Source organism: Pseudomonas sp. BN606 (assembly GCF_029873115.1).
Classification (GTDB): Bacteria; Pseudomonadota; Gammaproteobacteria; order Pseudomonadales; family Pseudomonadaceae; genus Metapseudomonas.
This window is the reverse complement of record NZ_SSOF01000075.1, coordinates 115,047-168,249: the sequence shown is the minus strand read 5'-3', so window position 1 is coordinate 168,249 and position 53,203 is coordinate 115,047. Positions and strand designations below refer to the sequence as shown.

General features: G+C 63.5%; 60 protein-coding genes (2 of these 60 only partly in view). 31 read left to right on the top strand and 29 right to left on the bottom strand.

All coding sequences use genetic code 11. The annotated features are described in order from the left end of the window. On the bottom strand, nt 1-495 hold the 5' end (the start) of the coding sequence (locus tag E8E75_RS17950) for a carboxylate-amine ligase (protein ID WP_120650807.1). Its footprint begins 645 nt before the window's first position; the window shows 495 of its 1,140 coding nt (coding positions 1-495); its start codon is at nt 493-495; its stop codon lies off the left edge, out of view. 207 nt (nt 496-702) lie between these two features. On the opposite strand from E8E75_RS17950, the gene E8E75_RS17945 reads away from it, so the two are divergent. Further along, complete coding sequence (locus tag E8E75_RS17945; protein WP_162945803.1) at nt 703-933, top strand: hypothetical protein; 231 nt, start codon at nt 703-705, stop codon at nt 931-933. Next, on the top strand, nt 933-1,235 hold the full coding sequence (locus E8E75_RS17940) for a hypothetical protein (protein ID WP_120650808.1): 303 nt from the start codon (nt 933-935) through the stop codon (nt 1,233-1,235). Before E8E75_RS17945 ends, E8E75_RS17940 begins: the two co-directional genes overlap by 1 nt. Nucleotides 1,236-1,400: 165 nt before the next feature. Here the strand turns inward: E8E75_RS17940 and E8E75_RS17935 are convergent, their stop codons facing one another. The 5 genes from E8E75_RS17935 to E8E75_RS17915 form a co-directional block, all read right to left on the bottom strand. Next, complete coding sequence (locus E8E75_RS17935; RefSeq protein WP_280359508.1) at nt 1,401-2,855, bottom strand: amidase; 1,455 nt, start codon at nt 2,853-2,855, stop codon at nt 1,401-1,403. A 64-nt stretch (nt 2,856-2,919) separates the two neighbouring features. Beyond that, a complete protein-coding gene (locus E8E75_RS17930; protein ID WP_120650810.1) occupies nt 2,920-3,954 on the bottom strand; it encodes an extracellular solute-binding protein in 1,035 nt (344 codons plus the stop codon). Nucleotides 3,955-3,970: 16 nt separating this feature from the next. After that, nucleotides 3,971-4,780, bottom strand: a complete 810-nt coding sequence (locus E8E75_RS17925) for an ABC transporter permease (RefSeq protein WP_280359616.1) — start codon at nt 4,778-4,780, stop codon at nt 3,971-3,973. Further along, nucleotides 4,777-5,703 carry an ABC transporter permease gene (locus E8E75_RS17920; protein ID WP_120650812.1) on the bottom strand — a complete coding sequence of 309 codons (927 nt, stop codon included), beginning with the start codon at nt 5,701-5,703 and terminating at the stop codon, nt 4,777-4,779. The genes E8E75_RS17925 and E8E75_RS17920 overlap by 4 nt, the downstream gene beginning before the upstream one ends. 28 nt (nt 5,704-5,731) lie before the next feature. Continuing rightward, nucleotides 5,732-6,853 (bottom strand): ABC transporter ATP-binding protein, encoded by a 1,122-nt coding sequence (locus E8E75_RS17915; RefSeq protein WP_153921786.1) that lies wholly within the window; start codon nt 6,851-6,853, stop codon nt 5,732-5,734. Nucleotides 6,854-7,098: 245 nt separating this feature from the next. Between E8E75_RS17915 and E8E75_RS17910 the strand changes: the two genes are divergently transcribed. Further along, a complete protein-coding gene (locus E8E75_RS17910) occupies nt 7,099-8,019 on the top strand; it encodes a LysR substrate-binding domain-containing protein (protein ID WP_120650814.1) in 921 nt (306 codons plus the stop codon). 112 nt (nt 8,020-8,131) lie between these two features. On the opposite strand, the gene E8E75_RS17905 is transcribed toward E8E75_RS17910, so the two are convergent. The 6 genes from E8E75_RS17905 to E8E75_RS17880 all read right to left on the bottom strand — a co-directional run bounded on the left by E8E75_RS17905 (nt 8,132) and on the right by E8E75_RS17880 (nt 13,954). Beyond that, nucleotides 8,132-8,842 carry an rRNA pseudouridine synthase gene (locus E8E75_RS17905; RefSeq protein ID WP_120650815.1) on the bottom strand — a complete coding sequence of 237 codons (711 nt, stop codon included), beginning with the start codon at nt 8,840-8,842 and terminating at the stop codon, nt 8,132-8,134. Nucleotides 8,843-9,020: 178 nt separating this feature from the next. Continuing rightward, nucleotides 9,021-9,938, bottom strand: coding sequence for a biotin-dependent carboxyltransferase family protein (locus tag E8E75_RS17900; RefSeq protein ID WP_280359506.1), 918 nt, complete (start codon nt 9,936-9,938; stop codon nt 9,021-9,023). Further along, the gene (locus E8E75_RS17895; RefSeq protein WP_120650817.1) at nt 9,935-10,648 is read right to left on the bottom strand and encodes an allophanate hydrolase subunit 1; all 714 of its coding nucleotides are present in this window, start codon (nt 10,646-10,648) and stop codon (nt 9,935-9,937) included. The genes E8E75_RS17900 and E8E75_RS17895 overlap by 4 nt, the downstream gene beginning before the upstream one ends. Continuing rightward, nucleotides 10,645-11,388 (bottom strand): 5-oxoprolinase subunit PxpA, encoded by a 744-nt coding sequence (locus E8E75_RS17890; RefSeq protein WP_153921792.1) that lies wholly within the window; start codon nt 11,386-11,388, stop codon nt 10,645-10,647. The genes E8E75_RS17895 and E8E75_RS17890 overlap by 4 nt, the downstream gene beginning before the upstream one ends. Before the next feature lie 26 nt (nt 11,389-11,414). Next, complete coding sequence (locus E8E75_RS17885; protein ID WP_120650819.1) at nt 11,415-12,641, bottom strand: OprD family porin; 1,227 nt, start codon at nt 12,639-12,641, stop codon at nt 11,415-11,417. 29 nt (nt 12,642-12,670) lie between these two features. Continuing rightward, nucleotides 12,671-13,954 (bottom strand): MFS transporter, encoded by a 1,284-nt coding sequence (locus tag E8E75_RS17880; protein WP_120650820.1) that lies wholly within the window; start codon nt 13,952-13,954, stop codon nt 12,671-12,673. A 295-nt stretch (nt 13,955-14,249) separates the two neighbouring features. Here E8E75_RS17880 and E8E75_RS17875 point away from each other — a divergent pair, with 295 nt between their 5' ends. From E8E75_RS17875 to E8E75_RS17865, 3 genes are all read left to right on the top strand, one after another. Beyond that, entirely contained in the window at nt 14,250-15,203 is a 954-nt protein-coding gene (locus tag E8E75_RS17875; protein ID WP_120650821.1) for a LysR family transcriptional regulator, read from the top strand. 185 nt (nt 15,204-15,388) lie between these two features. After that, on the top strand, nt 15,389-16,177 hold the full coding sequence (locus tag E8E75_RS17870) for a putative hydro-lyase (protein WP_120650822.1): 789 nt from the start codon (nt 15,389-15,391) through the stop codon (nt 16,175-16,177). A 163-nt stretch (nt 16,178-16,340) separates the two neighbouring features. Beyond that, on the top strand, nt 16,341-16,922 hold the full coding sequence (locus E8E75_RS17865) for an MliC family protein (protein ID WP_120650823.1): 582 nt from the start codon (nt 16,341-16,343) through the stop codon (nt 16,920-16,922). 13 nt (nt 16,923-16,935) lie between these two features. Here E8E75_RS17865 and E8E75_RS17860 read toward each other — a convergent pair whose 3' ends face one another. Together E8E75_RS17860 and E8E75_RS17855 are read right to left on the bottom strand one after the other, a co-directional pair. Next, on the bottom strand, nt 16,936-17,247 hold the full coding sequence (locus tag E8E75_RS17860; protein WP_120650824.1) for a DUF2892 domain-containing protein: 312 nt from the start codon (nt 17,245-17,247) through the stop codon (nt 16,936-16,938). A 75-nt stretch (nt 17,248-17,322) separates the two neighbouring features. Beyond that, nucleotides 17,323-17,601, bottom strand: coding sequence for a hypothetical protein (locus tag E8E75_RS17855; protein ID WP_280359503.1), 279 nt, complete (start codon nt 17,599-17,601; stop codon nt 17,323-17,325). Nucleotides 17,602-17,890: 289 nt separating this feature from the next. Between E8E75_RS17855 and E8E75_RS17850 the strand changes: the two genes are divergently transcribed. Further along, nucleotides 17,891-18,394 (top strand): anthrone oxygenase family protein, encoded by a 504-nt coding sequence (locus E8E75_RS17850; protein ID WP_153921801.1) that lies wholly within the window; start codon nt 17,891-17,893, stop codon nt 18,392-18,394. A 92-nt stretch (nt 18,395-18,486) separates the two neighbouring features. Here E8E75_RS17850 and E8E75_RS17845 read toward each other — a convergent pair whose 3' ends face one another. The 5 genes from E8E75_RS17845 to E8E75_RS17825 all read right to left on the bottom strand — a co-directional run bounded on the left by E8E75_RS17845 (nt 18,487) and on the right by E8E75_RS17825 (nt 22,350). Beyond that, nucleotides 18,487-19,050, bottom strand: a complete 564-nt coding sequence (locus tag E8E75_RS17845; RefSeq protein ID WP_153921804.1) for a DUF4256 domain-containing protein — start codon at nt 19,048-19,050, stop codon at nt 18,487-18,489. A 42-nt stretch (nt 19,051-19,092) separates the two neighbouring features. Continuing rightward, nucleotides 19,093-19,548 carry a hypothetical protein gene (locus E8E75_RS17840; RefSeq protein WP_280359502.1) on the bottom strand — a complete coding sequence of 152 codons (456 nt, stop codon included), beginning with the start codon at nt 19,546-19,548 and terminating at the stop codon, nt 19,093-19,095. Nucleotides 19,549-19,854: 306 nt separating this feature from the next. Continuing rightward, on the bottom strand, nt 19,855-20,508 hold the full coding sequence (locus E8E75_RS17835; protein WP_280359501.1) for a DUF2931 family protein: 654 nt from the start codon (nt 20,506-20,508) through the stop codon (nt 19,855-19,857). Further along, nucleotides 20,501-21,547, bottom strand: a complete 1,047-nt coding sequence (locus E8E75_RS17830) for a DUF2235 domain-containing protein (RefSeq protein ID WP_280359500.1) — start codon at nt 21,545-21,547, stop codon at nt 20,501-20,503. The genes E8E75_RS17835 and E8E75_RS17830 overlap by 8 nt, the downstream gene beginning before the upstream one ends. Then, complete coding sequence (locus E8E75_RS17825; RefSeq protein ID WP_256660945.1) at nt 21,529-22,350, bottom strand: PAAR domain-containing protein; 822 nt, start codon at nt 22,348-22,350, stop codon at nt 21,529-21,531. The genes E8E75_RS17830 and E8E75_RS17825 overlap by 19 nt, the downstream gene beginning before the upstream one ends. Nucleotides 22,351-22,857: 507 nt before the next feature. Here E8E75_RS17825 and E8E75_RS17820 point away from each other — a divergent pair. The 3 genes from E8E75_RS17820 (at nt 22,858) to E8E75_RS17810 (ending at nt 24,115) form a co-directional block, all read left to right on the top strand. Continuing rightward, nucleotides 22,858-23,244 (top strand): GNAT family N-acetyltransferase, encoded by a 387-nt coding sequence (locus E8E75_RS17820; protein ID WP_280359498.1) that lies wholly within the window; start codon nt 22,858-22,860, stop codon nt 23,242-23,244. Nucleotides 23,245-23,315: 71 nt separating this feature from the next. Then, nucleotides 23,316-23,540 carry a VF530 family protein gene (locus E8E75_RS17815; protein ID WP_120650831.1) on the top strand — a complete coding sequence of 75 codons (225 nt, stop codon included), beginning with the start codon at nt 23,316-23,318 and terminating at the stop codon, nt 23,538-23,540. A gap of 56 nt (nt 23,541-23,596) precedes the next feature. Beyond that, nucleotides 23,597-24,115, top strand: coding sequence for a thioredoxin family protein (locus E8E75_RS17810; protein ID WP_153921813.1), 519 nt, complete (start codon nt 23,597-23,599; stop codon nt 24,113-24,115). 91 nt (nt 24,116-24,206) lie between these two features. Here the strand turns inward: E8E75_RS17810 and E8E75_RS17805 are convergent, their stop codons facing one another. Then, nucleotides 24,207-24,665 carry an Ohr family peroxiredoxin gene (locus tag E8E75_RS17805; RefSeq protein ID WP_280359497.1) on the bottom strand — a complete coding sequence of 153 codons (459 nt, stop codon included), beginning with the start codon at nt 24,663-24,665 and terminating at the stop codon, nt 24,207-24,209. Between the two features lie 324 nt (nt 24,666-24,989). Between E8E75_RS17805 and E8E75_RS17800 the strand changes: the two genes are divergently transcribed. Together E8E75_RS17800 and E8E75_RS17795 are read left to right on the top strand one after the other, a co-directional pair. Beyond that, nucleotides 24,990-25,730, top strand: coding sequence for a sulfite exporter TauE/SafE family protein (locus E8E75_RS17800; protein ID WP_120650834.1), 741 nt, complete (start codon nt 24,990-24,992; stop codon nt 25,728-25,730). A 61-nt stretch (nt 25,731-25,791) separates the two neighbouring features. Beyond that, nucleotides 25,792-26,616 carry a class I SAM-dependent methyltransferase gene (locus tag E8E75_RS17795; RefSeq protein WP_280359496.1) on the top strand — a complete coding sequence of 275 codons (825 nt, stop codon included), beginning with the start codon at nt 25,792-25,794 and terminating at the stop codon, nt 26,614-26,616. Nucleotides 26,617-26,948: 332 nt separating this feature from the next. Here the strand turns inward: E8E75_RS17795 and E8E75_RS17790 are convergent, their stop codons facing one another. After that, nucleotides 26,949-27,734: a hypothetical protein gene (locus E8E75_RS17790; RefSeq protein WP_153921822.1), complete on the bottom strand. Its 786-nt coding sequence runs from the start codon at nt 27,732-27,734 to the stop codon at nt 26,949-26,951. A gap of 124 nt (nt 27,735-27,858) precedes the next feature. Here E8E75_RS17790 and E8E75_RS17785 point away from each other — a divergent pair, with 124 nt between their 5' ends. Next, a complete protein-coding gene (locus E8E75_RS17785; RefSeq protein WP_280359495.1) occupies nt 27,859-29,316 on the top strand; it encodes a HAMP domain-containing sensor histidine kinase in 1,458 nt (485 codons plus the stop codon). A gap of 4 nt (nt 29,317-29,320) precedes the next feature. Here E8E75_RS17785 and E8E75_RS17780 read toward each other — a convergent pair whose 3' ends face one another. The 3 genes from E8E75_RS17780 to E8E75_RS17770 all read right to left on the bottom strand — a co-directional run bounded on the left by E8E75_RS17780 (nt 29,321) and on the right by E8E75_RS17770 (nt 31,395). Next, a complete protein-coding gene (locus tag E8E75_RS17780) occupies nt 29,321-29,656 on the bottom strand; it encodes a DUF3703 domain-containing protein (RefSeq protein ID WP_153921828.1) in 336 nt (111 codons plus the stop codon). Nucleotides 29,657-29,806: 150 nt separating this feature from the next. Further along, nucleotides 29,807-30,193, bottom strand: coding sequence for a VOC family protein (locus E8E75_RS17775; protein WP_153921831.1), 387 nt, complete (start codon nt 30,191-30,193; stop codon nt 29,807-29,809). 245 nt (nt 30,194-30,438) lie between these two features. After that, complete coding sequence (locus E8E75_RS17770) at nt 30,439-31,395, bottom strand: helix-turn-helix domain-containing protein (RefSeq protein ID WP_218569236.1); 957 nt, start codon at nt 31,393-31,395, stop codon at nt 30,439-30,441. A 152-nt stretch (nt 31,396-31,547) separates the two neighbouring features. Between E8E75_RS17770 and E8E75_RS17765 the strand changes: the two genes are divergently transcribed. After that, nucleotides 31,548-32,153, top strand: coding sequence for a cysteine hydrolase family protein (locus E8E75_RS17765; protein ID WP_120650841.1), 606 nt, complete (start codon nt 31,548-31,550; stop codon nt 32,151-32,153). A 49-nt stretch (nt 32,154-32,202) separates the two neighbouring features. On the opposite strand, the gene E8E75_RS17760 is transcribed toward E8E75_RS17765, so the two are convergent. Next, a complete protein-coding gene (locus E8E75_RS17760; protein ID WP_153921834.1) occupies nt 32,203-32,637 on the bottom strand; it encodes a helix-turn-helix domain-containing protein in 435 nt (144 codons plus the stop codon). Nucleotides 32,638-32,718: 81 nt separating this feature from the next. Here E8E75_RS17760 and E8E75_RS17755 point away from each other — a divergent pair, with 81 nt between their 5' ends. From E8E75_RS17755 to E8E75_RS17745, 3 genes are read left to right on the top strand one after another with little or no spacing between them, the layout of a single operon-like run. Continuing rightward, nucleotides 32,719-33,204: a DUF2938 domain-containing protein gene (locus E8E75_RS17755; protein WP_120650843.1), complete on the top strand. Its 486-nt coding sequence runs from the start codon at nt 32,719-32,721 to the stop codon at nt 33,202-33,204. Between the two features lie 39 nt (nt 33,205-33,243). Then, nucleotides 33,244-33,819 carry a flavodoxin family protein gene (locus tag E8E75_RS17750; RefSeq protein ID WP_120650844.1) on the top strand — a complete coding sequence of 192 codons (576 nt, stop codon included), beginning with the start codon at nt 33,244-33,246 and terminating at the stop codon, nt 33,817-33,819. Then, nucleotides 33,816-34,043 (top strand): DUF2798 domain-containing protein, encoded by a 228-nt coding sequence (locus E8E75_RS17745; protein WP_120650845.1) that lies wholly within the window; start codon nt 33,816-33,818, stop codon nt 34,041-34,043. The genes E8E75_RS17750 and E8E75_RS17745 overlap by 4 nt, the downstream gene beginning before the upstream one ends. Before the next feature lie 81 nt (nt 34,044-34,124). On the opposite strand, the gene E8E75_RS17740 is transcribed toward E8E75_RS17745, so the two are convergent. Then, nucleotides 34,125-34,691: a hypothetical protein gene (locus E8E75_RS17740; protein WP_120650846.1), complete on the bottom strand. Its 567-nt coding sequence runs from the start codon at nt 34,689-34,691 to the stop codon at nt 34,125-34,127. A 193-nt stretch (nt 34,692-34,884) separates the two neighbouring features. Between E8E75_RS17740 and E8E75_RS17735 the strand changes: the two genes are divergently transcribed. From E8E75_RS17735 to E8E75_RS17725, 3 genes are all read left to right on the top strand, one after another. Then, entirely contained in the window at nt 34,885-35,376 is a 492-nt protein-coding gene (locus E8E75_RS17735; protein WP_153921843.1) for a sigma-70 family RNA polymerase sigma factor, read from the top strand. Between the two features lie 83 nt (nt 35,377-35,459). Next, nucleotides 35,460-36,431 carry a FecR family protein gene (locus tag E8E75_RS17730; RefSeq protein ID WP_280359494.1) on the top strand — a complete coding sequence of 324 codons (972 nt, stop codon included), beginning with the start codon at nt 35,460-35,462 and terminating at the stop codon, nt 36,429-36,431. Between the two features lie 116 nt (nt 36,432-36,547). Next, nucleotides 36,548-38,983 (top strand): TonB-dependent siderophore receptor, encoded by a 2,436-nt coding sequence (locus tag E8E75_RS17725; protein WP_280359614.1) that lies wholly within the window; start codon nt 36,548-36,550, stop codon nt 38,981-38,983. A gap of 178 nt (nt 38,984-39,161) precedes the next feature. Here E8E75_RS17725 and E8E75_RS17720 read toward each other — a convergent pair whose 3' ends face one another. Then, on the bottom strand, nt 39,162-39,305 hold the full coding sequence (locus tag E8E75_RS17720; protein ID WP_162945806.1) for a hypothetical protein: 144 nt from the start codon (nt 39,303-39,305) through the stop codon (nt 39,162-39,164). A 152-nt stretch (nt 39,306-39,457) separates the two neighbouring features. Between E8E75_RS17720 and prpD the strand changes: the two genes are divergently transcribed. Further along, nucleotides 39,458-40,942, top strand: coding sequence for a 2-methylcitrate dehydratase (gene prpD, locus E8E75_RS17715; protein ID WP_120650849.1), 1,485 nt, complete (start codon nt 39,458-39,460; stop codon nt 40,940-40,942). Between the two features lie 85 nt (nt 40,943-41,027). Here the strand turns inward: prpD and E8E75_RS17710 are convergent, their stop codons facing one another. Continuing rightward, nucleotides 41,028-41,354, bottom strand: a complete 327-nt coding sequence (locus E8E75_RS17710) for a hypothetical protein (RefSeq protein ID WP_280359493.1) — start codon at nt 41,352-41,354, stop codon at nt 41,028-41,030. A 272-nt stretch (nt 41,355-41,626) separates the two neighbouring features. Here E8E75_RS17710 and E8E75_RS17705 point away from each other — a divergent pair, with 272 nt between their 5' ends. The 8 genes from E8E75_RS17705 to E8E75_RS17670 all read left to right on the top strand — a co-directional run bounded on the left by E8E75_RS17705 (nt 41,627) and on the right by E8E75_RS17670 (nt 49,267). Then, complete coding sequence (locus E8E75_RS17705; protein WP_280359492.1) at nt 41,627-42,649, top strand: hypothetical protein; 1,023 nt, start codon at nt 41,627-41,629, stop codon at nt 42,647-42,649. Between the two features lie 232 nt (nt 42,650-42,881). Next, on the top strand, nt 42,882-43,862 hold the full coding sequence (locus E8E75_RS17700; protein ID WP_120650851.1) for a quinone oxidoreductase: 981 nt from the start codon (nt 42,882-42,884) through the stop codon (nt 43,860-43,862). An 11-nt stretch (nt 43,863-43,873) separates the two neighbouring features. After that, nucleotides 43,874-44,722: a TauD/TfdA family dioxygenase gene (locus E8E75_RS17695; RefSeq protein ID WP_120650852.1), complete on the top strand. Its 849-nt coding sequence runs from the start codon at nt 43,874-43,876 to the stop codon at nt 44,720-44,722. 70 nt (nt 44,723-44,792) lie between these two features. Beyond that, the gene (locus tag E8E75_RS17690; RefSeq protein WP_120650853.1) at nt 44,793-45,845 is read left to right on the top strand and encodes a 3-keto-5-aminohexanoate cleavage protein; all 1,053 of its coding nucleotides are present in this window, start codon (nt 44,793-44,795) and stop codon (nt 45,843-45,845) included. A gap of 113 nt (nt 45,846-45,958) precedes the next feature. Further along, entirely contained in the window at nt 45,959-47,260 is a 1,302-nt protein-coding gene (locus E8E75_RS17685) for an MFS transporter (protein WP_120650854.1), read from the top strand. Next, complete coding sequence (locus E8E75_RS17680; protein ID WP_120650855.1) at nt 47,260-47,928, top strand: DsbA family oxidoreductase; 669 nt, start codon at nt 47,260-47,262, stop codon at nt 47,926-47,928. Before E8E75_RS17685 ends, E8E75_RS17680 begins: the two co-directional genes overlap by 1 nt. Then, a complete protein-coding gene (locus tag E8E75_RS17675) occupies nt 47,925-48,275 on the top strand; it encodes a Rieske 2Fe-2S domain-containing protein (protein WP_120650856.1) in 351 nt (116 codons plus the stop codon). Before E8E75_RS17680 ends, E8E75_RS17675 begins: the two co-directional genes overlap by 4 nt. Continuing rightward, the gene (locus E8E75_RS17670) at nt 48,257-49,267 is read left to right on the top strand and encodes a putative sulfate exporter family transporter (RefSeq protein ID WP_120650857.1); all 1,011 of its coding nucleotides are present in this window, start codon (nt 48,257-48,259) and stop codon (nt 49,265-49,267) included. Before E8E75_RS17675 ends, E8E75_RS17670 begins: the two co-directional genes overlap by 19 nt. A gap of 260 nt (nt 49,268-49,527) precedes the next feature. On the opposite strand, the gene E8E75_RS17665 is transcribed toward E8E75_RS17670, so the two are convergent. Then, entirely contained in the window at nt 49,528-50,532 is a 1,005-nt protein-coding gene (locus E8E75_RS17665; protein WP_120650858.1) for an AraC family transcriptional regulator, read from the bottom strand. Nucleotides 50,533-50,896: 364 nt separating this feature from the next. Between E8E75_RS17665 and E8E75_RS17660 the strand changes: the two genes are divergently transcribed. Both E8E75_RS17660 and E8E75_RS17655 read left to right on the top strand, forming a co-directional pair. After that, nucleotides 50,897-51,460: an alpha/beta hydrolase gene (locus tag E8E75_RS17660; RefSeq protein ID WP_280359491.1), complete on the top strand. Its 564-nt coding sequence runs from the start codon at nt 50,897-50,899 to the stop codon at nt 51,458-51,460. Between the two features lie 134 nt (nt 51,461-51,594). Continuing rightward, nucleotides 51,595-53,203, top strand: partial view of a DUF1302 domain-containing protein gene (locus E8E75_RS17655; RefSeq protein ID WP_120650860.1) — the 5' portion only. 314 nt of this gene lie beyond the right edge of the window; the window shows 1,609 of its 1,923 coding nt (coding positions 1-1,609); it begins with the start codon at nt 51,595-51,597; its stop codon lies off the right edge, out of view.

Sequence of the window (53,203 nt, the reverse complement as noted above, 5' to 3'; positions counted from 1 at the left end):
TGAAGTGCTCAGGGCGAGAAGTAGCGGGAGCCAGCCGAGCACCCGGTTCATCACCCGGATGCGGTCGATGTCCGGCGGGACCAGCACATGCACGCGCATGCCACAGACCAGACTGCGGTGGGCAATCATTCGCTGGTCTTCGAAGAGCGGTTGGTAGTGCGAGTCGTCTGATGGCACCTGCACGTGCCAGTCGGCGAACGGATGGGAGCCGGCGCAGATGGGCGCCAGCTGAAATTCCCCGGCGAGGCTCGCGAGACGCGTGCGGCGTTCCAGCAGGCAGGCGCGTGCTTCGGCAATTTCAAGCAGGCTGGGTTGCACCATGTCCAGCCGAATCAGGCTCTGGAACATCTCCTGGCTGAAACCTTCCTTGAACGCATTGCTGGCCGCCTGCAGGAAACCGTCGGGTAGCTGCGACGGCAGATTGCGGCTGCGCTTGTCCACCAGAAAGAATGTTTCCTCGACGCCGAATCCGGGTGCGAGCGGATCTTTAGGCATGCCGGCCGCCTCAATCTTGCCTAATGCAAAGTGACGTACCGGCTGGCCGAGGTTTCAAGGACCGTTTGTCAGCAAAGGCTCTGCAATGGGAGTGTCATCGGGGCGAGGGATGCTTTCCGAAGAAAAAACCGACCGAAGACATTTACGTGGTGAGTTTCCCTGCTAGGTTTTTCAGTCCGGCCACTCGATTGGTGGGGAGGACTGAGAATGAATAATTTGATGCTTCGCCAGGTTGAGGACACCTTGAACAAGATGAGCGTCACGTTTCAGTTCGAATGCTTGTGGGAGCCCGATGGCAGCTACTCCATCACTCTGCGCAACCAGCATCTTGCGATACCGCGAACCAAGGTGGCCGGCATCAGCCAGCGTGAGTTGAAGGATGAGACCAGTACCCAGCGGCTGGGACTGGAGCTGATGGACCGGGTCCTGGAAGACTGATGAAGCACCAATCCCAGTCGCCGAAGCTGCAGGTCCTGCACCAGCCTTCCGGCAAGAACCCCAAGGTGGTCGAGCGTGTCGCCATCTTCATGGTGATCGGTGTTTTCATGCTGGGTGTCTACGGCCAGTATTCCGGCCGTGGACCGGGCATCGAAGTCGCGAAGAGCAAACCGGTGAAAATGCCGGTGTTCGAGTTCCAGCGCCTGAGCGCCAACCCCGCTGAACGGACTGCCTCGTCCGGGCAGCGCCCCCAGCAGGACAACCGCAGCGCCCAGGGGCAGCAGGCGCGGGTGCAGTTGTAGCCGACTGCGCATGATCCCCTGTAGGAGCGACTTCAGCCGCGAAGCGGGCTGAAGGTTTGCCTGTCAGGCTTGCAGGCCGGTGCGTGGTAGATCGCGAATGAATTCGCTCCTGCAAGGACGAGTGCCTTCCCGTGGGGGCGGGTCCAAAAGGTCGGTCGTTACTGCTCAAACCACCAGACACCCTGGCACATGCCGGGTCCAGGCGCTGGCCTGTTCATAGGCATGGGCCAGTTGCAGCACGGCGAGGTCCGCCCTGGGCGGGCCAATGATCTGCAGCCCCATGGGCAGGCCGCGGCTGTCGAAGCCCACCGGAACGTTGGCCACCGGGCAGCCGGAGAGGGTGGCGGGGATCACCACTTCCATCCATCGGTGGTAGGTGTCCATGGCTCGGCCTGCAATCTCCTTCGGCCAGTGCTGGGTCTTGTCGAACGGGAACACCTGGGCGCTGGGCAATAGCAGGTAGTCGTAACGTTCGAACAACTGGCAGATGGCGCGGTACCAATCGGTGCGTGCCGCAGAGGCGCGGGACACGTCCATGGCCGAGAGCCCGAGGCCGTTCTCCACTTCCCAGATCGCTTCCGGCTTGAGCTGCTCGCGCCTGGCCAGGTCGGCATAGTGTCCACCTAGCGAACTGGCCACCTGCCAATGCCGCAGGGTGCGCCAGGTGTCCCAGAGCTGGGGCATGGCGTACTCGGGCCGGGCATCGTCGATGCTGCAACCGACGGATTCGAAGTCCTTGAAGGCTGTGCGGCACAGCTCAAGTACACCGCGTTCCATGGGCAGGTAACCGTCGAAGTCGCCCAGCCAGCCGAGGCGGGCACCCTTGAAATCCCGCTGCAGGGCGCCGGCGAAGTCCTGGCCGCCTTCGGCGATGGACAGCGGCGCGCGTGCATCGCCACCGGCCTGTACCGACAGGAGCAGGGCGACATCACGGGTGTTGCGGCCCATTGGGCCTTCGTAGCCGAGCTGGTCGAAGAACAGGTCGGCGGCATCATCGAAAGGCACCCGTCCCTGGGACGGGCGAAAACCGATGATGTTGTTGAAGGCCGCCGGGTTGCGCAGCGAACCCATCATGTCGCTGCCGTCGGCCACCGGCACCAGGCGCATGGCCAGGGCTGCCGCCGCGCCACCGCTGCTACCACCCGCGGTGCGGCTCGGGTCGTAGGCGCAGCCGGTGGCGCCGAACAACGGGTTGTAAGTCTGCGAGCCGAGGCCGAATTCCGGTGTGTTGCTCTTGCCAATGATGATTGCGCCAGCGGCCTTCAGGCGTTCGACCATGATGCCGTCGCGTTCGGGAAAATGGTTGCGGTACAACGGTGAGCCGAGGGTCGTGCGTATGCCTCGGGTCAGTGAAAGATCCTTCACTGCATGGGGTAGACCGTGCATCCAGCCCTTGTACTCACCTCTGGTGAGTTCCGCGTCACGCTGGTCGGCTTCGGCGAGCAGTTGCTCGGCCGGTTGCAGGCTGACCAGGGCGTTCACGTGCTGATTGAAGCGTTCGATATGGGCCAGGTAATCCTTCATCACCTCGCGGCAGGACACCTGGCGCTGGCGGATGTGCAGGGAAAGCTGGTGGGCCGGCAGTTGCACCAGCTCACTGATGGGTTCGTTCTTGCTCATGTTCCTGCCTTGGGCAAACGGCGGGTTGCGGGAAGCCCCGTCCGCTTGGACGGGGCCGGGCGGGTCAGCGCATCAGGTTGGTCCAGACGCGGTCGGCCAGGCGGATGGCGCCGGCGCCGCAGGTCTTGCTGAAGAGCACCTTGGTGCCGTCGGGGATATGCAGCTCCGGGGCATCCTTCAGGCTGGCATCCAGATAGGGCTCCACGCCCTTGACCGGGCTCTGGTGCTTGAGGAAGTTCTGCGTCAGCGCGGCGTTTTCCGGCTGGCTGAGGAAGGCGATGAAGCGCTTCGCGTTATCCGGATTGCGCGCCCCCTTGGGAATCACCAGGTTGTCCACCCAGGCCATCACGCCTTCCTTCGGATAGAGGTAGTGCAGGCTCGGCTTCATTTCGCGGGCACGCATGGACGAGCCGCCCCAGAACAACGACATGTCGATCTCTCCCGAGGCCAGGTTCTCGCGGATGGAGCCGGCCTTCGAGCTGTAGGTCTTCACAAAGGGCTTCTGCGCCTTCAACAGGTTCAGCACCTGCTGCATCTGCTTGGGGTCTTCGCTGCACAGGGGGATGTCGAGGTAGACGCTGGCGGCATCGATCACTTCGCTGGCCGAGTCGAACATGTTGATCTTGCCCTGCAGTTCGGCTGGCGGCTGGAACAGCAACGCCAGGCTGTCGGTCGGACCCTTGTAGATGCTGGTGTCCACCACGACGCTGGTGGTGCCCCAGATGAAGGGCACCGAGTAGGCGCCCTCAGGGTCCCAGGTCGGTTTCTTCAGGTTGTCGACGAGACCGGCATAGTAGGGCTGTTGTGCCGGGTCGAAGCGTTCTAGCAGGTTCTCCTGCACCAGGATCGGAATGAACTGGTGGGAGGGGATGGCCACGTCGTAGCCGGTGCCGCCCTGCTTGAGTTTGGCCAGCAGGGTTTCGTTGGAGTCGTATGAGTCAACCGTGACCTTGATGCCGGTTTCCTTCTGGAACTTCTCGAGGATCTGCGGCGAGAAGTAGCCGCTCCAGCTCACCACATTGAGTTGGCCATCCGCCTGGGCAGACAGGCTCAGGCCAAGCGCCAGGCCGGCGGCCAGGGTTTTCATCACTGTATTCATGGGTTGGCTCTCCGGTTCAGTGTTTCTTCTTGCCGAGCAGGTAGGACAGGGTCACGAACAGCACGGAGACCCCGAGGATCAAGGTGGAAACGGCGTTCACATCGGGCGTCACGCCCATCCGCAGCAGGCCGAAGATGAAGATCGGAAGCGTAGTGGTGCCGGCCTGGGAGACCATCATCGAAATCACGAAGTTATCCAGCGAGACGATGAAGGCCAGCATCAGCCCCGAGACGATCCCCGGCATCAGCAAGGGCAGGGTGACCTTGCGGAAGGTTCGCCACTGGCCGGCATAGAGGTCGGCGGCAGCCTGTTCCAAAGAGAGGTCCATGTCGTCCAGGCGGGCACGGATCGGCAGGTAGGCGAAGGGGATGCAGAACACCGTGTGGGCGATGATCAGGTTGCCGTAGCCCAGCGATAGGCCGAGGGTCGAGAACAGCGCCAGGGTGGCGACGCCGACCACGATCTCCGGCAAAACCAGCGGCAGCATAATGGCTCCGATGGACAGGCGCATGCCCTTGAACTTCGCGCCCCGCGAGGTGCCCAGCGCCGCCAGGGTGGCGATGGCCGTGGCCGCCAGGCTGGCGCACACGGCGATCAGCAGGCTATTGCCGGCGGCCTGGCGCAGCGCCTGGTTGGCGAAGGCGGCTCGGTACCAGTCGAGGCTGAATCCGGTCCAGATGGTGGCCGACTGGTTGGCGTTGAAGGAGAAGATCACCAGCACCAGGATCGGAGCGTAGAGGTAGAGATAGAACAGGAAGCTGAATCCGCCGAAACCGGGGAAATCCTGCACGCCCAGGCGGGCCTTGCCGAACAGGCGCAACATCAGACACCTCCACGAGCGGCGCGCTGGCGTTCGGCACGCAGCGCATAAACGGTCAGGACCAGCATCACCGCGGCCATCAACACCAGCGACAGGGCTGCGCCGAAGGGCCAGTTACGGGCGTCGCTGAACTGCCGGAAGATCAGGTTGCCGAGCATCATCTTCGTCCCACCGCCCAGCAGTTCCGGGGCAATCATGGCGCCGAGGCAGGGCACGAAGGTGAGGATGGCGCCAGCGAGGATGCCCGGCTTGGCGATGGGCAGGACGACCTTGCGCAGGGTGCGCACGCGGCCGGCGTAGAGGTCTTGGGCGGCCTCCAGCAGGCGCATGTCCATTTTTTCGAGACAGGCGTAGATGGGCAGCACCACGAAGGGCGCATAGGTGTAGACCAGCCCCAGCAACACTGCGCCGTCGGTGTAGAGCAGCTCCAGCGGCTGGTCGATCAGCCCCAGGCCCATCAGGCTGGTGTTGATCACGCCGCTGCCACGCAGTAGCAGGATCCAGGCGTAGGTACGAATGAGCAGGTTGGCCCAGAAGGGCACGGTGATCAGGAAGATCAGCAAACCACGGCGATGGGGCGGCTGCATCGACAGCCAGACCGCCACTGGGAAACCAACCAGCAGGGTGACTAGGGTTGTGGCTGCGGCGATACCCACCGAGCGCAGGGCGATCACCAGGTAGGAGTCGGCGAAGGCGAGGCTGTCGTCCAGTTGGCGCTCGAAGAGCAGCGACAGATAGGACTCGGTGCTGAAGACGCGATTGACGCCGCCGTAGGGGTTGGCCTCCATCAGCGAATAGGCGACCACTATCAGGATCGGCAGGATCAGGAACAGGCCGATGGCAACCAGGGCGGGTGACACGCCGAGGAAGCTCTGCATGGCCTGGCGGCGCGCAAGCAGGGCACCGGACGCAAGGGATGTCGGATTCATGGCAGTTGACCGTTGGCAGGTGGCGGGTTCAATCCAGCAGCACGCTGGCGCTGTCCGGGTCGAGCAGCAGGGCGGCGGCTTCGCCAGGGCGGAAGCGCTGGCCCTGGCCACCACGGTTCGGCGTACGCACGGTCAGGCGGCTGCCATCACCGAGGCTGACGTGGTAGTGCAGGTCGGTGCCGAGGTAGATCTGGTTGTCGACACGGCAGGGAATGGCGCCGCCCTGGGCCGGCTCTACCAGATGCAGGCGTTCCGGGCGAATCGACAGGCAGACGTCCTGACCAGGCCTGACGCCTTCACGGGCGGCCGCGCGGAACGGCTTGCCGCCCGGCCCCTGGTAGATCGCCTGGTTACCGTCTTCCTGCAGCAGCCGTGCCTCGATGAAATTGGTCTCGCCAATGAAGTCCGCCACGAAGCGATTGCGTGGTTGCTCGTAGATCTCGTCCGGGCGTCCGACCTGCTGGACCTGGCCTTCGGAGAGCACGGCGATGCGGTCGGACATCGCCAGGGCTTCTTCCTGGTCGTGGGTGACGAAGATGAAGGTAATGCCGGTGCGCGCCTGGATGCTCTTCAGTTCCTCGCGCATGGCCTGGCGCAGCTTGAGATCGAGGGCTGAGAGCGGCTCGTCCAGTAGCAGGACCTTGGGATGCGGCGCCAGGGCGCGGGCCAGGGCCACACGCTGTTGCTGGCCGCCGGAGAGCTGGCTGGGACGGCGCTCGGCGAAGCGTTCCATCTGCACCATCGCGAGCATCTCGCGGACCCGCTCGGCCACCTGGGTGCGGTTCATGCGCTTGCCCATGGGGTGGGACTCCAGGCCAAAGGCGAGGTTCTCGGAAATGGTCATGTGGGGGAACAGGGCGTAGTGCTGGAACACAGTGTTGACGGGCCGTTGGAATGGCGGCAGGTCGGCGATGTTCTCGCCATAGAGGAGGATTTCCCCAGCGCTGGGGAACTCGAACCCGGCGATCATCCGCAGCAATGTGGTCTTGCCGCAGCCGGAGGGGCCGAGGAGGGTGAAGAACTCGTTGTCGCGGATATCCAGATCCACGCTCTTCAGGGCTACCGGCCCGTTCTGCGGGTCGCCGTACACCTTGCGTACCGAACGAACCGAGACCGCCGCCGCAGGCAACGGGACATGCACAGCATTCATCACTACTTCTCCTGTTCCCTGTGGTTCGGGCGGCCGCGTATGCTGGCGGACGTCCCGGGCCTCGGGCTTTCGATTGTTGTTCTAGGCAGTCCCGGCAGTGCCGGGGCAACAGGGAGTTGATCGGGCGAGGTTGTTGTTCTTCGTGCCTCGGGACCGATCATCTGGCAGGGGATGCGGCCTATAAAGCTCAATTTTCTTACATGTGCTATTAAAAAAACTAACAACTTGAAGGTGCCTTCGCGTCCATGCCCATTCGCCGTTTGCCACCCCTCAACGCCGTGCGCGCCTTCGAGGCTGCCGCTCAGTTGGGCAGCTATGTCGCTGCATCGAAGGCCCTGCATGTCACCCAGCCCGCCATCGGTCGCCATGTGAAGCTGCTGGAAGAGTGGCTCGGTGTGCGGCTGTTCGACCGCACTCCGCGTGGCGTCGAGCTCACGCCGGCTGGGCGTCAGTACTATGCGTGCATCAGTGCCGCCTTGGCGCAGATCGCCGATGCCGGTGACGAGGTGTCGAAGAAGGGCACCGTGCGCTGGCTGAAGATCCTCGCTGTGCCAGCCTTCGCCAAGCGTTGGCTGACCCCCAAACTGGAGGCCGTCAGTCGCATGCGGCCGGGGCTGAAGATCGTTATCGAGCCCAATTCCACCTTCACCGAAGTCGATGGCAAGAGCGCTGACCTGGGCATCGTCTATGGCATGCCGGGGGACTACAGCGGTGCCCGCACCATCCTCATGCAGCCAAGGGTTTTTCCTGTGTGCTCACCGGAATACCTGGCCCGCACCGGACCGATCGAAGGTGCTGAGGCGCTCGCCCGCCTCGATCTCATCCACTACGACAGCGAATGGTGGAACCTCTGGTTCGCCCGTGTCGGCGTCGACGTGCAGGTGAGTGCGGATGTGCTCTACGTCAGCAACGACTACGTGTTGTCACTGGCCGAGGGCGGGCGTGGGATTGCCCTGGCCAATGAAGTGCTGGTGCGTCGTGAACTGGAGAATGGCCTGCTGGTAAAGGCCGTCGATGTGGATGTGCCGCTGGAGAGCTACCAGCTGCTGACCCCACCGGGGCCGGTGTCGGCGGATGTGGAGTGGTTCAGCGAATGGATCTCGATGGTCTTGCGGGAAGAGTTTCCGGAGGCGTTCGAGGGGGATGCAGGGGTGAAATCGTTGTAGGGGCGATTTCAATCGCCAAGCAACCCGAAGGGATGCCATGCAGGGCCAGAGGGGGACACTGCGTGTCCCTTGGCCAATGAATTCGCCTCTACAACAAAAGGCTCAGACGGCCTCAGAACTTCTCGGCTTGCCCCAGATAGCGCCACTGTCCCACCGGCACCTTGCCCATGGGCACGCCGCCAATGCGGATGCGCTTCATGCCAACTACCTTCAGGCCAACGGCTGCGCAATAGGCCGCAATCAGTCCCTGCTTCGGGTTCTTCAGGGCGAAGCGCAGGTTGGTCTCGTTCTGCCAGCTGGCCTTCACCGGGGGCAATTCGCCGCCTTTGATGCGGATGCCGCGCTTGAGCTTGTCCAGACCGTTGTCGGCCATGGTGCCGGACACCTCGACCACATACTCCTGTTCCAGTTTCGCGGCGTCTTCGTTGAGCTTGCGCAAGGCGCGCCAGTCCTGGGTCAGTACCAGCAGGCCACTGGCGCCCGGCTGCAACGGCAGGGTGGTGGTCAGGCGGGCGAAGTGGCTACGCAGCAGGCGTACGCTGGCGCGATCTTCCGACCAGCGGCTTTCAGCGGTGAGCACGCGCTGAGCGGCTTCGAAGGAAAGGCCGGCGGGTTGGTTCATCAGCAGTGTCACTGGCTCCTGTGGCTCAGGCGTAGCGCCAGGGAGCAGGGCGACTGTCTGACCCTCTACCTTGAATTGCGGCTGTTCCACCACCTCGCCATCGACGGTGACCCAGCCACCCTCGATATAAAGTTCGGCCTCCCGGCGGGAGCAGCCGGTGAGTTCGACGATGCATTTGGACAGGCGGATGGGGTCGGTCATGGGAACTGCCAGTGGAGGGGAAAGGGCGCAATGGTAAACCCTTTGGCGGCTTTCCTGTGGGCTTCCTGCCTGTAGGGGCGATTTCAATCGCCAAGGGCTGCGTAGCAGCCCATTCCCGGTCGGTGGGGCAGGTCTGCGGCCTGCTTGGCGAATGAATTCGCCCCCACCGAAGGAGCGCTCAGCTCCACCACCCGGCCAACGCCTTGCGATGTTCCTGATGGGCGGCTTCCTGCACCGTAGGCACGAAGTGCAGTGCGGCACCGGGCAGGCATTGCGCCAGGCGTGACACGGCCAGCGGAGTGAGGGCGCCGAGACGGGGGTAGCCGCCGATGGTCTGGCGGTCGTTGAGCAGGGCGATGGGCTGGCCGTCCGGTGGAACCTGCACGGCGCCCAGGGCGATGCCTTCGGAAATCATCGACTGGGTCCTGCATTCCAGTTTCGGCCCGAGCAGGCGCACGCCCATGCGGTCGGCGCGGGTGTCCACTGTCCACTGGCTGTTGAAGGCGTCGAACAGGCTCTGCCCGGAAAAGTCGCCGATCTGCGCGCCCAGGATCAGCTCCAGGCGGGCTGCTGCGCTGAAGTCTGGTATCTGCGCGCGCGGCATGTTGCGCACTTGTGGAGTCTCGCCCTGCCAATGGAGTTGGTCACCCACGGCCAGGGCCTTGCCATTCGCGTTCAGGCCGCCCAGCTCTTCACGAGCCACCGTGGACAGGCTGCCCAGTTGCCGCTCGCCCTGGAAGCCGCCCGGTGCTGCAAGGTAGGCGCGAGCACCCTGGCGAGGATGGGCAAAAGCCAGGCGCTGGCCGCTGCGTACCTTGAAGGCGCCCCAGGCGGGCAGTGGCTGGCCGTCGAGCGTGGCGCCCTGGTCGGCACCGGCGATGGCCAGGTTGCCGTCCCGCTGGCAGGTGAGGCTGAAGGCGCCAAGGCCGACCTCCACAACTGCTGCATCCAGCTGATTGCTCAGCAGCCAGTTTGCCCAGCCCATGGATACCCAGTCCAGCGCGCCGCCCTGGGTAACGCCCAGGTGACGGCAGCCGAAACGGCCCCGGTCCTGGAGCAGGATGAAGGGCGTGCTGCGGTCGATCACGAGGCTCATGGCAGGGTCTCCAGCGGGGTGTCGTCGCCGCCCAGGCGGATGAATTCGGCACGGTCGACGGGCTCGAAGCGCACTCGGTCGCCAGCCTGCAGCAGGCTGTAGCCGGGAAGCTCCAGGTCGAACAGGCGCACCGGCGTGCGTCCCAGCAGGTTCCAGCCGCCGGGGCTTTCCACCGGGTAGACCGCAGTCTGCCGTTCGGCGATGCCGACGCTGCCGGGGGCGATGCGCTTGCGTGGCGTGGTCAGTCGTGGCGCGGCGAGCGCTTCCTCCACCAGACCCATGAAGGCGAAACCGGGGGTGAAGCCGAGGGCGAATACCTGGTACTCGCGCTGGCTGTGCCGCTGCACCAACTCAGCCACGCTCAGGTGCTTGCGCTGGGCCAGCGGCTCAAGGTCCGGGCCCACGCTCGGGTCATACCACGTGGGGATGACATGGCTGCGGCCGCTGGCACGGGTTTCCGGGCAGAGGTCGGCGAGGGCACCGGCAATCAGTTCACGGGCCTGGCGCGGGTCCAGTTGCTGGAGGTCGTAGTGCAGCAGCAGGGTGGTGTAGGAGGGCACCAGATCTACCAGCGCGGCGCCGAAGGTTTCACGCAGGCGAATGCCGGCTGCCAGCATCCACGGCATGTTGGCTTCGTCGATGCGGTCGAACAGGCGCAGGATGAAGGCGTCGATGGAGGCGACTTCGATGCGCAGGAGCGGCGTGGTCATTGGGCCTCCAGTGCTTCACGTATGCGTTTGACCGCGGCGATCGAGCCGGGGTTGTCGCCGTGAACGCAGAGGGTGTGGGCCTTCAGCGGCAGGTCGCTGCCATCGCTGGCGCGCAGGGAGTCGCCACGGGCGAGGGTGATGGCCTGGGCCACCACCTGCTCCGGGTCGTGGTGTACCGCACCGGGCAGGCTGCGCGACACCAGGTAGCCGTTGCCGTCGTAGGCCCGGTCGGCGAAAGCTTCGAACCAGAGTTCCACTCCATGCTCATCGCCGATGGCCTGGGCAGCGTCGTTGTCGCGGGTGCTCATGAGCATCAGTGGCAGTTGCGCGTCGTAGGCCGCCACGGCGCGCATCACGGCGGCGAGGATGGCCGGGTCGCGCATCATGTCCTGGTACAGCGCACCATGGGGCTTCACGTAGCTGACGCGGGCACCCTGGGCGCGGCACAGGCCGTCGAGGGCGCCGATCTGGTAGAGCATCAGGTCTTCCACTTCGGCTGGCGAGCAGGCCAGGGAGCGGCGCCCGAAGCCCACCAGGTCCGGATAGCCGGGATGGGCACCGATGCTTACCCGGTGCTTAACCGCCAGTGCGATGGTGCGGCGCATGGTGCCGGGGTCGCCGGCGTGGAAGCCGCAGGCGATGTTGGCGCAGTCGATCAGCGGCATGACTTCGGCATCCAGGCCCATGGTCCAGGCTCCGAAGCTTTCACCGATATCGCAATTCAGCAGCAGTCTGCTCATGGTCTGTTCTCCAGGCAGGTCTCGTCCTACCACAGCGCCAGGCTGTAGCTGAGGATCAGGCGGTTCTCATCGAGGTCATTGGCGAAGTTGGAGCGCACCGTGGCGTTGCGCCATTTCAGTCCGAGGTTCTTCAGCGGGCCGCTCTGGATCACGTAGGCGATGTCGGTGTTGCGTTCCCACTCCTCACCGTCGTTGCCAGTGGCGCGCTGGACGTGATCGCCAGCGATATAGCGGCTCATGAAGGTCAGGCCGGGCACGCCAAGGGCGGCGAAGTCGTAGTCGTAGCGCAGTTGCCAGGAGCGTTCGCCGGCATTGGCGAAGTCTCCGATCTGCACGAAGTTCACCAGGTACGGGTCGCTGCCGGCGATGTAGGGGAAGGGGTCATCTCCCGACATGCGCTGGTAGCCAGCCCCCAGGGCATGGCTGCCAGCCTTGAGAGTGAAGAGGGCGCCGCTGGCCTTGTTGTCCAGGTCGCGGAAGTTGCCGTCCTCGCGGGACAGGGCGTAGCGCAGGTCGCTCTTGAGCGACAGCTGTTCGCCCAGGGCGAGGGTGTGCACCAGCCCGGCAAAGGTCTGGCGGTAGATGTCTTCCAGCTGTCCGTAGTGCAGGCTCGCGGTCAGCGCCGGGCTGACGCGATAGTCGCCGCCGCCGAAGTTGAAGGCGTCGCTCTGGCCACCGATGCGGTTGGCGCTGAACTCCTGGTAGTCGCTGGAGCTGTTCAGCTTGATGCGGTCGAGACGGCCGCCCTGCAGGGTCAGGTTGTCGATCTCCTGCACGTTGAGCAGCGCGCCACGGAACAGTTGCGGTAGCAGGCGCGAGTCGTTGGCTGAAACGATGGGACTCTTGAAGTGCAACGCGCCAGCCTTGAGTACGCTGTTGGATACCTTCAGCTTGCCGGTCAGGCCGAGCTTGGAATAGTCGTCCTGGGAGCCGCCGGATTGGTCGGCCGGCAGCAGGCCGGTGCCGGCGGTGCCGTCGCCGGAGTCCAACTTGACCCCGAGCAGGCCGATGGCATCGGCGCCAACGCCGATGGTGCCTTCGGTGTAGCCCGATTCCAGGCGCAGCAGGAAGCCCTGGGCCCATTCTTCGGCCTTGTCGCGGGCGCCGCTCTGGCGGAAGTCGCGGCTGAAGTAGAAATTGCGCAGCTCCAGGCTGGCGTGGCTGTCTTCAAGCAGTTCCGACTGGGCGAGCAGGGGCCAGCCCAGTCCGCTGCCGGCTATCAGCACGGCAGCCAGACGGGTGTTCGGGTGCATGGGGGAATCCTGGGTGGGATGGGGCTCGGTCAGATTTCCAGTTGCTTGCCGCGTGTTTCCGGCAGGCTGAGTGCCGCGAGGATGACCACCCCGTAGGACACGGCGGCGAACCCGCCGATGCCCACGCCCAGCGAGACGTGCTGGCTGAGGATACCGATCAGCATCGGGAAGAGCGCGGCGACGGCGCGGCCGATGTTGTAGCAGAAGCCCTGGCCCGAACCCCGGATGCGGGTGGGGAACAGCTCGGTGAGGAAGGAACCCATGCCGCTGAAGATGCCCGAGGCGAAGAAGCCCAGGGGGAAGCCCAGCCAGAGCATGGCGGCATTGCTGACCGGTAGCTGGGTGTAGAGCAGCACCACGATGAAGGAGCCGACGGCGAAGAGGATGAAGTTCTTCTTGCGGCCGATGAGGTCAGTGAGGAAGGCACTGATGACATAGCCCACGTAGGAGCCGAAGATCACCATCGCCAGGTAGCCGCCGGTGCCCAGTACGGTCAGGCCGCGCTCGGCCTTGAGGAAGGTCGGCAGCCAGGACGTGATGGCGTAGTAGCCGCCTAGGGCTCCGGTGGTCAGCAGCGAGGCGCGCAGGGTGATGCTGAGCATGCCGGGGGCGAAGATCTCGTAGAAATTGACCTTCTCGGCGCCCTGGTTGTGCTTGCGGGCTTCCTTGTAGATTTCCGGCTCTTTCACCAGGCGACGGACGACGATGACGAAGATCGCCGGCAGCAGGCCCAGCATGAACAGGGCGCGCCAGGCGTCTTCCGGCGCGAGGATGCTGAACATCAGGGCATACAGCAGGGCGGTCATGCCCCAGCCGAGGGCCCAGCCGGATTGCACCAGGCCCACGGCCTTGCCACGGTCCTTGGCCTTGATGACTTCGCCGATCAGCACTGCACCGGCAGTCCACTCGCCGCCGAAACCGAAGCCCATCAGGGTGCGGGCGATCAGCAGTTGTTCATAGCTCTGCGCGAGGCCGCAGAGGAAGGTGAAGAAGGCGAACCAGAGCACCGTCAGTTGCAGGGTCAGCACGCGGCCGATGCGGTCGGAGAGGATGCCGGCAACCCAGCCACCGGCGGCGGAGGCGAGGAGGGTGAGGGTGTGGATGAGGCCGGCTTCACCGGTGGTGATACCCCAGATGGCGATCAGCGTAGGAATGACAAAGCTGAGCATCTGGGTGTCCATGCCGTCCAGGCCGTAGCCTATCTTGCAGCTCCAGAAGGTCCGTCGTTCCTGCTTGCTGAGGGCCCGGTACCAGCCGAAATGGCCGCCCTGGTCGATGTCCAGGCCGCCCGCGTGGGTCGCGTGTTTTTCCATGGGGTTCTCCGATCGCTGTTCTTGGCGTTGTATGAGCATTCGGCGGATGCGGAGTCGACGCCCGCAGCCTGTGGGCGGATTCTTGTGCCGGGGTTGGTGGACCGTCCAACTAATTAAAGCGGCCGCCGGGGATAAGAAATTCCGATACCCGATCAGTGGTGCCAGGATCGAAGATGCACGCGCTGTGCGCAGACGGCGTTCGTCGTTCCGAAGACGGCCTGGCACAGGAAGTGCTTGAATCTACTGTATCTTTTCGCCCTTGCTGCGTTTGACTCATTGCTTGCCGGTAATCGCCATGAACCTGAAGTTCCTTGAAACCTTCGTCTGGGTCGCCCGCCTGAAAAGCTTTCGCCTGACCGCCGAAAAGCTGTTCAGCACCCAGGCGTCCATCTCCAGCCGTATCGCCGTGCTGGAGGATGAATTGGGCGTGAAACTGTTCGTGCGCGATTCCCGCGGCGTGACGCTTACGCCGGAAGGGCACAAGGTGCTGGAGTACGCCGAACAGATGATGGACACCATGCATGCCTTGCGCCAGGCCATCGATACCAGTGCGGCCACCCAGGGACGCATCCGCATCGGTGCCATGGATACGGTGATCCACACCTGGCTTAGCCCGCTGGTATCGAAGGTGAACGAGCTGTACCCAGCGGTGGAGATCGAGCTGATGGCCGACACCGCGCGCAACCTCTCCGATCAGCTGCAGAAGGGCTACCTGGACCTGATTTTCCAGACCGACCCGCTGCGCCACGAGTCGGTGCTCAACCTCGAACTGGGCGCCTACCCGCTGTGCTGGATCGTCTCCACCGGCTCCATTTACCACCGTGACTACGCCTCCCTGGCCGAACTGGCCCGCGAGCGTATCGTGACCTTCTCCAAGCACTCGCGTCCGCACCAGGATGTGCTCGGCCTTCTGCATGCCAACGGCGTGACGACGCCACACCTGAGCTGCGTGAATTCGGTGGCGGCCATGACCCGCCTGCTGCGCGATGGCTTCGGCATCGGTGCCTTGCCGCCGGCCCTGGTAGCCCAGGAACTGGAGCGCGGCGAGCTGACCATCCTGCGCATCGGGCCGATGCCGCCCGTCCTGCCGCTGGTGGTGTCCTGGCGCGGCGGCACCGGCCTGGAACTGGTGGACCAGGTGGTCGATGTGAGCAAGTCAGTGGTGGCGAACTATGCCGAGAACGTGGGCAGGGAGTGCTTTGTCCCGGCCGAACTGAAAAAGGGAGAAGGGCGCCCGCGCAGCCTCTGACGTGAGTGTCTCGCGGCAGGGGGCGCCGCGCTTACCCTGCGATGCGACAGGGTGCGGAGCCAAATTCAGGCTCTTCCAGCCTGGATGTTCAACTTTCCCGATGCCCGGTCCCGGAAAATTCTTGTTGGACGAGCCGGTTCCCGCGCTTCTAAAACAGCGTCCAGAACAATAACCGGAGCAGGCCCATGACCATGCAGCAACTCGCCCAACTTCCCCCTCGTGAACTGCGTCGGCTGATCCGCCGTGGCGACTACAGCGGCCACACCAGCGGCTTGGGCCAGCGCCACCTGCAGGCCAATATCGTGATCCTGCAGAAGTCCTGGGCGGACGAATTCCTCCGCTTCTGCGTGCTCAATCCGCGCTCCTGCCCGCTGCTTGACGTGACGGAACCAGGCTCGCCGTATTTCGAGAAGCTTGGTGTGGACGTCGACGTGCGCAGCGACGTGCCGCGCTACCGCGTGCATCGCCGTGGACGTGCGCTCGAGGAAGTGACTGATATCGGCGAACTCTGGGAGGCGGATTTCGTCGCCTTCGCCATCGGTTGCTCCTTCTCCTTCGAGCAGGCCCTGCTGGATGGCGGCATCCATCTGCGGCATATCGAGATGGGGCGCAACGTCGCCATGTATCGCACTGCCATCGACACTCACCCGGCGGGACGACTGGCGGGCAAGACGGTGGTTTCCATGCGTCCGATGAAGGCCGCCGATGCCGTGCGCGCGATCGAAATCACGGCGCGTTTCCCCATGACCCACGGAGCGCCGGTGCATATCGGCGACCCTGCCCTGATCGGCATTCGTGACATCGCCGCCCCGGATTACGGCGATCCGGTGCCGGTGCATGCCGACGAAATCCCGCTGTTCTGGGCCTGCGGCGTTACCCCCCAGGCCGTGCTCGCCGAGGCCGAGCCCGAGCTCTACATCACCCACGCGCCGGGGCACATGCTGGTGAGCGACAAGCTCTACGGCGAGGTGTGAGGGGCGCCTCTCCTTGCGGGAGCGATTTCAGTCGCGAATGAACTCGCTCCCGCATCGGTGGAGTAGTTGAGCTGGGAAGCCCCTGGCTTGATGACTTGCGACATTTCCGACGCTTTGGTCTTAACTTTGTCTCCAGACTCCCACGGAAGGACTGGAGACCGACATGATCCCTGCAAAAGGACTGATCCTGGCGCTCAGCGCCACCAGCCCGCTCGCCATGGCCGACGCCGGTCCATCGTTCGACTGTGCAAAGGCCCAGGGCATCGAGCAACAGGTCTGCACGAGTGCCGAGTTGAGCGCACTCGATCGGCAGATGGCCGACGCGTACAAGAAAACACTGGCTGCCACGGATGCGGCCACCCAGAAACGCCTTCGCGCCGAACAGCGCGGTTGGCTGAAGGGGCGTGATGATTGCTGGAAGGCCAGCGACCAGAACCAGTGCCTGGCCCTCAGCTACCAGACCCGTCTGGTGGAACTGCAGATCCAGTCCGGCGCGGTGACGGCGCCGAAGGCGGTGGAGTTCGCCTGCGGTGACAACAGCAAGCCCTTTGCCGCGAGCTTCTACAACAACGTCGAGCCCAACGCCGCTGTCCTCACCTACGGCGGCGACCAGGTCATCGCCATCAGTCAACGAACTGCCAGCGGCGCCCGCTACGGCAATGACGGCGTGGACTTCTGGGAACACCAGGGTGAAGCCAGGGTGGACTGGTACGGCACCCAACTGACCTGCAAGGCCATGCGCTGAGCCCAGCCACTGCTCAGGCCTGGGGCGCCTTGCCGGGACCTTCCTTCGTCAATTTGTCGGCCGCTCTCTGTAAACGCTGCAGGTCGATGCGGAGTTGGTGCAGTGCCTCACGACGGTCGTGCAGCACTTCCTTGACATAGCAGTGGCCGGTCAGCCCGCGCAGCAAAAGTGCGGCGCCGACCCCGATATCCCAGACGCCCAGCACGCCACCGCGGTGAAAACCGTGCCTGGCCATCAACAGGCCACCGACTATGGACCCGGCCCGCTCCAGTCCATGCACGTTCTGTTCGTACGCCGGGCCGTTGATCTGCCATTGGTTATCCATGGTGCGAATCCTCCCGTGTTGGTTTGAACCTTGACCGGTCAGTGGCTCGTCGCGTTCAGGTGCCGGGACGAGCGGTCAGCTGCGCGCCTGGTTCTTTTCGGCCTTCTTCGCCGGGCTCATCAAGTACACGGTGAGGATGAAGCGCGCGGGTACCAGAGACAGCAGGCCGAGCATGCCAAACACCGCAACCAGGATGACGCCACCCGGGGTGGATGTGACCTCGGTGAACATCGCCAGGCCAACGGCCAGCAGGAACATCACGACCCCGAACCATTGCAGCCCCTGGGCCCAGCGGAAGATCGGCGACTGGCGAACTTCGCGCAAATGCCGGTTCGATTCGTTCTCTTCAACCATACTCGTGTCCTCGTAGGTTGCAGTTGCGACCGGACGGCGGCGGTTCCCGGCATTCATCAGCATGCATGGGGTGGAGCGGTTCAGCCAGATGGGCGACGAGTGGGCGGAAACTGGTCATCCCGTCGTTGCTGGACTATGCCTTTATCGATTCCAGATACATCTGGAAGTGGCCTGCAGGGCGTCATGCCGCCCAAGGCACCCGAGTCGGGTCGAAGCTTCAAGGCCCGATGACGCCCGGGAAGGGCTCCGGGAAACCGCCGTGAATGAAAGGAGTCCGGAGAGACAGACCATGCCCTTCATCGATGACCTGGCCTTCTTGCTCGCGTTCTTCACCAGCATCGCCTGCGGCCTCATGGGCGGGTTGTTCTTCGCCTTCTCAAACTTCGTCATGCGGGCGCTGGAGCGCATAGCGCCGGAAGCCGGCATTGCCGCCATGCAGGCCATCAATATCACGGTGATGAACCGCATCTTCCTCGGCGCCTTCCTGGGCACCACGGCGGCCTGTGCGCTGCTTGTGCTCTACGCCTTCGTGCATTGGGAGGTGTCTGGCACCTTCTTCCTGCTCACCGGTAGCCTGCTGTATCTGCTGGGCAACTTCGGTGTGACGCTGTTCTGCAATGTGCCGCGCAACAACGCCTTGGCGAAGCTGGATGCGGAAAACCCGGAATCGGTCGCGCCTTGGCGTACCTTCGTCGTGCAATGGACGCACTGGAACCATGTGCGCACCGGCACCGCGTTGAGCGCCTCGATGCTGCTGATGATCGGGCTGTTCCTGATGCTGGCGATGGATTGACCAGACTGGCTCGGGCCTGTGCGTGCACCTTGCGGAGCAATGCGAGCAGTTCGCGTGGCGACCCTGTTCCCCCTTGAGTCGGGCGCTTCCGATCAGCGCGAGGCCGAACGCGGAATACTTAACGCACCACGGAACCCCCTGGCCGCGTAATAGGACTGCGCACCGTTGTGATAGACAAACACGCAGTCGTAGCGACGGTCGCAGAAGAGGGCGCCGCCGAGCTTGCGGATGGCGGCAGGTGTCTGTATCCAGCTGGAGGTCTTGCTATCGAAACATCCCAGCTCCTGCAAAGCCCGATACTGTTGCTCCGTCAGGATCTCGATGCCCATGGCGGCGGCCATGTCCATGGCGCAGCCGGTAGGCTTGTTCTCCTTTCTGGAATCCAGACTCTCCCGGTCATAACACAGGCTTCTGCGTCCGATAGGGCTTTCCGCGGAGCAGTCGACGAAGACGTAGGCATCGCTTTCCCGAAGGTGAAACACCACATCCGGCTCGCCACCCGTTCGTTCCATCTCGGCCAAGGCGTGCAGTTTTTCCGGCTGGCATTCCAATCTGGCCCGCACCGCGGGCCAATTGATTTCCTGGTGTCGCCCCATGTTCGCTTCGAAGCGCGCTTGCAAGGTTCCGAGTAAAGCTTCGCGTTGCCCGATGTCCATGACGTTTCCTCCCTGTGATTCGTGACTTTTCCGTGGTCGTGGCTACTGGGTCAGCTCGTATAACCGGTTGTGGATGGCACTCTGCTTGAGTCCGTGCATCAGCTGACCTTGGGAGAACGCCTTGTCCACCTCCATCAGGCAGGTTGCAACGGTCTTGCTGTTCGCCCCGTTGGTTTGTATCGCCCAGTTTGCCCAGCCATTGTCGATACTCTGCAGATCGAGACGGTAATCGGCGGTGGTGGCATGTCCCTCCCATTTCTGCGAGCCCGCCGTCTGATACATGCAGAATCCGGCCTTGAAGCGAATGCCGGTACGGGTGTGGATTGGCAGCATCCGGCCGTTGACGTTGGTCATCGTGAATCCTTGGGGAGCTGCCCCCAACTGATTCCAGCCAACCCCCACTGCAGCCTGCGCCACCAGGTTAGCTACGTCGCGAATCACGCCTGCCGCATGGCCGCTGGTGAGCCCGTCGTGCGCTCGAAAATTGAACGTCGCCATCCGTGGAGCCCTCTCGTCCTCAGGTTGTACGGGAGAGCAAGCATAGACGCTACCGACAGCTCGGCGAGTGCAGGGGATGTTCGAGGATCTCAGGGCGGATGGCCTCAGTCTGCTATTTTCAGGCTGCTCCGCAAATCCAGTCGCTCGATCCTTGGGCTTCTATCGCGATCTTGGCTGGGCTCCCAAGAGGGCGCTGGATGACCGTGGCGATGAAATCGTTAAGCCCGCCCCCCCCCAGGGGAGAATCTTTCCCACGAGACGCGCTGTAGCCTTGTGCAGGGAGCGGTTGATACTTTCCGCTCGGGCTTACCAGGAACCATAGGGAATCCCGTGCTTCTCGATATAGGATTTGGATGTGTCAGACAAAGGCCTATGTTGTCCCCCTGACGTACCATCATAGGGGCCCACTTTCACGACAGTGCCCTGCACTCGTGTCACATCGATAGCGGAGAGACAGGGCCCCAAGAGCCAGACCTTGGCAATTCCGCCGGGGGCGAGGCCGACAGTCAGCATCTTGCGATAGTCCTCGCGCCACTGGCCCCTAGCCGCGCAATAGCCCAACTCCGACTTCACCATTGCTTCCCGGGTGGCTTCGGGAATGACTATATAGGCCTCATAGGTCTGCGGCTCGGCCAGCGACTGCCAGCGCACATAGAGCAGGCGTGGAAGGTCGGCGCCCAGTACCTGTTTGCCCGCGCCGGCCCCCGGCTGCTCTGGCCAACCTCGTGGATCGCTTCTGAGGTTTTTCGGACTCTGGGTCGAGGCAATACCACTCATGGCGCTGCGAAAGACACGATCACGCACGTCCACCGCATCGGCGGTCTCGATCCAGACCTCCATGTAATTTGGGGTGCCGAAGCCCAGCCTCCAGGAATCGTAGGGTAGCCGGTGGGTGCCATTGGCGCAGCCGACCAGCCAGAGCAACAATCCCAGCGACACAAGGGTCCTGAGCTTATTCATTGGGGTGCTCCCTGCGCTGCATGCCCTCGGCGGGGCGGTTGATGAATACGACATCCAGGGCGCTGTTGTTCCAGCCCTTGGCGGCATTCCAGTGGGCCGAGAGGTGGATGTAGCGGCGGTGCAGCAGGGCGTCTTCCTCAGCGGTCAGCGGCGTGTACGCTTCCCGCAAGGCAAAGGCCTGTAGCTTGGCGGCGATAGGTTGCAGCTCGGTGGGCAATGCCGTGCGCCTGTCGTTCGGGTCAATCGGGTCGAATGCCACCCCGGCGCGTACCGCCAAGTCACGCATGATGCGCAGGTACACCAGCGATAGCTCGCCGCGTACATGGCGCTCGCTGGAGATTGCGGCGTACACCCGTTTTTCGGCCTGGGTGTCCCGCGCCCGGCGCTTGGTCTGTACCGACCAGGTGACGATGTCGAGTCCTTCGGGCGGTACATAGGCGCGCCAGTGGCGTGATTCATGGCTGAAGTGCAGTTTGGTGCGCGTGTACGCGGCACTGCGTTCGTTGGCCAGTCGATCGATTTCGAAACTGCTGTCAGGCTTGCTCAGCAGCAGCTTCTCCCTCGCCAGGGGCAGATAACCGCCGCCGATATCCGAATGGCTGCCGGGGAGTTCGATGTCCTGCTCGGCCTGGGTCAGGGAGAAGTTGTGGCGGTACTCATCGCGGGCCACCAGGTGAACCACCTTGCGGGCCATGCCCGGTGCAAGCCGCAGGCGGAGCCCAGGGTTGTCGGCATTGTGTGGACTGAAGTCGCCGTCACGCAGCGAGACGATGCCAGCCACGGTGTCGAACAGCCCGATGAAGTTGAGGACAAAGTCACTCCGATGGCGCCAGGCGAACCCGGTCGCCAGTAAGGGCGAGCCGACGGGTAATGAGCGGGCCAGTAGGCTGTTTGGCCCCATGAGCAAGTCATTGGCACAGTGTCTTGCCGCTGCCGCCCCCCGGTTGAAGCCGAACAGGTCGACCTCGATCCGACGAACCTTGAGGCCAGGATTAGCATCTTGTAGCAACCGCAACTGCTTCAGAGCCAGTGCAGGCATCTGTTCGACCCTCGCCACCACACCGGTTCCCCCTTGCCGCTCCCCTGACTGTAAACAGAGTCGCCCAGGCCGCTGCGGGTGCCGATGCCTTCGAGGTAAACCTTGAGATAGACCTCTTCGGCTCCTCGCGGCAGCTGTTCCTCGGTTTGGTCCGGATAATAGAGGCCATAGAGCCGCGCCACATTGCTGACTTCATTGCCGTAGCTGTTGTCCGGCGTGTTGCCCTGGCCGTCATAGCCGTAGTTGGCGCAGTACTGGCGGATGTCTTCGCCCACTTCCGCCGACATGCCCAGGTTGACTGCATGGCAGCCAGCCGTCGCTGCGCTGTTGGCCTGGTTGTTGCCGGTGCCGTCGAAGAACAGCCCGAGACGCAGCACAATGCCGGTGTCCTCCAGTTCCTCTTCTTCCTCCTCCTCTTCCAGCAGGCTGTTCGTGACCGGCTTGGGGGTGGCCTCTGGCTGGACAGAGGAGAGCGGCATGGCCGCTACAGCAGGCGAGGGGATATCCGCTGGTCCGGAGGGGGCACCATCGGAGCGGTAGGTAGCGCTTGGCAACGAGTGGATCAGCTGGGCCCGGCATGGGCAGGTGCTGAAACTGTCCAGGGTGCCAGCCGCACGGGCGCCCGTCATGAAGTGATGGATGCCGCCGGCGATCACGTATGGCTTGCCGTCCTTGCCGCAGGTCACTTGGTCCCCCTCGCGCGCGAGTGGGACGCCATGCAGGCAGAAGCTCGGGTGTCCTTCCAGCACCACTCCGCCACAGGTGGTCTTGTCGCCACGACGAATGAAAAATCCGATAGCCACTGAGTTCCCTCTCTACGAGGCGCCCAACGCAAGCGGGGCGCACATCTACGTTGATGGTGGATGGCGCCGGCTTGCCGGTAGACCGGTTCTAGAAAAGCGCCCGGTCATAGGTTCGAAGGCGGGGCTGAATCGGGTAAATAGGAAATGTCAGAAGCCGCTGGAGTGAAGGACGGCGCGACCACTCAGAGGTGGCCGCGCAGCGCCGTAGGCGAAAAGGCGAGGGGACGGAATACTGAAAGGAGTGAGTGATTGGCACCGGCTTGGGTCACGGCAGCCGAGCCCGAAGGCAATTGCCCGGATACACGCGTTCGCGCGTGAGTCGGGGAACGACCACACGGCCCCGTTGCGGAGAGTTGACGCAGCCCTCCATCAGTTCAAAGGCTTGGGAAGCAATCGCGGCGGGCGCGGCTCGATTGCCAATTCAACGAATGAACAGGCGGCAGAACCTACCGCAAGGTAGTTCCCGGCGATGCGCCGGCGTGCATCGACATTCGCGGGCGCACACGCGTGAACGCTTTTTCCGAGCGAGAATTGCGGGCACTTGGAATTACTGTCGAGACCGGGAGCGCGGGCATCGAGGTCGGCAGCTCTCCGGGCCATGTCTGTTGCGAAAACGGTGCCGTGGTCGGCTACTGCTTTGGTGATCGGGACAGTGGCGAAATCATCGTGCTGGCGCTCTTGCCCGAGTACGAAGGGGAGGGAATAGGGAAGGCGCTCTTGCAACGGGTGGTCGAGGATTTCAAGGCCGTGGGCTTCAACCGACTGTTCCTTGGCTGCTCAGCCGATCCGGGCGTTCGGTCTCATGGTTTCTATCGTTATCTGGGCTGGGTTCCTACGGGGGAGCTGGATGACCTCGGGGATGAAATCCTGGAGCTCCGGCTCGACGCCAGCTAAGCGCTGTGGCCTTGTTCCGGCAGCTGCTCTAAGCTGCCGGCTTTCTTCACGATCACCGCCCAGGGCAGGCCATGACCAAGACTTCGAACGACCCGCTACATGGCATCACGCTGGAAAAGCTCCTCAACGAACTGGTGGCCCATTATGGCTGGGATGGCCTGGCCAGCCGGGTCGATATCCGTTGTTTCAAGAACGATCCCAGCATCAAGTCCAGCCTTGCCTTCCTGCGCAAGACGCCCTGGGCTCGTGAAAAGGTCGAGGCCCTTTTTACTCAGTTGCGCCAGAGCCAGGGCTGAGCCGGCCTGTCATCGCCGGTTCCGGTCGCGTCCATTCCCTTCATCGAGGAACCCCCATGGCCTCCTACGAAGAACTCTTCTCCATCGGTGAACGCTTCGAGGCCTTCGTCGGCCACGGACTGCCGGCGGAAGTCGCTGCGGTGCAGACCGTGCAAGACAAGCTGGCTGAGCCAGACGCCATTGGCGTAGCCACCCGGCAACGCCTGCAAGCCGTCCAGGGCCGCTATCACCTGCTGGTGGCCGGAGAAATGTGGTGCCCGGACTGCCAGATCAACGTCACGGTCATGGATTACCTGCAGCGCGCCCAGTCGAGTATCGACCTGGCGATCATCACCAAGGGGCGTGCCGAAGACGATCTGCTCGAGCGCCTGGAACTGGATCGAGTCCCGATTCCTCTGGTGGCGGTGCTGGATGCGGATTTCCAGCTGGTCGGCCGATTCGTCGAACGGCCGCAGGAGGTAATCGCTGGTGGTGAGGCGATGAAGCCGGACTATCGGGCGGGGCAGTACCTGGAAAGTACGCTGCGGGATCTTCTCTCTATCTTCGAGGCAGCGGAGGGTCGCAAGGCTGGTTGAGCCACGGAGCAATGATTGGCAAATGAAAACGCCCCGGATTTCGACCGGGGCGTTCTTTTTTGCGCGGGCTACAAGCCCGGCGGCTGGGGCGTCAATCCACGACCACATTCAGTGCAACGTCGATGTTGCCGTGGGTAGCCTTGGAGTACGGGCAGATCTCGTGTGCTTCCTTGGCGATGGCCTCGGCGACTTCGTACGGCAAGCCCGGAGCGGTGACGTTGAAGCGCGCCTGGATGAAATAGGCGTTGCCGGTCATGCCCAGATCCACTTCGATCTCCACTGCCAGGTCTTTTGGCAGCTCCACTTTCCGCTGCTGGGCCACGAGGCCGATGGCGGCGATGTAACAGGCCGACCAGGCACCGGCAAACAGTTGTTCCGCGGTGGGATGAGGCTGGGTGGCATCGAACTGAATTGCCGAATCCGCGCTGCCACCACGGGGGGCCGAGAGCTTGATATCCAGGCGACCGTGGTCATTGCGCGGAGCGCCTTCACGGTGGGCTACGGTGGTGTGGGTCTTGCCGGTGAACAGTACTTTTTCGATCTTGCTCATGGGGGAGTTCCTCAGTGTCTGGTGTGCTTGAAGCCAGGGTGCAAACTTGTTGCTCGCATAAGATCAAATCGGATGCGATGTATGAATACTCACGCACTAACCGGATGACGTCAATAGGAGTGAGGTGTGTTTCTGGATGAACGGTCGCGTGCGATTGAATCAAGGGGCGCAGGACGCGCTGAGGTTCTGGCAGGAGCGAGCGTTGCTCGCGAAAAGTGAGGGCGTTCGTTCATCGCCCGCTTCACACAAGTCGGCGTCGGCGTCGGCTGAATTGCCCGCCATAATGCTGCGCTTCATGTTTCTCATTCATGCAGGCCGTCCCCGATGTCATTCGCCGAGCTGTTTCTCCTGGGTATTCCCGCTGTCCTGCTGACGGGCATCTCGAAAGGCGGCTTCGGCGGCGCACTGGGTGGTATCGCGGTGCCGTTGCTGGCGCTGATGATGCCGCCGACCCAAGCGGCGGCGATCATGTTGCCGATCCTCTGCATGGCGGATATCACTGGCCTGCGCCGTTTCTACGGAAAGTGGGACCTGCACAACCTGAAGATCATGCTGCCTGGTGCGCTGCTGGGCGTGCTGGCCGGCACCCTGAGCTTCGGCCTGCTCAGCGAGCGGCTGCTCGGCCTGATGATCGGCGGCATTGCCATCGTCTTCTTCCTGCTCAACGTATTGAACGCAGCCGCGACCCAGTCGCCCAGCACGCCGAAGGTGGTCAAGGGCACCTTGCTGTCGGGGATTGCTGGCTTCACCAGCTTCGTTGCCCACGCCGGTGGCCCGCCGATCATGATGTACCTGCTGCCGCAGCAGATGGACAAAGTGCGCTACGTCGCCACGGTGAACTGCTTCTTCCTGCTGACCAACGCCATCAAGCTGGTGCCCTATGCGTTGCTCGGGCAGTTCACCACCACCAGCCTGACTGCCAGCCTGGCCCTGGCGCCAATCGTGGTGGCTGGCGTGTGGCTGGGCATTTGGCTGCAGGGCCGCGTCAACCACACCTGGTTCTACCGCATCGCCTGGGCCGGACTATTGGTGACGGGCATCCAATTGCTCGTGCAGAACTGGTAGACGGCGTTTTGGCACAGGGTTAGCGTTTCGACCTTTACCGGGAAGAAAGGAGTTCTGCCCCATGGCCGATTACCTCCGTCTGAACAAGGCCAACTGGGACCAGCGCGCGCCCTTGCACGCAGCCTCCAGTGGCTACGGTACCGAGTCGTTCGTCAACGATCCCGCGCACCTCTCGGATGTGGTGCGTTTCGACCTGCCGCGCCTGGGCGATATCGCCGGGCTGCGTGGCGTGCATCTGCAATGCCATATCGGCACAGACACGCTTTCCCTTGCGCGGCTTGGCGCACGGATGACCGGCCTCGATTTCTCGCCCGCGTCCCTGGAACAGGGCCGCTTGTTGGCCGGGCGCTGCGGCGCGGAGATCGGCTTCGTCGAATCGGATGTTTATGCCGCCGATCAGGTGCTGCCGGTCGGTGCATTCGACTTCGTCTACACCGGCATCGGCGCGCTGTGCTGGTTGCCGCGCATCGACGATTGGGCCCGCGTCGTGGCCGCCCTGTTGAAACCGGGCGGACGTCTGTTCATCCGCGAAGGGCATCCGGTGCTCTGGGCGGTCAATGAGGCGCGCGAGGATGGCCTGGTGATCGAGTATCCCTACTTCGAACGTCTTGAGCCGATGGTCTGGGACGACGACAGCACTTACGTGGAAATCGATGCGGCGCTGACCGCCACCCGCACCCATGAGTGGAACCACGGGCTGGGCGAGATCATTTCCGCCCTGCTCAGGCATGGCCTGCAGATCACCGCCCTTGAAGAACATGACAGCGTGCCCTGGGAGGCGCTACCGGGACGGATGCGGGTGGACGAGGCAGGCGAGTGGCGGTTGGATAAGGATCGCTGGCGCTTGCCACTTAGCTACACCTTGCAGGCACTGAAACGAGGGTAGGGCACGCCCGTGATCGCGACTGGAGTCGCCTTCTCCTGAACAAAAAAAGGCCGCCACGGTGCGGTCAACTTACGGGGGGAGGTGGCGACCGTGGCGACTCCAGTTGTCCTCTGCAAGGGGACAGTTTCACGTTAGTTCATGCCAGAAAAAGTGCGTCGGCTTTCCGTCGGGGAAATGGGCTAGATGTAACGCCATTTGTCCGGGATGCCTGGCGTCCGCGGATCGCGGTAGCTGTGAATCAGTCAGTTCTGCACCTGGTTCTCGAATTCCGACCCTTGGTCGGATCAGTCGGGGCGGCGCGCCAGGACTGTCGCACTCAGCCATGGGAACAGTCAGTCGTAGTCGTCGGGATTCAGCAGGCCGCCCACATTCAGGATCATGTTCAGCTCCGCATTCGACTGCGGAACCGTGACGGGGACGTTGTAGGTCTTCTGATTGAACGGACCGGTCGGGGCTCGCAGCACCTGCCCGTACCTGTTGATCTCCGCCGCTTGATTGGCGTGACCGGCGTACCTGACCTGCGGATCGTGGGTGAACGGATCGACGGTACTGTGCATGTACTGGTTCAGGGTCACTGGATTGCGCCACAACCCGGAGAGATTGTCGCGCCGCACGGTGTGGGGAATGCGGTACATGTTCAACCAGCCGGCGCAGTTGGGGCAGCAGCCCTTGGACGTCGACGTGGCGATGGTCAGGTTCCGGTCGCTCAGGGCGTGCTTGGAAATGTGCTGCTCCACCACCAGGAAGCGGACGATCATCATTTCGGCATGCAGACCGGTGAGGTTGCCCAGCCCGAGTGAGGTATTGGTGATGAAATGCACCACATCCCTGGACGGATCGAAGTCGTAGTACTGCATGACTTCGTCCTGAATATCCGCCAGGTGCCGGGTGAAGGTGAAGCCCTGGGTGGCGATCATGAGGTGCCCGGGCAGATAGCCGACAGCGATGGTCGCGTTCGAGTTGCCGTTGGTGTACCAGCGCTCGAGGTCGTCACAGACGCCTGTCAGCTTGTTTACTTCGTCGGTGATGTTGTTGTGGATTTCCTGGGACCAGAGCATTCGCTTGATCAGTGCGCGCTGGACATCCTGCAGGCTCTGCTTTCTGGATGAGTAGTCCATGGTCGGCATCGTCTTTTCCCTCCCTGGCTTTGGCTGTGCAGCGATTGAAACTAGTAGCGCCTGGACTCAACGGCAATGCTCGGGGCTGCTATAAGTCTGGAATGTTCGAGTTGGGGGACTCCAGATGGACGTGGCGGCAATGCTGGGAAGGCGGATTTGGGGAGCCGGGAGCGGGGCGGTTGCACCAGACGGACAGTTCAATCTCCTGCGCTGGTTCTCGCTGGTCAGCCTGGTGATCATCGGCACGGTGGCCATCGGTATCGGCACCGTTTCAACGCGGTTCCTGGTGAGCGAGAGTCTGGAGCGCGACGCCATGCTCTCGGCGCAATTCATCCAGACCCTGGCACTCGGGGAGATGCGCCACCACGGTTTGGAAGGCATGGAAATGGGCGATGTGCTGGTGCCCCATCACTACGGCATGCTCACCCACAGCACTGCGCAGAGCCGCGAACGCGCCCGTTCTGAATTCCTCGATCACCTGTCCCATGTGCCGGATTCTCTGCTGGCCACCATCTTCTCCCCCGATCGTACGGTGATCTGGTCCACCAATCCTGACCTGGTGGGGCAGCGCATCGAGGATGACGATGCGCTCGACGAGGCATTCCAGTCTGGCGGCCGCATTTCCGCCGAGTACCAGGATGTGGAAGAAGGCAGGGTGGAGCAGAAGTTCCTGCGCCCGCCGAAGATGTTCTTCATTGAGAACTACATCCCGCTCACCGACGCCGATGGCGAGGTAAAGGCCATGGTGGAAATCTACAAGGAGCCGGTGGACCTGATCGACCGCGTCAATCGTGGTTACCGGATGATCTGGCTGGCCACCGCCATCGGCGGCCTGCTGATGTATTTCGGGCTGTACTGGATCGTGCGGCGTGCCTCGCTGCTTCTCGCGGCGCAACAGGCGCAACTGGTGGCCAATAGTACCTACGTGGGGCTGGGGGAGATGTCATCGGCTGTCGCGCACAGCCTACGCAATCCGTTGGCGTCCATTCGCTCAAGTGCCGAGCTGGCCCAGGAGATGGAAGGGCCACAGGCGCGCAAATGCGTCGACGACATCATCACCCAGGTCGACCGCATGTCTGCCTGGGTGCGCGACCTGCTGCTTTGCCTGCGCCCGCTGCAGGGCGATTCGGAGCAGGTGGATCCGATGGAAGTTGTGCACACGACACTCGGTAACTTCGACCACCAGCTGTCGAAGTCGGCCATCGAAGTCGAATTCAGCGATATCGCCACCCCTCGGGTGGTCAGTCATCAGCTGCTGCTCGCCCAGGTGCTCAACAGCGTGGTCGCCAACGCCATCGAGGCAATGCCCAATGGCGGCCGCCTCAGCGTCACCGCGACACCTGACACCAGCGGGGAGTGGCTGCATCTGACGATCAAGGACACCGGCAAGGGCATGTCGCGGCAGCAGGAAATGATGGCCTTCAAGTCCTTCTACACCACCAAGCAGGGCGGCCTGGGCATCGGCCTGATCATGGTCAAGCAGATCATGGAGCGCTTTGGCGGCAAGGCCAGCCTGACCAGTCGCGAGAACGAAGGCACCAGCGTGTGCCTGAGCTTCAAGGTGGCGGAGCACGCCGCCTAAAGCTTCAGCCGAGGAGTTGGCGAAGCTCCTCGGCCATGGACATTGGCTTGAACGCACTGACCCTGGCCCTGCCGGTGTTCCCCAGCGGCACCCAGATTCGCGAGAAGAGCAGGGCGGCCGGCATGCGCAGGGCCTGGCCGAGCACTTCCCGGTAATCCCGTTGTTGCCAGCCGGCACGCAGCATCCACCAATGACTGCGAGTGTGTGCCAGTGGCAGGCGCTGCGTGAGGATGTGCGCGCGTTCGAGCCAGGGCCAGGCGCGCTGAGGATCGCCGGCATCGAGGGCCTGACTGGCTAGCTGGAAGGCCTGGTCGATGGCGATGCGTAGCTCGGTTTTCATGGTGGGCGTTCCTGCGGAGGGATAGTGGACGCAGTGAACACCCTGTAGTTACTTCAAGGTCAAGCGGCTCTTTTGCAGCGACGCATCCATGAATTGAGGGGCAGACCTGCAGTCTGCTTGGCGAATGAATTCGCCCCTGCAACAAACGCCTCAAGGCTGCCGCGCATAACTCTCTGTCAGCATTTCCCACTGATGCCCGTCCGGCTCGTTCCAGTAGACGATGGAGCCGCCATGTTCCTCGTCCACCCTGTGGTCGATCGGTCCGTGAACAGCGCTGCGATAGGCGATGCCCGCCGCCTTGATACGCCCCAGGATCGCCTCGAATTCTTTCGGGCTCACTCGGAAGCAGAAGTGGATCAGCGGAAACGGCTCACCCCATTCATCGAAGTCCAGCGTCAGCCCGTCGTTGACATAGACCGGCACGAACGGACCGATGCCGGTTTCCGACCAGGGCACATCGAGCAGTTCAGCAAGGAGTCTTGCTGAGCGCAGTTTGTCGCGCGCCGGCACCATCAGGTGGTCGAGTTGGATGGCCATGACAATCTCCGTGCAGGTTTGCGCCTTCCTCCCGATCTAACTGCAGCGCAGAAGCGCTACCTCCGCCAATCCGTCTGACGAGGGGGCAGTGCTGCTCGCTGGCGCGCAGGGCAGGGGCCGGGGTGAGGGGAGCAGGTTAGTGCGACAGCCTGTACGGCCTGTGTCAGAGGGTTCCCTTCATCGCGGAACCAGCTAACGCAGGCATAGGCGGCACATTCGCCTGGGGCAACGTAACTCTCCCAGGCTCATGCCCGGCGGAACTGCTTGCGGTAGGCAGACGGGGAGATCGAGAAGGCTGCTGTGAAATGCCGACGCAGCGACACGGTAGAGCCGAAACCAACGATATCGGCGATGTGCTCCATCGGCTTGTCACTGGTTTCCAGCAGGCGCTGCGCCGCGGACAGGCGATGGCCGAGGAGCCATTGGGTCAGCGTGGCGCCGGTCCTGGCCTTGAAGCGCCGGGTAAAGTTGCGTCGGCTCAATCCTGCGCGACTGGCCAGTTGGTCCAGTCCCAGGGGCTGATCGAGGTGTTCGATCGCCCAGTCCAGGGCCTTGCTCAGCAGGTCGTTGCCAGTGGGCTTGGGCAGCGGCTGCTCGATGTACTGCGCCTGGTCGCCGTTGCGGCAGGGGGCGACCACCAGGCGTCGTGCCACGTTGTTGGCCACTTCGGCGCCGTGGTCCTGGCGCAGCAGGTGCAGGCAACAGTCAATGGCCGCAGCGGTTCCTGCCGAGGTGAGGATGTCGCCGTCGTTGTGGAACAGCGCCTTCTGGTCCAGTTGCACATTGGGGTACTTGCGGGCGAAGTCGCTGCCCCATACCCAGTGGGTGGAAGCCGTGCGTCCATCGAGCAAGCCTGCCTCGGCCAGCACGAAGGCGCCCAGGCACAGGCCCACGATGCGCGCGCCGCGCTGGTGCGCCATGCGCAGGGCCTCGAGGAGGGCTTCCGGCGGCCGCTCATCGGGGTCGCGCCAGGCAGGAATGATCACGGTATCGGCTTGAGCCAGCGCCGACAGGTCGTGTTGCACGGCCACATCGAACCCGGACAGAGTCGGCACAAGGCCGGTTCGCTCACCGCAGATCAGCAGGCGATAGCGGGCCACGCCCAGTCGGGCGAGGTTGTCGCCGAAGACGATGCAGGGCACCGAGAGATGAAACGAACTGATCCCGTCGAACGCGATCACCGCGATGGTGTGCTCTTCCATTGAGTTCCCGGCAGTCATTGATTTGGCCCAAAACGATCACTTGTTGGCTTCCGGCGTGCTTTCGGCCAATGCGTTGCTGCCGGAAGCTTTCACCACTTTCCGGCAATGGCCGGGAAAGAGCGTTGAAGCATACAGACGAGTGAGGCAAAACCATGAGTCACCCAACCATTCGCAACCTGACCGGCGCCGCCGCGCCCGAGTCCATCGACCCGACGCGCAGCGCGTTGCTGCTGATCGACTTCCAGAACGAGTACTTCACCGGCCGCATGCCGCTGCCGGACGGCGAGCGCGCCCTGCGCAATGCCCGGCGCCTCGCTGAGCACGCCGACCAGTCGGGCATTCCGGTATTCCACGTCCAGCATGTGACCCCGGCGGGCAGCCCGATCTTTGCCGAAGACAGTGCCAGTGGCGCCTTCCATCGTGATCTGCAGCCCGCAGCGCAGCACCGGGTGGTGCGCAAGACTTCGGTCAGCGTGTTCCCGACCACCGATCTCGATCAACAGTTGCGTGATGCGGGCGTCGATACGCTGATCATCGCCGGCTTGATGACCCATGCCTGCGTGGCGGGCGCAGCACGCGATGCGGTGCCCCTGGGGTACTCGGTGCTGGTGGCTGGCGACGCCTGCGCCACCCGCGACCTGGACAGCGGCGATGGCGTCGATCACGCCGCCCTGCACCGCGCTGCGCTGGCGAGCATCGACGACACCTTCGGCGACATCCTCAGCACCGAACAGATCCTGGCGCTACAGCTGCGCTAGTCTCTCGCGCCGCACAGTGAGGGCCGGGCACGGCCTTCACTGCTCGCCACTACGCCTTGCTCTTCGGCTTGGGAGCCGTCTTGCTCCAGCGCCGCTCGATGGCGCCGCTCGATGCTGCCTTCAGCAGCCGCTTGAAGGTCGGGCACTCCGAATGGCTCGGGGCGGGGCAGGCGGCCGCATGGCGCAGGCCATCGCTCATGGCTTTCAGACGCTTGACCAGGGCATCGATCTCATCGGCCTTGGCCGCCAGCAGCTCACGGTCGATGTTCGGTTCGCCGTTGGGCGAGAACATTGAGCGGATCTCATCCAGGGATAAGCCGGCCGCCTGCCCGAGGGAGATCAGTGCCAGCTGGTCAAGGATGCCGGGCGCGAACCAGCGCCTGGTCCCTTGTTGGCTGAGGGATGTGATCAGCCCCTTCTTTTCGTAGTAGCGCAGCGTGGAGGAGGGGAGTCCCGTGCGTCGGGCGACCTCGGCAATGTCCATCTGTAGCCCCTTGACTTGAAGTTGACTTCAACTTGCAGAGTGAGCTCGACACTTCCCGTCGTCAACGAACAAGGGGCTCACATGAACGACATCATCAAGGTGGTCTGCATAGGAATCGGCGCCACCGCCGTCATGGACATCTGGCTGCTCTTTCTCAAGCGCCTGGGCGTTCCATCGCTCAACTTCGCCTTCATCGGGCGCTGGGTTGGCCACCTGCTACAGGGCCGCATCGCTCACGATGCCATTGCCAAGGCAGAACCCATTCCTGGTGAGCTGGCATTGGGCTGGGGTACCCATTACGCCATCGGCATCGGATTCGCGAGCTTGCTGGTGATGCTGGCCGGAACCGACTGGGCGGCCAACCCGACCCTGCTGCCTGCCGTACTGGTGGGCATGGGTACGGTCGTCGCGCCGTTGCTGGTGATGCAGCCGGCCATGGGTGCGGGCTTCTTCGCAAGCAAAACGCCAACGCCACTGAAGAACTGCCTGCGCAGCCTCGCCAACCACAGCGTCTTCGGCCTGGGGATGTTCCTCGCCGCCATCCTGGTGGACGGGATCGTCCGCTGATTTCCACCCTCGTCACCCCATCACGTGGAGCCGCACTTCATGAAAAAACTTGCCGTCATCTACCACAGCGCCCATGGGCACACTGAACACATTGCCCGGCAGATCTGCGAAGGCGCCCAGGACATGACCAATACCGAAGTCCACCTGCTCAGGGCGGACGACCTCGCCACGGCGCCTGATCAACTGTTGCAATTCGATGGATTCGTCCTGGGCTCGCCCACCTATTTCGGCGGCGTTTCCGGGGTCTTCAAGACGTTCATGGATGCCACAGGGCCGCTTTGGCGTGCCCAGAAACTGAAAGGGCGCCTGGCAGCCGGCTTCACCGTGTCGTCACTGGCGGCAGGCGATAAACAGTCGACCTTGATGGCGCTGTTCGTCTTCTCCATGCAGCACGGCATGCTTTGGGTGGGCAATCCCATCCTGCCAGAGCAGCACGCGGGTGTTCCTTACCAAGAAGCTGCCAACCGACTGGGTTCCTGGTCGGGTCTCATGGCCCAGTCCAGTCACTCGGCACCAGCCGACCAGTTCGCGCCGGGAGATGTGAAGACCGCAAGAATGTTCGGCCGGAACGTCGCCGAGGCCCTTCACCGGCTGAACGTGGAGGCAGTGTCATGATTCCCCGCCGTTTCGCCCCGCTGCTGTTCGGCCTGATCCTTTCCGGGCTCATGTCCCTGCTGGTGTCCGGCATCTCCACCTGGCGCGCCGCCGGGCCGGTGCCGGACTTTCCCGCGCTCTGGCTCGGTGCCTGGCTCATGGCCTGGCTGGTCGCCTTTCCCGTGGTGCTGCTGGTGTCGCCAATGGCGCGCCGGCTGGTGGAGGTGTTGGTAGGGAGGGGCTGAAGCACGTCACGAGGGCGTAGATTGAGTCGGGCGGCGTTCCGCGAGCGAAGCGAAACCCAACGCCTGGCGGATTGGCCCGCCTCAATTCAACCGATACTTCGCCAGCTCATCCTTGGTCAGCACGCGCATGCGCGTCGGCTCGATGCTGTTCATCTCGTCCAGCAGGCTCAGGGGGACGTTCATGTCCCTGAGGTAGGCGGTCGGGCTGTAGCCGACGCCGGTGGGGGCTGCGAGGGCGGAGTCGCCGTGGGGGAAGTAGGGGCGGTGCAGGCCCACGTAGCCGCGTACGGTCCTGGTGCGACCGGCGGCCAGCAGGTAGACGCAAGTCCCCTGGCACACACCGTCGGTGGGCACCATCACGTCGAATCCGGTTTCCCGCAGCAACCGGCCCATGCGGATGGCTTCGGTGACGCTGCCGCCGATGCTGTCCAGCAGCGCAAGCTTGCGGTCGAACTTGCCGGGGTTGGCACGCAGGCCCTTCATCAGCGCTTCGTAGTCACCGGGGGCGATGTCTTCCGAAACCTGCACGGCGAGTATCCGGCCCGCCTTGGTGTTCTGGACGGGCTGGACTTCCACCTTGGCGAAGGTGGCGGCCGAGCAAAGGGTGGCAAGGCAGAAGACGACGGCCCGGATTGCGGTACGGCTCATGGAGCAGGCTCTTTCTGGGGAACGGTTGGCGACGGTCGGAGAAGATACCGAAAAAAGGTGCCAAGTCTCCATATGACTTGAAAAGGGGCGTTCGTCGGGCGGGCAATCAGGGGGGATGAGGGGAAATTGCGGCAACATATGAGAGGCATTATCATTCGCGACTTTCTGTTTCCGGCTTCTCCCAATCCCCTAGATGCGCAAGCGCGAACACGGATTCTTCGAACATTATGAAGAGCTCATCGGCACCTGGACCCGCCGACTGAGAAGCCGCCATCGCGCCGAGGATTTCGCCCACGATGCATTCGTCCGGGTGCTGGAGGCCGAGCAGGAAAACGTCAAGCAGCCCCGTGCCTACCTCCACCAGACGACCCGCAACATTGCGGTCGACCATTTCCGCCGCGAGGAACGTCGCGCCCAACTGGAGGTGGACATCGCAGGTGACGGCGATGAGTCGAAGGATGATCCCGAATCCTATATGCACGCAGTCCAGTTGGCGGATTCCATCGAAAAGGCCCTGGCCGAATTGCCGGTGAACTGCCGCCAGGTGTTCGTCTGGCAGAAGCTCGAAGGGCTGAGCCAGGCCGAGATCGCCGAGCGCCTGGGGTTATCCAGGAACATGGTCGAGCGGTATATGATCCGCACCATTCGTCACCTGCGTGAGCGCCTGGATTTGAGCGCCACATGAACCGGAACCACCCCACAGGGCATCAAGCCCCGAGCCATGGACACCAACCGCAGCCTGATTCCCGCCATCTGGATGGCAGCCTGATGAAGCAAGCCGATTCCGCCGACTGCAAGGTGCGCGATGAAGCCGCCCGGTGGTTCAGTCGCAACCGCGACCCCGAGCAGGGCATCGACGAACGCCGCCTCTTTGAATCCTGGCTGGCGGCGGATGCGTCGCACCGATCCGAGTACCGCCTGCTGGAACGGATGTGGATCGCCGCCGATCTGATTCCCGAGCAACGCTTGCGTGAGTTCTGCACCGCAGAAGTCCGACCTTTACCGGTGCGGTCGCGCCGGCGCTTCCTGCAAGGCACGCTTGCCGCAGCGGCCAGTGTGGTGCTGGCGGGCGGCGCGACCTACGTTTTCGATCCGTTCTCGTTACGGGGCGAAAGCTACGCAACCCAATTAGGCGAACGCCGCCAGGTCACCCTGGCCGACGGCTCGACCCTCGACCTCAATGGACGCACCCGTATCACCGTTATCTACAGCGCAGACCGCAGGCTGGTGCGCCTGGAGGCCGGCGAAGCGATGTTCGGCGTGACGCCTGACAAGGCACGCCCCTTCGTGGTCGAGGCCGGAGCAGGTCGCGTCACCGTCACCGGCACTCGTTTCAATGTTCGCCGGGATGCGTCAGGCGTGCGCGTGGCCGTGGAGTCGGGGCGAGTGCTGGTCGCGGGCGAACAGGGCGAGGCCAGCCGTCCCCTGCTGGCCGGTGACGGGGTCCGGGTGGCGGCAGATGGCGTGGTCGGGCCTGTGCAGCGCATCGATATCGCGAGCATTACCGCCTGGCGCGAGGGCAAGCTGATCTTCAATGACGTGCCGCTCGCAGAAGTGGCGCAAGAGGTGTCCCGTTACCGGGAACTACCCCTGAGGGTTGTGCCGGAAGTGGCCGATTTGCGCTTCTCCAGCGTGTTCCGCGCCGATGATACAAACGCCTTGCTGGCGGCCCTTCCGCGCATCCTTCCGGTCAAGGTCAGGACCCTGCCTGACGGTTCAAGCGAAATAATTCCGTTTTAGATTCAGGTTTTTCTTCTGTCGTTCGTCTTCTCGTCCGACTCTTTGCGCCCAGTGAAGTGCAGGGCGCTTTCTTTCAGGACCGGACGAACGTGAACAACGAAGTAACGCAACAAGCTGTGTCGCCAGATTCCTCCCGCAAGACTCCCCGCACACAACGCTGGCTGCCCCTGAGCCTGGCCATCGCCCTGGCTGTCGGCAGCCTAGGCGCTGAAGCTGCCGAGCGCACTGAAGTCCATATTCCCGCGCAATCCCTGGCCGGGGCCCTGGGGCAACTGGGCAAGCAGACGTCGCTACAGCTGTTCTTCAGCCCTGACCTGGTGGCCGGCAAGCAGGCTCCCGCAGTGGATGGCAACCTGCTGCCGGAAGAAGTCCTCGCGACCTTGCTGCAAGGCAGTGGCCTGACCTTCGACCTCACCGACGGTACCGCCATCCTGCGTCGCGTCTCCAGCGAAGAGCAGGGCGCTTCGGCGATGGAACTGCCAGCTTCGAGCATCACCGTCGTAGGTGACTGGTTGGGTACTGCCGAAGATGCCGTGGTGCAGAACCATCCCGGAGCCCGCACCGTGGTGCGCCGCGAGGCGATGGTCGAGAAGGGCGCAATGAACGTGCGTGACGCCTTGCGCGCGGTACCCGGCGTGCAGGTCCAGGAGTCCAACGGTACCGGCGGCAGCGATATTGCCCTCAACCTCGGGGTGCGCGGCCTGACTTCGCGTCTTTCCCCGCGCTCCACTGTACTGATCGACGGTGTGCCGGCCGCCTTCGCTCCCTATGGCCAGCCGCAGCTGTCGATGGCACCGATCTCCATCGGTAACCTCGACAGCATCGACGTGGTCCGGGGCGCTGGCTCCGTGCGCTATGGCCCGCAGAACGTTGGCGGCGTAATCAACTTCGTGACCCGCGCCATCCCGGAGAAGTTCTCCGGCGAAGTCGGCACCACCATGGAAGACACCGCCCACGGTGGCTGGAAGTACCTCAACAACGCTTTTCTCGGCGGTACCGCCGACAACGGCATCGGCGCCGCGCTGCTCTACTCGGGCGTGAACGGTGACGGTTACCGCGACGGCAACAACAACAACGACATCGACGACGTCATGCTCAAGACCCACTGGGCGCCTACCGAGCAGGACGACATCTCGCTGAACTTCCATTACTACGATGCCACCGCCGACATGCCGGGCGGCCTCACCCAGGCGCAGTACGATGACAACCCATTCCAGTCCGACCGCGACTGGGAAGACTTCAGTGGCCGTCGCAAGGACGTCTCGCTGAAGTACCTGCGCCAGATCGACGACGTCACCCAGTTCGAAGTCCTGACCTACTACAGTGACAGCTTCCGTGGCAGCCATATCGCCAGCCGCGACAAGGCTTTCCTGAGCTCCTTCCCGCGCAGCTACTACACCTACGGCTTCGAGCCGCGTGTTTCGCGCATCTTTTTCGCCGGTGACAGCACTCACGAAGTGGGTGTTGGCTATCGCTACCTGAAGGAAGCCATGCACGAAGAGACCAGCCGCGTGCGTCTGGTGAACAACGTGCCGACGCCCACTACCGGCCCATCGGCAGACGGTCACGTCTACCAGGACCGCACCGGCGGAACCGAGGCCAATGCCTTCTACATCGACGACAAGATCGATGTCGGCAACTGGACCATCACCCCCGGAGTGCGCTTCGAGAGCATCAACACCGACTGGCATGACCGCCCGGTGCGCGGCACCAACGGTGTGCCGGTGCAGGAGAAGCACCGCAGCAAGGACTACAACGAGCCGCTGCCGGCTATCAGCGTGATGTATCACCTCTCCGATGCCTGGAAGCTGTTCGCCAACTACGAGACCTCGTTCGGCAGCCTGCAGTATTTCCAGATCGGCCAGGGCGGCATCGGCGACAGTACTGCCAATGGCCTGGAGCCTGAGAAGGCCAAGACCTACGAGGTCGGTACCCGTTACAACGGCGACACCTGGGGCGGCGAAGCGACGCTGTTCTACATCGACTTCGACCATGAGCTGCAGTACATCAGCAACGACGTGGGCTGGACCAACCTGGGCGCCACCAAGCACCAGGGCCTGGAATTGTCCGGCCACTACAACCTGGATGAACTGCTTTCCGGCCTGAGCCTGACCGGCACCTACACCTTCACCCGTGCCACCTACGAAGGCGACATCCCGGGCTTCAAGACCCGTGACCTGCCGTTCTACTCGCGTCATGTGGCCAACGTCGGCCTGCGTTACCAGGTCGATCGCTGGACCTACAACTTCGACGGCTACGCCCAGTCCGGCCAACGCGCACCGGGCACCGGTATCGATGCCAACGGCAACTTCACCGGCGACTACATCACTGAACCGACCGCCGATGGCCAGTTCGGCGACATCCCCGGCTACGTGACCTGGAGCGCCCGCGGTGCCTATGACTTTGGCGAACAGCTGTCCAACCTGAAGCTGGGTGTGGGGGTGAAGAACATCTTCGACAAGCAGTACTTCACCCGTTCCAGCGACAACAACGCGGGCATCTACGTCGGCCAGCCGCGCACCTGGTACATCCAGGCCAGCGTAGGGTTCTGACGCGAGGGCATTAATCTCCTGTGGGGCGATTTCAATCGCGAGTGAACTCGCTCCCACAGTAGAACCCGTGCTCTAGCCAGTCTGCGTCGAGCAACTCCCTCCTCAAACCGTTGGGCAGACCTTTGGTTTGCCTGGCGAATGAATTCGCCCCTACCGAAAATCCATCCCCCAGCCGGTCTCAGTCCCAATCATCCGGCTTCTTGTCCTTGCTCGGCGCCTTGTCGCTGATGCGTTTCACGTCTGCCGCCGGAACCTGCTCCGGCGGCTGGCTCGGGCCCTGGGGTTTGGGCGCGGGCGTGCGTACGTTGGGGTCGCTGTTCATCACGGGCACCTCCGGTTTCTCTGTCTCGTAAGCCCAGCACATGGTGGCGTATCGCGCTGGCCACTGGTCGCCCGGCGGGTTTCATCGGCTGGACGCTGCCTTTGCCAAGGCAGGGCCTAGACTGGAAGCCATCGCCACAAGGAGGCAGGGCCATGAGCAGCAACGTTGACCTGAACCAGCGACCACCCTACGACCCGGTGATCGAGACCATTGCGGACTACGTGCTGAATTACCGGGTGGAGTCTGCGGAGGCGCTGGACACGGCCCGCAACTGCCTGATGGACAGCCTCGGTTGCGCACTGATGGCATTGCGCTTTCCCGAGTGCTCCAAGTTGCTCGGACCACTGGTCGAAGGTACCCAGGTTCCCCAGGGTGCAAGGGTGCCGGGCACCGCCTACCGGATGGACCCGGTCAAAGCGGCCTGGGACCTTGGCGCGATGATCCGTTGGCTGGACTTCAACGACACCTGGCTGGCAGCGGAGTGGGCGCACCCGTCCGACAACCTGGGTGGCATCCTTGCGGTGGCCGACCACCTGTCGCAAAGGCGCGTGGCCAGGGGCGAGTCGCCGCTGAGCATGCGCCTGGTGCTGGAGGCCATGGTCAAGGCCCATGAGATACAGGGCGTCATGGCCCTGGAGAATTCCTTCAACCGCGTCGGGCTGGATCACGTGGTGCTGGTCAAGCTGGCGTCCACCGCGGTCTGCGCCTGGTTGATGGGCGCCAGTCGCGAGCAGATGCTCTCGGCCATCTCCCATGCCCTGGTGGATGGCCAGGCCCTGCGCACCTACCGCCATGCGCCAAATGCCGGTTCGCGCAAGTCGTGGGCGGCGGGTGATGCCACCAGTCGGGGAGTACGCCTGGCCGATATCGCCATGCGGGGCGAGATGGGTGTCCCCGGCGTGCTCAGTGCACCCCAATGGGGCTTCTACGACGTGTCCTATAGCCACACCAACAAGGACCTGGCCACCAAGCCACTGGAAAAACACCACTTCAGCCTGCCGCAGGCGTTTGGCAGCTACGTGATGGAAAACATCTTGTTCAAGGTCAGCTATCCCGCCGAATTCCACGGCCAGACAGCCTGCGAAGCGGCGGTGCGGTTGCACCCCCTGGTGCGCAATCGCATCACGGAGATCGACCGCATCGTCATCACCACCCAGGAATCGGCCATTCGCATCATTTCCAAGGAAGGCGCCCTGGCCAACGCAGCCGACCGCGACCATTGCCTGCAGTACATGACTGCGGTTGCCCTGGCCTACGGCGACCTGACGGCCGAGCACTACGAAGATGACTTCCACCAGTCCCATCCGATCATCGACCGCCTGCGCGAATGCATGGAGGTGGTCGAAGACCCACGTTACAGCCGTGAGTACCTGGAGGCGGACAAGCGGTCCATCGCCAATGCCGTGCAGGTTTTCTACAAGGACGGCCGTCACACCGAGAAGGTGGAGGTTGAGTACCCCATGGGCCATCGTCGCCGGCGCAATGAGGGCATGCCGTTGCTGGAAAACAAGTACAAGGCCAGCCTGGCGACCCGCTTTGCCCCCCATCGCTGCGCGCAAATCCTGACCTTGTGCAAGGACCAGGCGGCCCTGGAGGCGATGCCGGTCGACCGTTTCGTGGAACTCTTCGTTGGCTAGATGACCCGGTGTGAAGGGAGCCCGGACCGGAACTCCCTGGCGGGGCTCGCCGGTTATTCACCTGCGAGGCTCCAATGCAGTCGCATCAATCGTCGTAATGGTCGCGCCCGCGGCACACCTTTTCCTTGTCGAAGACTTCTCTGGACGCGTCGATGCGTACCCGACAGGGACCGTCACGGTAGTCGCGGTGCCAGTCGCCACGGCGCCAGGTCTTGCCGCGTCCGTCCGGGCAGCGGATGACCTTCCGGTAGTAGCCGCGGTCGGTAATCTCCTTCACCCGGCAGGGGCCGTCGCGGTAGTGCTCGACCCGGCCATCATCACTGTCCCGTCTGTGGTCGGCCTGGGCACTCTGCACGGTGCCGGCAAGGGTTGCGACCAGAATGAACACACCCACTAGCGGGCCTGTTTTCATTGCTTTACCTCGATTCCGATACGACTGGAGTTGGCCAGTGACCACGCGCTCATCGCGATACTCGACCTGGCGACGATTAAGACCGCGCGGCGGCAGTTTTGCTCCGTGGTGCAGCGCGTCCGAACGAGGTACGGGGGAGGGTGGTCATACCTATACTTATGGGACCTGGGCCGACTGGCCCACGGGGCGGGCAAACCTTCATGAGCGCTGCGCAAGTTCCCCTTGGAATCCGAGTGGAACAGGTGCCCGGCAGGCTCCTCGGAACCCCGGGTATGCTGCTTTCGATGTTGATCGTCATCCTTGCGCTGACGCTCGGCGGGTGCGCGTCGAAACCGGTACCACCTCCGGTGGTGGTCTCCCAGGCCACCTGGCGACAAGTTGACCGGGACATCGCAGCCGCCTCGCTTGCCGCCACCAGCCAGGCCCGTCGCTACGCCCAGGACTCCATGGATCACTGGATGGACCTGATCTACCAGCGAACCGATAGCGAATTCCTCCCCTGGTTCTCCAGTTTCTGGACCCGCAAGTGGCTGAGCATGAAAGTGGGCTGGTATCGCCTGAGCTCCGACGGCGAACGGGAACAAACGGTGAACCGGCTGGCCGCCTACCTGCAGGAGGAATACGACGAGCAGGTGCTGCAGCCGGTTGCCCGCGAACTGGATCCGGACGACATCATGGAGCAGACCACGCGTACCTACATCCAGCAGCTCGACGAACGCCTGCAACTGATACCCCAGCGTTTCGGCGTGCCCGGCGACCAGTTCAACCAGCATTTACAGCAGATCCCGGCCATCGAAATGGCGCCTCCGGGCAAGAGTGCCTCCCTCTACCAGGTCCTTAGGGCTGACCCGCTGGAGGAACTGCCGGCCTATGCCTCGCTCATGGACCGGATTCGCAATGCGCCGAGCGGCGCCGGCGCCTGGACTACCGACGACGGGTTGTCGCGCATCACTCGCGACACCAGCGCGCAGCTGGAGTCGGAATTGGCTACCAGCGGTGCCGCCAGTGTCGTCACCAGCTTCATGGGGCGAGTCGCGGGGCCTGTGTTGTCCCTTGGCTTCACTGGTATCAGCGCCATGCTCCACGAGGAAGGGCGGGCTGATCGTGAAGCCACCTTGCGCAAGAGCCTCAACGAAGCCTTCGACGAAGAATGGCTGGAGATGATGCGCAATCCGGAAGTGGGTGTGATGGCCGGGGTGATCCACTTGTCCGGGCAGGTGGAAGGCAGCCTGACGCAAATCAGGACCCAGCCCATCCAGTTCCAGCCGCTGCCGCGAGTGATGCCTGCCGAGTAACCTGCCAATTCGTCGGCCGGGGGCTGGCGCTACTCCCTGGATTCCACCTGTCGAACACCGATTGCACCACTGAGTTTCGCGGCGCGACCGGTGCTTTTCCGCTGCGCGGTTGTGCCTGTCACGAAATGCGAAGCAGCTGACGCCCTATGAGAAGCAGCCGCAGGGGGGGATGCCTAGAGTCCAATCCATGGGTCCGTGACCCGACTACAAGAATCCAGATTGGAGATAAGGCATGGCCAAAGCGGTTCGGTTTTATGAAGCTGGGGGGCCGGAAGTACTTCGTTATGAAGAGGTCGAGGTTGCTGATCCTGGTCCGGGCGAAGTTCGTATTCGCCACGTCGCCGTGGGCCTGAACTACGCCGACACCTATTTCCGCAACGGTACCTATCCCATTCCGCTGCCCAACGGCATTGGCGTCGAAGCCGCCGGTGTGGTCGTGGCGGTCGGCGCGGGCGTGACCAATGTCGCCCTGGGCGACCGGGTCACCTACACCGGCTTCCTCAACACCCTCGGCGCCTACAGCACCGAGCGCCTGGTGTCTGCCGCGCCGCTGATCAAGCTGCCCGAGACCATCGCCTTCGAAACCGCCGCGGCCATGACCATGCGCGGTCTGACCTCCGCCTACCTGATGCGTCGCATCTACGACTTCAAGGAAGGCGACAGCATCCTCCTGCATGCCGCTGCCGGCGGTGTCGGCCTGATCGTCTCGCAGTGGGCGAAGCTGCTCGGCTTGACCGTGATCGGCACCGTGTCCACCGAGGCCAAGGCGGAAGTCGCCCGCTTCCATGGCTGCGATCACGTCATCAACTACAGCGAAGAAGACATCGCCCAGCGTGTGCGTGAACTGACGGGTGGCCGCGGCGTCGACGTCGTGTTCGACAGCGTGGGCAAGAACACCTTCAACGCGTCCCTGGATTCGCTCCGCCGCCGCGGCCTGCTGGTGTGCGTCGGTACTGCGTCGGGTCCCGTACCGGCCTTCGATCCGGTCCTGCTGGCCATGAAGGGTTCGCTGTTCGTCACCCGTCCGGCCCTGGCCGACTACATTGCCGACCCGGCGGAGAAGGCTGAGCTGGTGGGCGAGCTGTTCGATCACGTCGGCAGCGGTCGCATCAAGATCGATATCAACCAGCACTACGCGCTGGAAGATGCGGTCCAGGCCCATCGGGATCTTGAATCGCGCAAGACCACCGGTTCGTCCATCTTCGTCATCTGAGGTCGCTGGCCATGAAAGTCGAGCAACTTACTTGCGCCATCGGCGCCGAAATCAGCGGTGTGAACCTGGGCGATGCTTCCCGTGACGACGGCCTGTTCGCCGAAATCAAGGCGCTGCTGCTCAAGCACAAGGTGCTGTTCCTGCGCGACCAGAAGATCAGTCGTGCCGAGCACGTGGCCTTCGCCCGCCGCTTCGGCGAGCTGGAAGACCATCCGGTGGCCGGCAGCGATCCGGAACACCCGGGCCTGGTCCGTATCTACAAGGACCCGGATCAGCCCAACGACCGCTACGAGAACGCCTGGCACACCGATGCCACCTGGCGCGACGCACCGCCCATGGGCTGCGTGCTGCGCTGCGTGGAGTGCCCGCCGGTCGGTGGCGACACCATGTGGGCGAACATGGCGTTGGCCTACGAAAAGCTGCCTGAAGACGTGAAGCAGCGTATCGAGGGCCTGCGCGCCCGCCACAGCATCGAAGCGAGCTTCGGTGCGGCCATGCCCGCCGAGAAGCGCCTGGCGCTCAAGGCCATGTACCCGGACGCCGAGCATCCGGTGGTGCGCATCCACCCGGAAACCGGCGAGAAGGTGCTGTTCGTCAATGCCTTCGCCACCCACTTCACCAACTTCCACACGCCTGAGCGCGTGCGCTACGGCCAGGACTACAGCATGGGCGGCAGCGACCTGCTGCGCTACCTGGTCAGCCAGGCCTACATCCCGGAATACCAGGTGCGCTGGCGCTGGCAGAAGAACAGCGTGGCGATCTGGGACAACCGCTCTACCCAGCATTACGCCGTGATGGATTACCCGCCCTGCGTTCGCAAGATGGAACGCGCCGGAATCATCGGCGACAAGACTTTCTGACCACTGATCCGTCCGGCCGGAACTATCCGGCCGGGGTCCCCTGAACAAGAACTTACCGAGGACACCCACCATGCAATTCTTCGACGATTCCCTGCACCCTGAAAATATGGAAAAGGTGGTCATCACCGTGGCGCCCTATGGCCCTGAGTGGATGCCGGCAGACTTCCCGGAAGACATCCCGGTGACCATGGACGAGCAGGTCCAGAAAGCCGTCGATTGCTATGAAGCGGGCGCCACTGTGCTGCACCTGCACGTGCGTGAACTCGATGGCACCGGCTCCAAGCGCCTGTCCAAGTTCAATGAACTGATCGCCGGTGTGCGTGAAGCCGTGCCGGACATGATCATCCAGGTGGGCGGCTCCATCTCCTTCGCCCCCGAGGGCGAAGGTGAAGCAGCCAAGTGGCTGTCCGACGACACCCGCCACATGCTGGCCGAACTGACTCCGAAGCCGGACCAGGTCACCGTGGCCATCAACACCACCCAGATGAACATCATGGAGCTGCTCTATCCGGAGTACCTGAAAGGCACCTCCCTGGAGAACCCGGTCTACCAGGCCGCCTACAGCGAAATGACCGTGCCTGCCGGCCCGGCCTGGGTCGAGGAACACCTCAAGCGCCTGATGGCCAACGGCATCCAGCCGCACTTCCAGCTCACCGGCATGCATGCCCTGGAAACCCTCGAGCGCCTGGTGCGCAAGGGTGTCTACAAGGGTCCGCTGAACCTGACCTGGATCGGCATTGGTGGCGGCTTCGATGGCCCCAACCCGTTCAACTTCTTCAACTTCATTCACCGCGCCCCGAACGGTGGCACCCTCACCGCCGAGTCGCTGCTGAAGAACGTCCTGCCGTTCAACACCATGGCGCTCGCGATGGGCCTGCACCCGCGTGTCGGCATCGAGGACACCATCATCGACCAGCACGGCAAGCGCTTCTCGTCCGTGCAGCAGATCCAGCAGACCGTGCGCATCGCCCACGAACTGGGTCGCGAAATCGCGTCCGGCAAGGAAGCGCGCGAGATCTACAAGATCGGCGTCGAGTACAAGGACGTGGAAGAGACCCTGCGCATGAACGGTATGGCACCGAACCGCCAGCCGGGTCAGAAACACGTGCCCATGCGTACCTGACCGGCGTAGCCAGAAGGGCCGGCCCACAAAGTCGGCCCCGGCGGGGCGCTAACCGCGCTTCCGCCAGCTAGCGTGACAAAAACAACTACACGCACAGATTCAAGGTAACCGCGATGGCCTTTCATTCCGCTGCCACCGCCGATTTCGATCAATCGGCCGTGCACGTCCCCCGCACCTACGCCTGGGTAGTCTTCGCCCTGACGTTCGGCCTGCTGATTTCCGACTACATGTCGCGGCAGGTGCTCAACGCAGTATTCCCGCTGCTCAAATCCGAATGGACGCTCACCGATTCCCAGCTTGGCCTGCTCAGCGGCATCGTCGCGCTGATGGTGGGGCTGCTGACTTTCCCGCTATCGCTTCTGGCGGACCGCTGGGGGCGAGTGAAGAGCCTGGTGTTGATGGCCATGCTCTGGAGCCTGGCAACCCTGGGTTGCGGCCTGGCGAAGAACTACGAGCATATGTTCATCGCCCGCTTCCTGGTGGGCGTGGGCGAGGCGGCCTATGGCAGTGTCGGCATCGCAGTGGTGCTGTCGGTGTTCCCCCGCGAGATGCGCGCCACCATCACTGGCGCCTTCATGGCCGGAGGCATGTTCGGCTCGGTACTGGGCATGGCCCTGGGCGGCGTCCTGGCACAACACCTGGGTTGGCGCTGGTCCTTCGCCGGCATGGCGGTCTTCGGCCTAGCGCTGGCGCTGGTCTATCCGCTGGTGGTCAAGCAGTCGCGCATCGGTAGTCCGCTGCCGGCGCCGAGCGCAACGGACGAGTTCCCTTGCCGCCGCCCACTGAAAACCCTGTTCGCCAGCCGCTCGGTGATCGCCGCCTACGTCGGCAGCGGCTTGCAGCTGTTCGTCGGTGCAGCGGTGATGGTGTGGTTCCCCAGCTACCTCAATCGCTACTACCAGATGGGCACCGACAAGGCCGGTGCTGTCGCGGCCATCATCGTGCTCACCGGCGGTGCCGGCATGATCGTCTGCGGCATTCTCAGTGATCGCCTGTGCCGCAATGCCCCGGACCGCAAGATCGCGCTGGCCATCGCCTACTGCCTGATCAGTTGCGTGCTGCTGTCGGTGGCCTTCCAGATGGCACCCGGCGTACCACAGTTGGTAACCATCGCCCTGGCCATGCTGGTGGCGACCGGCACGTCCGGCCCAGCCGGCGCCATGGTCGCCAACCTGACCCACTACTCGATCCATGGCACCGCGTTCGCCACCCTGACTTTGGCCAACAACCTGCTTGGCCTGGCGCCCGGACCCTATGTCACTGGCGTACTGGCCGACCACTTCGGCCTGGATCGCGCCTTCCAGTTGATTCCGTTGATCAGCATCGCAGCGGCCCTGGTGTTCTGGTACGGCAAGCGCCACTACCAGAAGGACATTCAGAAGCTCTCGCCGCTGATGGCAAGTGAGGAACGTTAATGAAACCGCTGTTGGTCGAAATGACTTTCGACTTTATCTGTCCCTGGTGCCTGATCGGCAAGCGCAACCTGGAGAAGGCTCTGGGCCAACTCTCCGCGACGCGGCTGGATGTCGCCGTCGAGCTTCGCTGGAAAGGCGTACAACTGCTGCCTGACCTGCCGGCCCAGGGTGTGCCCTTCATGGAGTTCTACCTGCAGCGGCTCGGCAGTGAGGAGATGGTGCGCGCGCGCCAGGAACAGGTACGGGAAGCCGCCTACCACGCTGACGTGGATGTGGATCTGCAACGCATCGCGACCATGCCCAACACCGCCAACGCGCACCGCCTGCTGGCGCTGGCCACGGAGCAGGGCAGTGCGCGTCAGGTCGACGCATTGCTGGAGCGCCTGTTCGCCAGCTACTTCCAGAACGGCGAGGACATTGGCAGCAGCGAGCTGTTGCTGCGCCTGGCCAGGCAATGCGGCTTCGATCCGCGTCGCCTCGAAGCGGTGCTGTTCGACGATGGTCGTCCCTTTGTCGGGCGTGAGGTGGTTCCGGCGAACCAGGCCGTGCCGTCCTTCACGATCGACGAGCGCCCGTCCCTGGCCGGTGCCCAGCCGCCATGGTTGATGCTGGCCCAGTTGCAACGGGCACTGGAGCTGCGTCCGCTGGCGGAGGCCCGTCGGGCATGAGCCAGTGTGTGGAAGTACCCGCGGAAAAGTTGCCGCCCGTGGGTGGGCGCAGTCTGTTTCGCCATGACGGCAAGTCGCTGGTGCTGTTCAACCAGAACGGCGAGATCTACGCCATCGACGAAGGCTGCCCACACAACGGCGCCTCGTTGTTCAGCGGTCGGCTGGAGGGGCGTCTGCTGCGCTGCCCGGCCCACGGCCTGCGCTTTGACCTGGCCACCGGGTGCGTCCCTGGCGTGAGCGGTTTTGGTGTTGCCACCTATGCGGTGGAGCTGCAGCAGGGCCGTTGTTTCATCGATCTATCGCGGCCGCGTCCGCAGGAATCAATCGTATGTCTGCAACAGCAATAACCGCGCTGGGATCGCGCACACGGGTTCTGATGCCCGGTGTGATCGTCAGCGCCGTGGTCGCCGCGGCGGCCACCTTCCTTTCCGAGCACTACGGTGCTCCGGTGATGCTCTTCGCCCTCTTGCTGGGTCTCGCGGTGAACTTCCTGGCGACCGACGGCGCATGCAAGCCCGGCATCGAGTTCACCGCCCGCGAAGTACTGCGGGTTGGCGTGGCACTGTTGGGCATCCGCATCACCCTGGAACAGATCGCGTCGCTCGGCTGGCAACCAGTCGCCATGGTGGTGGCACTGGTGGTGGTTACCATCCTCGTGTCAGTCGCAGTGGCGCGTCTGCTTGGCTTCAATAGCCTGTTCGGCCTGCTCACCGGCGGCGCCACTGCCATCTGTGGCGCTTCGGCAGCCCTGGCCCTGGCGGCGGCACTGCCCAGCCACCCGCAGAAGGAACGCGCGACGCTGTTCACCGTGATTGGCGTATCGGCACTGTCCACCCTGGCGATGATCCTCTACCCGATGATTGCCGAGGTCCTTGGGCTCTCGCCATTGCATGCCGGTTTCTTCATCGGCGGCACCATTCACGACGTGGCCCAGGTAGTGGGCGCTGGCTACAGCATGTCCCACGAAACCGGCGACAGCGCTACCGTGGTCAAGCTGATGCGCGTGGCGATGCTGCTGCCGGTGATTGTCTGCGCCGCCATGATCACTCGCATGCGCGGCGCCGAGCCGGGCAGCAAGCGGCCGCCGCTGCTGCCCTGGTTCGCGGTGGGTTTCGTGATCCTGGCCGCGATCAACAGCACGGGTGTGATTCCGCCGATGGTGCAAGAGGCCGGCAACGAACTGTCGCGCTGGTGCCTGGTGATCGCCATCAGTGCCCTGGGCATGAAAACCCAACTCAAGGACCTGGCCTCGGTAGGCATCAAGCCAATCCTGCTGATGGTCGGGGAAACCGCGTTCCTCGCCGCCCTGGTGCTGGCAATGCTGCACTGGGGGTTCTGAAGCTTTACTCCTGCTCCCGTGAGGGGGTCATCGATGCCTGCCACAGCGGGCTTTCACCGCGCCGAAGTCTTTTGCGACGGACTTCGTAGCGCGGTTTTTTTTTGGCGTGAAGGGGTGAATGCAGGGAGGCATTCGCCCCTTTTTTTCATTGGGCGGCTGGGGCAGTTGGCGTGGGAGCGAGCGCCGCTCGCGAAGTCCAATACGGGGCTCTCGGGAAACGTTGGGCTTCGCTGCGCTCTGCGCCAACCTACAGAAGCGGACTACTCCTCCGCCTTCACCTGATGCTCACGCCGCCACGCCGCCGGTGCCATGCCGAACTGGGTGGTGAACCAGCGGGTAAAGGAGCTGGCCACCGAGTAGCCGAGCAAGTCGGCGATGCGTGAGAGGGAATAGCGCGGATTCTCCATGTAGCGCAGCACCAGGTCGCGGCGCACTTCGTTGATCAGGTCGGAGAAGGTTACTTCGCTGTCTTCCAGGCGACGCTGGAGCGTACGCACGTTCATCCCCAGCGATTGGGCGATCTGTTCGATGGTGGCGCGGCCCATCGGCAGCAGCAGATAGATGGCCTTGCGCACGTCGTTCAGGGTCGATTGCTGGGCCGCGCCGGGCAGGGTTTCCACCAGGCGCCGGGCGTGGCGGGCCATGGCCGGGTCTGCCAGGGGGTTGGCTTTGTCGAGGTCGGCGGCCTGGCAGACGATGCCATTGAACTCGCTGCCGAACTCCAGCTTGCAGCCGAACACCCGTCGATGCAGCTGCAGGTCCGGCGGGGCGTCGTGGCTGAAGTTCACCGCCAGCGGGCGCCAGCCCGAGCCGAGCAGGGCGCTGCACATGCGGAACAGCACGCCGATGGCCAGCTCCATGCCCTGGCGGATGGGCACCGGCGGGTCGGTGATGATCTCTTCGCGCAGCACCACCGTCTTGCCGACCTCGTCTACGAACAGGGCCAGTGATTCGTTGAGCAGGTGACGGTACTGCACGATGGTTTCCAGGGCGTCGCGCAGGGTCGGCTGGTGGGATAGCAGCAGGCTGATGACGCCAAAGTCCGAGAGCTGGCGGGACTCGGCCATGCGCAGGCCGAAGGTAGGGCAATTGCAGGCGCGAGCGGATGCTTCCAGCAGGTTCGCAACGGCCGCAGTAGGCAAGCGTTGTTCGGGGTTGTCCACCAGCGCCTGGCTCAGGCCGACCTGGCGCAACATCTGTTGCGGGTTGAGGCCCAGGTGCTGGGCAACTTCGATGTAGTTGGTCAGGGCCGCTGCGCGAACCATTGGGGTCATGTCGATCGCCACGCTGTCGTTGTGCCAGGGCTGCGCTGGTAGGCGCGCGCCGGCTGTTCTTGTCGTTTAAAGCGAAGTGAGTCTGTCGTCGACGATGGTCTTCGAATTTCTCTTTGATGACAACGCCGGTCCCGTTCCTCGTTTGCGGCAGATGAAAGTAAAGCCAATTCCTGGAAAACAGCGCGCGCCACGGATGACGGGCGTGGCCGCCGGGCGGGACAGCAAAGGGGGTAGGGCGGCCCTGTCATGAAATGCGAAGAGGCTGACGTTCTATGAGAAGCGACCACCCCCCCGCATCTCTACTGTTTGCATCACCAAGTTCCTCCAGTCGCGATTGCGGCAACAGGGTGATGACGTGAATAACAACGACAGCGCAACCATCCTTATCGTCCCCGGCCTGCGGGATCACGTGCCAGAACACTGGCAGACCCTGCTGGCCGCACAACTGCCCAAAGTTCGCAGCGTACCTCCACTGGAGCAGGACAAGCTGAGCCTGCCGGCCCGCGTCGAAGCCATCCAGCGTGAGCTGGAGCAGATCGACGGCCCTGTGATCCTTGTGGCCCACAGTGCCGGCGTGCTCATGGTGGCGCACTGGGCGGTTCGCTACAGCCGACCGATCAAGGGTGCCCTGCTGGCCACGCCGCCGGACCTCGACGCCACCTGGCCGGCGAACTACCCGAGCCCCGAGTCCCTGCACGCCAATGGCTGGACCCCGCTGCCGCGTCAGCCGCTGCCGTTCCCCACCCTTGTGTGTGCCAGTGACGACGACCACCTGGCCAGCCTGGACGCCGTCCGCGAGCTGGCCAGCGACTGGGAAGCCAGCCTGGTCGAACTGGGCAAGGTCGGCCATCTCAATCCTGCCTCCGGTTACGGCGAATGGCCTGATGCCCATGAGCTGATCGAGATACTGGATCGCTGATACGCAAACCAGATGAGTTCGGCCGGGGAGTCCGGCGAAAGCGGCGCGCGGCCATGCAACCGGCTGCGCACTGACCAGGCAAGGAGCACAGCAGCGGTTGCGGTAGCCATTACAACAAAAAGCGGAGCCAACGCATGAAAGACAAGAACAATCACAACCTGAACCTGCGCAGGTGCCTGCTCGCGTCGGCGATCGCCGCCGGAATCGGCGCGCCAGCCGCGGTACAGGCCATGGAAGTCGACACCGGCAATCCGGACTGGTCGGTGCGTTTCGACAACACCGTTAAGTACAACTACGGCGTTCGCACCGAGAGCGCAGACAAGCGCATGCTGGCTACGCCGAACAACAACGACGGCGACTACAACTTCCGTCGTTCCGGCACCAACATCACCAACCGCGTCGACCTGTTGACCGAACTGGACGTGATCCACCAAGGCAACAAGGGCTTCCGCGTCAGTGCCGCCAGCTGGTACGACAAGGCCTACGACAACACCGGTTCCAACTCCAACCCGTTCGTCAACGGCAACGAGGCGTTCTCTCGCATCGCCGGCCAGCCTGGCACTAACAATGCCGTGCTCGGTAGCCCGCACCTGTCCAACTACGCCCAGCGTTACTACAGCGGCCCGTCTGGCGAAATCCTCGACGCCTTCGTGTTCTACAGCACCGAAATCGGCGACGAGTCGATGTTCAGCGTCAAGGCCGGTCAGCACAACGTGTACTGGGGCGAAACCATCCTCAACCCGGTGCATGCCATCAGCTACGGCCAGTCCGGCCTGGACCTGGCGAAGCTCGCCGCCGCGCCGGGCACCGAGGCGAAGGAGCTGTTCGTTCCGCGCAACCAGATTTCCGCGTCCTTCACCATCAACCCCGAACTGACCGTCGCTGCCCAGTATTTCCTCGATTGGGACGCCGCACGCCTGCCTGAGGCCGGCACCTACTACGGCAGTTCCGACGTGGTGGGTTTCGGCGCCCAGTCCTTCATCCTCGGCCACACGGGCGGCCCCGGCCTGGCCGGAGCGAATGGCACCCTGACCAACATTCGCCGTGGCCACGACATCACCCCGGATAAACGCGGTGACTGGGGCCTGATGCTCAAGTGGTCCCCTGAATGGCTGGACGGTACGGTCGGCGCCTATTACCGCCAGACCGCGGAAATCCTGCCGCAGGCTGTACTCGACGGCACCGGTCTGACCGCCAGGGGCACGGCTGGCCCCATCGCCAACGTGCAGCGGTCCATCAGCACCACCAACTACAAGCTCGCATACGGCGACGACATCGACATCTTTGGCCTGAGCCTGTCCAAGGAGTTCGGCGGCATCAGCGTCGCCAGCGACCTGAACATCCGCCACAACATGCCGTTGGCGAGCATCCCGGCCATTGTCAGTGCCTCCGGCCCCGGCGGCCTCGCAGCGGGCCTCGGCCTGCTGCCGGCGCGTATTCCGGGCTCCGGCGTGGTCACTGATCTGCCGAGCAGCGGCGACAGCATGAGCGCCACCGGCGACACGCTGCACTGGACCCTGAACGGCTTGATGACCATCGGTGACACGCCGTTGTTCGACGCGGCCAGCCTGCTGGGCGAGCTCTACTACAGCAACCTGCTGAAACTCGATAGCCACAACGAGGCGCTCTACAAGGGCAAGGACACCTACCGTGGCATCGACAAACCAACCCGCGACAACTGGGGCGTCGCAGTGAACTTCACGCCCACCTGGTACCAGGTGTTCCCGGGCGTGGACATGACCG

What these genes read in the sequence shown, in the direction of transcription:
- E8E75_RS17785 (WP_280359495.1), top strand. Translation starts at nt 27,859, where the DNA reads ATGGACGTGGCGGCAATGCTGGGAAGGCGGATTTGGGGAGCCGGGAGC.
- E8E75_RS17910 (WP_120650814.1), top strand. Translation starts at nt 7,099, where the DNA reads ATGCCCATTCGCCGTTTGCCACCCCTCAACGCCGTGCGCGCCTTCGAG.
- E8E75_RS17670 (WP_120650857.1), top strand. Translation starts at nt 48,257, where the DNA reads ATGTCTGCAACAGCAATAACCGCGCTGGGATCGCGCACACGGGTTCTG.
- E8E75_RS17765 (WP_120650841.1), top strand. Translation starts at nt 31,548, where the DNA reads ATGAGTCACCCAACCATTCGCAACCTGACCGGCGCCGCCGCGCCCGAG.
- E8E75_RS17740 (WP_120650846.1), bottom strand. Translation starts at nt 34,691, where the DNA reads ATGAGCCGTACCGCAATCCGGGCCGTCGTCTTCTGCCTTGCCACCCTT.
- E8E75_RS17685 (WP_120650854.1), top strand. Translation starts at nt 45,959, where the DNA reads ATGGCCTTTCATTCCGCTGCCACCGCCGATTTCGATCAATCGGCCGTG.
- E8E75_RS17930 (WP_120650810.1), bottom strand. Translation starts at nt 3,954, where the DNA reads ATGAATACAGTGATGAAAACCCTGGCCGCCGGCCTGGCGCTTGGCCTG.
- E8E75_RS17875 (WP_120650821.1), top strand. Translation starts at nt 14,250, where the DNA reads ATGAACCTGAAGTTCCTTGAAACCTTCGTCTGGGTCGCCCGCCTGAAA.
- E8E75_RS17730 (WP_280359494.1), top strand. Translation starts at nt 35,460, where the DNA reads ATGAAGCAAGCCGATTCCGCCGACTGCAAGGTGCGCGATGAAGCCGCC.
- E8E75_RS17815 (WP_120650831.1), top strand. Translation starts at nt 23,316, where the DNA reads ATGACCAAGACTTCGAACGACCCGCTACATGGCATCACGCTGGAAAAG.
- E8E75_RS17755 (WP_120650843.1), top strand. Translation starts at nt 32,719, where the DNA reads ATGAACGACATCATCAAGGTGGTCTGCATAGGAATCGGCGCCACCGCC.
- E8E75_RS17695 (WP_120650852.1), top strand. Translation starts at nt 43,874, where the DNA reads ATGAAAGTCGAGCAACTTACTTGCGCCATCGGCGCCGAAATCAGCGGT.
- E8E75_RS17680 (WP_120650855.1), top strand. Translation starts at nt 47,260, where the DNA reads ATGAAACCGCTGTTGGTCGAAATGACTTTCGACTTTATCTGTCCCTGG.
- E8E75_RS17915 (WP_153921786.1), bottom strand. Translation starts at nt 6,853, where the DNA reads ATGAATGCTGTGCATGTCCCGTTGCCTGCGGCGGCGGTCTCGGTTCGT.
- E8E75_RS17800 (WP_120650834.1), top strand. Translation starts at nt 24,990, where the DNA reads ATGTCATTCGCCGAGCTGTTTCTCCTGGGTATTCCCGCTGTCCTGCTG.
- E8E75_RS17795 (WP_280359496.1), top strand. Translation starts at nt 25,792, where the DNA reads ATGGCCGATTACCTCCGTCTGAACAAGGCCAACTGGGACCAGCGCGCG.
- E8E75_RS17700 (WP_120650851.1), top strand. Translation starts at nt 42,882, where the DNA reads ATGGCCAAAGCGGTTCGGTTTTATGAAGCTGGGGGGCCGGAAGTACTT.
- E8E75_RS17860 (WP_120650824.1), bottom strand. Translation starts at nt 17,247, where the DNA reads ATGGATAACCAATGGCAGATCAACGGCCCGGCGTACGAACAGAACGTG.
- E8E75_RS17900 (WP_280359506.1), bottom strand. Translation starts at nt 9,938, where the DNA reads ATGAGCCTCGTGATCGACCGCAGCACGCCCTTCATCCTGCTCCAGGAC.
- E8E75_RS17880 (WP_120650820.1), bottom strand. Translation starts at nt 13,954, where the DNA reads ATGGAAAAACACGCGACCCACGCGGGCGGCCTGGACATCGACCAGGGC.
- E8E75_RS17835 (WP_280359501.1), bottom strand. Translation starts at nt 20,508, where the DNA reads ATGAATAAGCTCAGGACCCTTGTGTCGCTGGGATTGTTGCTCTGGCTG.
- E8E75_RS17855 (WP_280359503.1), bottom strand. Translation starts at nt 17,601, where the DNA reads ATGGTTGAAGAGAACGAATCGAACCGGCATTTGCGCGAAGTTCGCCAG.
- E8E75_RS17935 (WP_280359508.1), bottom strand. Translation starts at nt 2,855, where the DNA reads ATGAGCAAGAACGAACCCATCAGTGAGCTGGTGCAACTGCCGGCCCAC.
- E8E75_RS17865 (WP_120650823.1), top strand. Translation starts at nt 16,341, where the DNA reads ATGATCCCTGCAAAAGGACTGATCCTGGCGCTCAGCGCCACCAGCCCG.
- E8E75_RS17750 (WP_120650844.1), top strand. Translation starts at nt 33,244, where the DNA reads ATGAAAAAACTTGCCGTCATCTACCACAGCGCCCATGGGCACACTGAA.
- E8E75_RS17830 (WP_280359500.1), bottom strand. Translation starts at nt 21,547, where the DNA reads ATGCCTGCACTGGCTCTGAAGCAGTTGCGGTTGCTACAAGATGCTAAT.
- E8E75_RS17745 (WP_120650845.1), top strand. Translation starts at nt 33,816, where the DNA reads ATGATTCCCCGCCGTTTCGCCCCGCTGCTGTTCGGCCTGATCCTTTCC.
- E8E75_RS17945 (WP_162945803.1), top strand. Translation starts at nt 703, where the DNA reads ATGAATAATTTGATGCTTCGCCAGGTTGAGGACACCTTGAACAAGATG.
- E8E75_RS17810 (WP_153921813.1), top strand. Translation starts at nt 23,597, where the DNA reads ATGGCCTCCTACGAAGAACTCTTCTCCATCGGTGAACGCTTCGAGGCC.
- E8E75_RS17690 (WP_120650853.1), top strand. Translation starts at nt 44,793, where the DNA reads ATGCAATTCTTCGACGATTCCCTGCACCCTGAAAATATGGAAAAGGTG.
- E8E75_RS17735 (WP_153921843.1), top strand. Translation starts at nt 34,885, where the DNA reads ATGCGCAAGCGCGAACACGGATTCTTCGAACATTATGAAGAGCTCATC.
- E8E75_RS17850 (WP_153921801.1), top strand. Translation starts at nt 17,891, where the DNA reads ATGCCCTTCATCGATGACCTGGCCTTCTTGCTCGCGTTCTTCACCAGC.
- E8E75_RS17940 (WP_120650808.1), top strand. Translation starts at nt 933, where the DNA reads ATGAAGCACCAATCCCAGTCGCCGAAGCTGCAGGTCCTGCACCAGCCT.
- E8E75_RS17885 (WP_120650819.1), bottom strand. Translation starts at nt 12,641, where the DNA reads ATGCACCCGAACACCCGTCTGGCTGCCGTGCTGATAGCCGGCAGCGGA.
- E8E75_RS17775 (WP_153921831.1), bottom strand. Translation starts at nt 30,193, where the DNA reads ATGGCCATCCAACTCGACCACCTGATGGTGCCGGCGCGCGACAAACTG.
- E8E75_RS17705 (WP_280359492.1), top strand. Translation starts at nt 41,627, where the DNA reads ATGCTGCTTTCGATGTTGATCGTCATCCTTGCGCTGACGCTCGGCGGG.
- E8E75_RS17805 (WP_280359497.1), bottom strand. Translation starts at nt 24,665, where the DNA reads ATGAGCAAGATCGAAAAAGTACTGTTCACCGGCAAGACCCACACCACC.
- E8E75_RS17890 (WP_153921792.1), bottom strand. Translation starts at nt 11,388, where the DNA reads ATGAGCAGACTGCTGCTGAATTGCGATATCGGTGAAAGCTTCGGAGCC.
- E8E75_RS17760 (WP_153921834.1), bottom strand. Translation starts at nt 32,637, where the DNA reads ATGGACATTGCCGAGGTCGCCCGACGCACGGGACTCCCCTCCTCCACG.
- E8E75_RS17675 (WP_120650856.1), top strand. Translation starts at nt 47,925, where the DNA reads ATGAGCCAGTGTGTGGAAGTACCCGCGGAAAAGTTGCCGCCCGTGGGT.
- E8E75_RS17780 (WP_153921828.1), bottom strand. Translation starts at nt 29,656, where the DNA reads ATGAAAACCGAGCTACGCATCGCCATCGACCAGGCCTTCCAGCTAGCC.
- E8E75_RS17845 (WP_153921804.1), bottom strand. Translation starts at nt 19,050, where the DNA reads ATGGACATCGGGCAACGCGAAGCTTTACTCGGAACCTTGCAAGCGCGC.
- E8E75_RS17920 (WP_120650812.1), bottom strand. Translation starts at nt 5,703, where the DNA reads ATGAATCCGACATCCCTTGCGTCCGGTGCCCTGCTTGCGCGCCGCCAG.
- E8E75_RS17720 (WP_162945806.1), bottom strand. Translation starts at nt 39,305, where the DNA reads ATGAACAGCGACCCCAACGTACGCACGCCCGCGCCCAAACCCCAGGGC.
- E8E75_RS17840 (WP_280359502.1), bottom strand. Translation starts at nt 19,548, where the DNA reads ATGGCGACGTTCAATTTTCGAGCGCACGACGGGCTCACCAGCGGCCAT.
- E8E75_RS17665 (WP_120650858.1), bottom strand. Translation starts at nt 50,532, where the DNA reads ATGGTTCGCGCAGCGGCCCTGACCAACTACATCGAAGTTGCCCAGCAC.
- E8E75_RS17710 (WP_280359493.1), bottom strand. Translation starts at nt 41,354, where the DNA reads ATGAAAACAGGCCCGCTAGTGGGTGTGTTCATTCTGGTCGCAACCCTT.
- E8E75_RS17905 (WP_120650815.1), bottom strand. Translation starts at nt 8,842, where the DNA reads ATGACCGACCCCATCCGCCTGTCCAAATGCATCGTCGAACTCACCGGC.
- E8E75_RS17870 (WP_120650822.1), top strand. Translation starts at nt 15,389, where the DNA reads ATGACCATGCAGCAACTCGCCCAACTTCCCCCTCGTGAACTGCGTCGG.
- E8E75_RS17790 (WP_153921822.1), bottom strand. Translation starts at nt 27,734, where the DNA reads ATGGACTACTCATCCAGAAAGCAGAGCCTGCAGGATGTCCAGCGCGCA.
- E8E75_RS17770 (WP_218569236.1), bottom strand. Translation starts at nt 31,395, where the DNA reads ATGGAAGAGCACACCATCGCGGTGATCGCGTTCGACGGGATCAGTTCG.
- E8E75_RS17895 (WP_120650817.1), bottom strand. Translation starts at nt 10,648, where the DNA reads ATGACCACGCCGCTCCTGCGCATCGAAGTCGCCTCCATCGACGCCTTC.
- prpD (WP_120650849.1), top strand. Translation starts at nt 39,458, where the DNA reads ATGAGCAGCAACGTTGACCTGAACCAGCGACCACCCTACGACCCGGTG.